General features: G+C 61.9%; 53 protein-coding genes, 1 pseudogene and 1 riboswitch (2 of these 55 running past the window's edge). Of the genes and pseudogenes, 37 read left to right on the forward strand and 17 right to left on the reverse strand.

The window, feature by feature from the left end; translation table 11 throughout:
* Positions 1-1,846, reverse strand: partial view of a DUF3413 domain-containing protein gene (locus CK501_RS04120; protein WP_095616434.1) — the 5' portion only. The gene continues 14 nt to the left of window position 1, outside the view; 1,846 of the gene's 1,860 nt are visible here — the first part of the coding sequence; the start codon lies at positions 1,844-1,846; the stop codon falls past the left edge of the window.
* 153 nt (positions 1,847-1,999) lie between these two features.
* A riboswitch (cobalamin riboswitch) is annotated at positions 2,000-2,217 on the forward strand.
* Between the two features lie 292 nt (positions 2,218-2,509).
* Here CK501_RS04120 and CK501_RS04125 point away from each other — a divergent pair.
* The 10 genes from CK501_RS04125 to CK501_RS04170 all read left to right on the forward strand — a co-directional run bounded on the left by CK501_RS04125 (position 2,510) and on the right by CK501_RS04170 (position 15,894).
* The gene (locus CK501_RS04125) at positions 2,510-4,237 is read left to right on the forward strand and encodes a TonB-dependent receptor domain-containing protein (RefSeq protein ID WP_158223036.1); all 1,728 of its coding nucleotides are present in this window, start codon (positions 2,510-2,512) and stop codon (positions 4,235-4,237) included.
* A complete protein-coding gene (locus tag CK501_RS04130) occupies positions 4,234-8,781 on the forward strand; it encodes a cobaltochelatase subunit CobN (RefSeq protein ID WP_095616436.1) in 4,548 nt (1,515 codons plus the stop codon). The genes CK501_RS04125 and CK501_RS04130 overlap by 4 nt, the downstream gene beginning before the upstream one ends.
* A gap of 19 nt (positions 8,782-8,800) precedes the next feature.
* Entirely contained in the window at positions 8,801-9,247 is a 447-nt protein-coding gene (locus CK501_RS04135; protein WP_095616437.1) for a MotA/TolQ/ExbB proton channel family protein, read from the forward strand.
* A complete protein-coding gene (locus CK501_RS04140; RefSeq protein WP_095616438.1) occupies positions 9,244-9,546 on the forward strand; it encodes a DUF2149 domain-containing protein in 303 nt (100 codons plus the stop codon). Before CK501_RS04135 ends, CK501_RS04140 begins: the two co-directional genes overlap by 4 nt.
* Positions 9,543-10,433, forward strand: a complete 891-nt coding sequence (locus tag CK501_RS04145) for a cobalamin-binding protein (RefSeq protein WP_332888970.1) — start codon at positions 9,543-9,545, stop codon at positions 10,431-10,433. The genes CK501_RS04140 and CK501_RS04145 overlap by 4 nt, the downstream gene beginning before the upstream one ends.
* 28 nt (positions 10,434-10,461) lie before the next feature.
* A complete protein-coding gene (locus tag CK501_RS04150; protein ID WP_095616613.1) occupies positions 10,462-11,442 on the forward strand; it encodes a FecCD family ABC transporter permease in 981 nt (326 codons plus the stop codon).
* Positions 11,442-12,206: an ABC transporter ATP-binding protein gene (locus tag CK501_RS04155; protein WP_095616439.1), complete on the forward strand. Its 765-nt coding sequence runs from the start codon at positions 11,442-11,444 to the stop codon at positions 12,204-12,206. Before CK501_RS04150 ends, CK501_RS04155 begins: the two co-directional genes overlap by 1 nt.
* A gap of 184 nt (positions 12,207-12,390) precedes the next feature.
* Positions 12,391-13,701 (forward strand): cobyrinate a,c-diamide synthase, encoded by a 1,311-nt coding sequence (locus CK501_RS04160; RefSeq protein WP_095616440.1) that lies wholly within the window; start codon positions 12,391-12,393, stop codon positions 13,699-13,701.
* Between the two features lie 19 nt (positions 13,702-13,720).
* A complete protein-coding gene (cobO, locus tag CK501_RS04165) occupies positions 13,721-14,332 on the forward strand; it encodes a cob(I)yrinic acid a,c-diamide adenosyltransferase (RefSeq protein WP_095616441.1) in 612 nt (203 codons plus the stop codon).
* Positions 14,333-14,439: 107 nt separating this feature from the next.
* The gene (locus tag CK501_RS04170) at positions 14,440-15,894 is read left to right on the forward strand and encodes a cobyric acid synthase (RefSeq protein ID WP_095616442.1); all 1,455 of its coding nucleotides are present in this window, start codon (positions 14,440-14,442) and stop codon (positions 15,892-15,894) included.
* Here CK501_RS04170 and CK501_RS04175 read toward each other — a convergent pair.
* The gene (locus tag CK501_RS04175; RefSeq protein WP_095616443.1) at positions 15,891-16,244 is read right to left on the reverse strand and encodes a hypothetical protein; all 354 of its coding nucleotides are present in this window, start codon (positions 16,242-16,244) and stop codon (positions 15,891-15,893) included. The two genes, CK501_RS04170 and CK501_RS04175, sit on opposite strands and share 4 nt — an antisense overlap.
* 151 nt (positions 16,245-16,395) lie before the next feature.
* On the opposite strand from CK501_RS04175, the gene CK501_RS04180 reads away from it, so the two are divergent.
* A complete protein-coding gene (locus CK501_RS04180; protein ID WP_095616444.1) occupies positions 16,396-17,388 on the forward strand; it encodes an IS30 family transposase in 993 nt (330 codons plus the stop codon).
* A 40-nt stretch (positions 17,389-17,428) separates the two neighbouring features.
* Positions 17,429-18,061, forward strand: coding sequence for a hypothetical protein (locus CK501_RS04185; RefSeq protein WP_095616445.1), 633 nt, complete (start codon positions 17,429-17,431; stop codon positions 18,059-18,061).
* Positions 18,062-18,358: 297 nt separating this feature from the next.
* Here the strand turns inward: CK501_RS04185 and CK501_RS04190 are convergent, their stop codons facing one another.
* The gene (locus tag CK501_RS04190) at positions 18,359-18,757 is read right to left on the reverse strand and encodes a type II toxin-antitoxin system YafO family toxin (RefSeq protein ID WP_095616446.1); all 399 of its coding nucleotides are present in this window, start codon (positions 18,755-18,757) and stop codon (positions 18,359-18,361) included.
* On the reverse strand, positions 18,748-19,053 hold the full coding sequence (yafN, locus tag CK501_RS04195; protein ID WP_198949374.1) for a type I toxin-antitoxin system antitoxin YafN: 306 nt from the start codon (positions 19,051-19,053) through the stop codon (positions 18,748-18,750). Before yafN ends, CK501_RS04190 begins: the two co-directional genes overlap by 10 nt.
* Positions 19,054-19,210: 157 nt before the next feature.
* Between yafN and CK501_RS04200 the strand changes: the two genes are divergently transcribed.
* Entirely contained in the window at positions 19,211-19,690 is a 480-nt protein-coding gene (locus CK501_RS04200; RefSeq protein WP_269844182.1) for an MBL fold metallo-hydrolase, read from the forward strand.
* A 53-nt stretch (positions 19,691-19,743) separates the two neighbouring features.
* Here the strand turns inward: CK501_RS04200 and CK501_RS04205 are convergent, their stop codons facing one another.
* Positions 19,744-20,283 carry a TetR/AcrR family transcriptional regulator gene (locus CK501_RS04205; protein ID WP_198949375.1) on the reverse strand — a complete coding sequence of 180 codons (540 nt, stop codon included), beginning with the start codon at positions 20,281-20,283 and terminating at the stop codon, positions 19,744-19,746.
* A gap of 58 nt (positions 20,284-20,341) precedes the next feature.
* Between CK501_RS04205 and CK501_RS04210 the strand changes: the two genes are divergently transcribed.
* The gene (locus CK501_RS04210) at positions 20,342-21,271 is read left to right on the forward strand and encodes a DMT family transporter (protein ID WP_095616449.1); all 930 of its coding nucleotides are present in this window, start codon (positions 20,342-20,344) and stop codon (positions 21,269-21,271) included.
* On the opposite strand, the gene CK501_RS04215 is transcribed toward CK501_RS04210, so the two are convergent.
* From CK501_RS04215 to CK501_RS04225, 3 genes are all read right to left on the reverse strand, one after another.
* The gene (locus CK501_RS04215) at positions 21,268-21,828 is read right to left on the reverse strand and encodes a DUF6843 domain-containing protein (protein WP_095616450.1); all 561 of its coding nucleotides are present in this window, start codon (positions 21,826-21,828) and stop codon (positions 21,268-21,270) included. The genes CK501_RS04210 and CK501_RS04215 overlap by 4 nt on opposite strands.
* Positions 21,825-22,706, reverse strand: coding sequence for a hypothetical protein (locus CK501_RS04220; RefSeq protein WP_095616451.1), 882 nt, complete (start codon positions 22,704-22,706; stop codon positions 21,825-21,827). The genes CK501_RS04215 and CK501_RS04220 overlap by 4 nt, the downstream gene beginning before the upstream one ends.
* A gap of 238 nt (positions 22,707-22,944) precedes the next feature.
* Positions 22,945-23,451, reverse strand: a complete 507-nt coding sequence (locus CK501_RS04225) for a hypothetical protein (RefSeq protein WP_095616452.1) — start codon at positions 23,449-23,451, stop codon at positions 22,945-22,947.
* A 181-nt stretch (positions 23,452-23,632) separates the two neighbouring features.
* Between CK501_RS04225 and CK501_RS04230 the strand changes: the two genes are divergently transcribed.
* The 10 genes and pseudogenes from CK501_RS04230 to dbpA all read left to right on the forward strand — a co-directional run bounded on the left by CK501_RS04230 (position 23,633) and on the right by dbpA (position 30,887).
* Positions 23,633-23,842 (forward strand): addiction module protein, encoded by a 210-nt coding sequence (locus CK501_RS04230; RefSeq protein WP_095616453.1) that lies wholly within the window; start codon positions 23,633-23,635, stop codon positions 23,840-23,842.
* Between the two features lie 100 nt (positions 23,843-23,942).
* Positions 23,943-24,122: pseudogene (locus CK501_RS17150) on the forward strand (helix-turn-helix domain-containing transcriptional regulator); the annotation flags it as partial.
* Positions 24,123-24,149: 27 nt separating this feature from the next.
* Entirely contained in the window at positions 24,150-24,512 is a 363-nt protein-coding gene (locus CK501_RS04240; RefSeq protein WP_095616454.1) for a hypothetical protein, read from the forward strand.
* Between the two features lie 111 nt (positions 24,513-24,623).
* Complete coding sequence (locus CK501_RS04245) at positions 24,624-25,532, forward strand: type IV toxin-antitoxin system AbiEi family antitoxin domain-containing protein (RefSeq protein ID WP_198949376.1); 909 nt, start codon at positions 24,624-24,626, stop codon at positions 25,530-25,532.
* Positions 25,498-26,412: a nucleotidyl transferase AbiEii/AbiGii toxin family protein gene (locus tag CK501_RS04250; RefSeq protein WP_095616455.1), complete on the forward strand. Its 915-nt coding sequence runs from the start codon at positions 25,498-25,500 to the stop codon at positions 26,410-26,412. The genes CK501_RS04245 and CK501_RS04250 overlap by 35 nt, the downstream gene beginning before the upstream one ends.
* A 66-nt stretch (positions 26,413-26,478) precedes the next feature.
* Complete coding sequence (locus tag CK501_RS16815) at positions 26,479-26,619, forward strand: hypothetical protein (protein ID WP_158223038.1); 141 nt, start codon at positions 26,479-26,481, stop codon at positions 26,617-26,619.
* Positions 26,597-26,977 (forward strand): methyltransferase domain-containing protein, encoded by a 381-nt coding sequence (locus CK501_RS04255; RefSeq protein ID WP_095616456.1) that lies wholly within the window; start codon positions 26,597-26,599, stop codon positions 26,975-26,977. The genes CK501_RS16815 and CK501_RS04255 overlap by 23 nt, the downstream gene beginning before the upstream one ends.
* 12 nt (positions 26,978-26,989) lie before the next feature.
* Complete coding sequence (locus CK501_RS04260) at positions 26,990-28,231, forward strand: pyridoxal phosphate-dependent decarboxylase family protein (RefSeq protein WP_095616457.1); 1,242 nt, start codon at positions 26,990-26,992, stop codon at positions 28,229-28,231.
* Positions 28,232-28,356: 125 nt separating this feature from the next.
* Positions 28,357-29,346 carry an aldo/keto reductase gene (locus tag CK501_RS04265; protein WP_095616458.1) on the forward strand — a complete coding sequence of 330 codons (990 nt, stop codon included), beginning with the start codon at positions 28,357-28,359 and terminating at the stop codon, positions 29,344-29,346.
* Positions 29,347-29,504: 158 nt separating this feature from the next.
* Positions 29,505-30,887, forward strand: a complete 1,383-nt coding sequence (gene dbpA / locus CK501_RS04270) for an ATP-dependent RNA helicase DbpA (RefSeq protein WP_095616459.1) — start codon at positions 29,505-29,507, stop codon at positions 30,885-30,887.
* Here the strand turns inward: dbpA and CK501_RS04275 are convergent.
* The gene (locus CK501_RS04275) at positions 30,874-32,328 is read right to left on the reverse strand and encodes a malate:quinone oxidoreductase (RefSeq protein ID WP_095616460.1); all 1,455 of its coding nucleotides are present in this window, start codon (positions 32,326-32,328) and stop codon (positions 30,874-30,876) included. The genes dbpA and CK501_RS04275 overlap by 14 nt on opposite strands.
* A gap of 106 nt (positions 32,329-32,434) precedes the next feature.
* Positions 32,435-33,547, reverse strand: a complete 1,113-nt coding sequence (locus tag CK501_RS04280) for a DUF2855 family protein (protein ID WP_158223039.1) — start codon at positions 33,545-33,547, stop codon at positions 32,435-32,437.
* Between the two features lie 245 nt (positions 33,548-33,792).
* On the opposite strand from CK501_RS04280, the gene CK501_RS04285 reads away from it, so the two are divergent.
* The 4 genes from CK501_RS04285 (at position 33,793) to CK501_RS04300 (ending at position 39,611) form a co-directional block, all read left to right on the forward strand.
* Positions 33,793-35,481, forward strand: a complete 1,689-nt coding sequence (locus CK501_RS04285) for an ExeA family protein (protein ID WP_095616462.1) — start codon at positions 33,793-33,795, stop codon at positions 35,479-35,481.
* Positions 35,482-35,490: 9 nt separating this feature from the next.
* Complete coding sequence (locus CK501_RS04290) at positions 35,491-36,207, forward strand: general secretion pathway protein GspB (RefSeq protein ID WP_095616463.1); 717 nt, start codon at positions 35,491-35,493, stop codon at positions 36,205-36,207.
* A 95-nt stretch (positions 36,208-36,302) separates the two neighbouring features.
* The gene (locus CK501_RS04295; RefSeq protein ID WP_095616464.1) at positions 36,303-37,268 is read left to right on the forward strand and encodes a zinc-binding metallopeptidase family protein; all 966 of its coding nucleotides are present in this window, start codon (positions 36,303-36,305) and stop codon (positions 37,266-37,268) included.
* A gap of 105 nt (positions 37,269-37,373) precedes the next feature.
* Positions 37,374-39,611: an OsmC domain/YcaO domain-containing protein gene (locus CK501_RS04300; protein WP_095616465.1), complete on the forward strand. Its 2,238-nt coding sequence runs from the start codon at positions 37,374-37,376 to the stop codon at positions 39,609-39,611.
* Here the strand turns inward: CK501_RS04300 and CK501_RS04305 are convergent.
* Positions 39,562-40,353: a sulfite exporter TauE/SafE family protein gene (locus CK501_RS04305; RefSeq protein WP_095616466.1), complete on the reverse strand. Its 792-nt coding sequence runs from the start codon at positions 40,351-40,353 to the stop codon at positions 39,562-39,564. The two genes, CK501_RS04300 and CK501_RS04305, sit on opposite strands and share 50 nt — an antisense overlap.
* 139 nt (positions 40,354-40,492) lie before the next feature.
* Here CK501_RS04305 and CK501_RS04310 point away from each other — a divergent pair, with 139 nt between their 5' ends.
* The 5 genes from CK501_RS04310 to CK501_RS04330 all read left to right on the forward strand — a co-directional run bounded on the left by CK501_RS04310 (position 40,493) and on the right by CK501_RS04330 (position 46,338).
* On the forward strand, positions 40,493-41,356 hold the full coding sequence (locus CK501_RS04310; protein ID WP_095616467.1) for an MBL fold metallo-hydrolase: 864 nt from the start codon (positions 40,493-40,495) through the stop codon (positions 41,354-41,356).
* Between the two features lie 89 nt (positions 41,357-41,445).
* A complete protein-coding gene (locus tag CK501_RS04315; protein WP_198949377.1) occupies positions 41,446-42,756 on the forward strand; it encodes a methyl-accepting chemotaxis protein in 1,311 nt (436 codons plus the stop codon).
* A 99-nt stretch (positions 42,757-42,855) separates the two neighbouring features.
* Positions 42,856-44,346 (forward strand): SulP family inorganic anion transporter, encoded by a 1,491-nt coding sequence (locus tag CK501_RS04320; RefSeq protein ID WP_095616469.1) that lies wholly within the window; start codon positions 42,856-42,858, stop codon positions 44,344-44,346.
* Between the two features lie 32 nt (positions 44,347-44,378).
* Positions 44,379-45,233, forward strand: a complete 855-nt coding sequence (locus tag CK501_RS04325) for a universal stress protein (protein ID WP_095616616.1) — start codon at positions 44,379-44,381, stop codon at positions 45,231-45,233.
* A 46-nt stretch (positions 45,234-45,279) separates the two neighbouring features.
* Positions 45,280-46,338, forward strand: coding sequence for a beta-N-acetylglucosaminidase domain-containing protein (locus CK501_RS04330; RefSeq protein ID WP_095616470.1), 1,059 nt, complete (start codon positions 45,280-45,282; stop codon positions 46,336-46,338).
* 38 nt (positions 46,339-46,376) lie between these two features.
* On the opposite strand, the gene CK501_RS04335 is transcribed toward CK501_RS04330, so the two are convergent.
* On the reverse strand, positions 46,377-46,928 hold the full coding sequence (locus tag CK501_RS04335; RefSeq protein WP_095616471.1) for a porin family protein: 552 nt from the start codon (positions 46,926-46,928) through the stop codon (positions 46,377-46,379).
* Between the two features lie 406 nt (positions 46,929-47,334).
* Here CK501_RS04335 and CK501_RS04340 point away from each other — a divergent pair, with 406 nt between their 5' ends.
* Entirely contained in the window at positions 47,335-48,093 is a 759-nt protein-coding gene (locus CK501_RS04340; protein ID WP_095616472.1) for a hypothetical protein, read from the forward strand.
* A gap of 67 nt (positions 48,094-48,160) precedes the next feature.
* On the forward strand, positions 48,161-49,894 hold the full coding sequence (locus CK501_RS04345; protein ID WP_095616473.1) for a bifunctional protein-serine/threonine kinase/phosphatase: 1,734 nt from the start codon (positions 48,161-48,163) through the stop codon (positions 49,892-49,894).
* Between the two features lie 4 nt (positions 49,895-49,898).
* Here CK501_RS04345 and CK501_RS04350 read toward each other — a convergent pair whose 3' ends face one another.
* On the reverse strand, positions 49,899-50,816 hold the full coding sequence (locus CK501_RS04350) for an oxidoreductase (protein WP_192497379.1): 918 nt from the start codon (positions 50,814-50,816) through the stop codon (positions 49,899-49,901).
* A 153-nt stretch (positions 50,817-50,969) separates the two neighbouring features.
* Here CK501_RS04350 and djlA point away from each other — a divergent pair, with 153 nt between their 5' ends.
* Positions 50,970-51,734, forward strand: coding sequence for a co-chaperone DjlA (gene djlA, locus CK501_RS04355; RefSeq protein ID WP_095616474.1), 765 nt, complete (start codon positions 50,970-50,972; stop codon positions 51,732-51,734).
* Here the strand turns inward: djlA and CK501_RS04360 are convergent, their stop codons facing one another.
* From CK501_RS04360 to CK501_RS04370, 3 genes are all read right to left on the reverse strand, one after another.
* Positions 51,735-52,505 (reverse strand): adenosylcobinamide-GDP ribazoletransferase, encoded by a 771-nt coding sequence (locus tag CK501_RS04360; RefSeq protein WP_095616475.1) that lies wholly within the window; start codon positions 52,503-52,505, stop codon positions 51,735-51,737.
* A 113-nt stretch (positions 52,506-52,618) separates the two neighbouring features.
* The gene (gene polA / locus CK501_RS04365) at positions 52,619-55,351 is read right to left on the reverse strand and encodes a DNA polymerase I (RefSeq protein ID WP_095616476.1); all 2,733 of its coding nucleotides are present in this window, start codon (positions 55,349-55,351) and stop codon (positions 52,619-52,621) included.
* Between the two features lie 12 nt (positions 55,352-55,363).
* The gene (locus tag CK501_RS04370; protein WP_095616477.1) at positions 55,364-55,717 is read right to left on the reverse strand and encodes a fibronectin type III domain-containing protein; all 354 of its coding nucleotides are present in this window, start codon (positions 55,715-55,717) and stop codon (positions 55,364-55,366) included.
* Between the two features lie 138 nt (positions 55,718-55,855).
* Between CK501_RS04370 and CK501_RS04375 the strand changes: the two genes are divergently transcribed.
* The gene (locus CK501_RS04375) at positions 55,856-56,278 is read left to right on the forward strand and encodes a hypothetical protein (RefSeq protein ID WP_095616478.1); all 423 of its coding nucleotides are present in this window, start codon (positions 55,856-55,858) and stop codon (positions 56,276-56,278) included.
* Between the two features lie 67 nt (positions 56,279-56,345).
* Here CK501_RS04375 and CK501_RS04380 read toward each other — a convergent pair whose 3' ends face one another.
* Positions 56,346-56,753 carry the 3' portion of a DUF4124 domain-containing protein gene (locus CK501_RS04380; RefSeq protein ID WP_095616479.1) on the reverse strand. Its footprint extends 264 nt past the window's final position, so 408 of the gene's 672 nt are visible here — the last part of the coding sequence; its start codon lies off the right edge, out of view — the gene reads right to left on this strand; the stop codon is at positions 56,346-56,348.

Below are 56,753 nucleotides of genomic sequence, written 5' to 3' on the forward strand. Positions count from 1 at the left end.
GGGACATCTCCCTGAGCACGGACTGGACGACTGCGGGTTCAGGTGTGAACGCCGGTGCCGACTCAAGGTCGTCATTCAGGGTTTCGACCTGGCCTGAGGCGTGCTGCACGATGTGGTGCTCATCCAGCAGGACGGCGTAGTCCATGTAGCTGTGCGCGATGCTCCAGTCCCGCTGCCGGCGCTGGAAGAGACCGTTGCCGGTGGCGTATTGCGTCGGGTCCGTGGCTCCACACCCCAGGGCCTCTCCCATGAACGTCGGCGCCACATCGAAGTTTTCCGTACGGTACTCGATGGTGCCGCTCCCACGTCCGGGCCAGTGAACGATCATCGGCACATGCAGCTGGTACTGACCGAAGTTGCTGCCATGGCCCCAGTAATTCTTCCCGTAGTCGTTGAACTCCTGGCCATGGTCTCCCGTGATCATGACGATGGTGGACTCAAGCAGCTCCCGCTCCCTGAGATCCGAGAGCACACGACTGACCTGGTGATCCACGAAGTGCAGGGTGGATTTGTAGTTGTTGCGCATCAGTTCCGGGTTGAAATCCGGCCCCAGGGCCAGCTTGTTCACGGGGTCCCAGTAGGGCTGGAATTTCACCGGGTAATCATCCGGAACCCGGTGGTTGTGCGGGGTGTCGTAGAACAGGAATCCGAAAAAGGGGGACCTGTCACCGGCCTTGCCGCGCTGCTCGGTAAACGCCAGCCAGTCCTCGGTTATGCGGATGTCCCGATCCCAGGGTTTCTCACCAGGGGTTTCAAGCCTCAGGTCATCCACGGAGGCAAAGACGTTCTTGTTGAAGGCCGGGCTGATCAGCGGGGCGGAGCCCAGGATCTTCATCTCGTAATCCAGTTCCTGCATGCGGGTGATCATGACAGGCGGACGTTTTTCGCTGGTGAAGGCGTCCCAGTAGCCGCCCGGCAGGGAATAGAAGAGCGTGAAGATGCCGGGCTTGGTGGCGTTGCCGTTGGAATAATGGTCTGTGAACTGGAGGCTGTTCTCGGCAAAGGCGTCGATATTGGGCATCCAGGATGACTCAACCATGTCCCCGCGGGCTCCGTCGATTGCAATGATCAGCACATTGGGGCGCTGGGCCGGCGTCTCGCAGGAGAGGGGCTGCGTCGGGTAGTCCAGCTGTCCACCGCTGTTGTTGCTGGAGAGTGCGCGTGTGGCATTGCTTTTCTGCACCGCCTCCGTATCCACAAGGCCGTTCTTTTCCATGAAACGCTTGGCGGTGGCGCCGTAATAGAGCGGCACAGCCCGGCTCGTGGAGGTGATCCGGCTGTCGTGGTTGGCATCCGCCCAGGCATGCCAGCTGTGGACCGTCAGCTGACCGGCGAAGATGGTGGCGATGCCAAGGGCCAGCCAGCGGGCTCTGGGACGGCGCCTGGCCAGAAGACCCCCGATGACAAGCTCCAGCAGGAGCAGGCCGAGCGCTGTGCCACCCGCCATGGCCCACATCTGCCAGGGGAAGGAGAAGACCTGGGTGCCGCCCTTGAGAGCCATGTCGAGTACAAAGCCGGAAAGATGGAAGCGGAACTGGGCATAGGTCACGGTGTCGATCAGAAGCAGCCCCAGCGCGCTGGTGGCATAGAGTGCGCCCAGTGTGATCAGTACCTTCCGGCTGGGAATCAGGCCAATCACCAGCAGGGGCAGACCGGCGACCAGGGCCAGAAGCGGGAACTGCGCCAGGTAGAGAAGGGTTACATAGGCGCCCGTAGCCCCGTCCGGGATGCTGATCCATGGCAGGTAGCGCAGCCCCACCAGGAGCGCAAGCGCACCATTGATGAGCAGGAACCAGCCGGTCCAGTTCAGTCTCTGACCGAGACCTTTGAGTTGAGCGTTCTTCAAATGCCTTCGCCTGATAGGTTGGGTTTATCGGGAGTTCTTCCATGATAGCTTCAATTGTCATGCAGCCCAACGCCGCTCCATCCGTAGTTTCCCTGCGTATCGCTCGGTCATGGCTGTCCCTGCCCGAGTTGACCTGCTGATGGGGCCTTGCTACGGTTCGATCCGCTTTCAGGTGTCCCTGCATTGCAGGGATGAAACGGGAAGCCGGTGAGCTGTATGACGCAGCAAGGCCGGCGCTGCCCCCGCAACGGTGATTGAGTCAAAGGCGGCCATCACGCCACTGTGCCGGAGAAGCATGGGAAGGCGGTCGCTGGGGATGCCATGGGCATCCGCTCATCAGCCCGTAGACCGGCCTGAAGGGATCGCCATGCGTTGCGGAGGGCAACGACAGGCCGGCCGGATCTTCCCCCGCGGATCACACCGCGCACTCTTCAACCTTCCGCCGCCTGTCACCCTGAGTCTGCCCCCGCGACGCGTCCAGCAATGCTGTGCGGGGAAGCGCAGCAGGCAACAGGGAGTTACACCATGAACCAACGTCAGGCCATTCTGCCTCTGGCAGCTGCAATCAGTCTTTCTGCATCCCTATCTACGGCTCAGACCGCTGATGGGACCACTCAGGTTTCCTCTCTGGAACTTAATCCGCTAGTCGTTACCTCTTCCCGGATGACAGAGACCGCTGATGAAGCCCTGTCGGCGGTTTCGGTCATTGACCGCGATGCGATTGATGAGCGCCAGCCCCAGTCATCCTTCGACCTGCTGCGTACCGAAACCGGTGTGGACGTGACCCGCAATGGCGGCCGTGGCGGCAATAACAGCGTCTTCCTTCGGGGTACCGAGTCCGATCATACGCTGGTTCTGGTTGACGGCATGCGCGCAGCTTCCGCTACCACCGGCCAGTTTTCGTGGCGGAGTCTGTCGCCGGCCCAGATCCAGCGCATGGAGGTGGTCCGTGGGCCCCGTGCAAGCCTTTACGGTTCGGATGCGATCGGCGGGGTGATCCAGGTCTTTACGCGCGAACTTGATGGTCCCCGCCTGCGCGCGGTTGCCGGTAGCGATGGCAACCGGCGCGTGGAAGCCGGTTTTGGTGGCGGCGACGACGTCCGCTATGGGGTCAACGTTGGGTACGAGAGGAGCGACGGTTTTCCGTCCCAGGAGGAAGGGGCGGGTGTTCAGGAAGACCATGGATACCGGAGCCGTAACGCCTCTGGTTACTTCAAGGCTCCGATCAGCGATGGTACACAGCTCAATGCGCGTTTCTGGGCCAATGATGGTGATGTGGAGTACAACACCGTGAGTTCCGAAACCGGCCTCCAGGAAACCCGCAATGTGGCGACACGGGTGTCGCTGGAGCAGTCCCTGGGGAGTGCGTGGTCGCATGAACTCGGAGTTGGTTACTCCGAAGACCAGACGGAAGATTTCGGGGGGCGCAGTGATGACCAGCACGACCGGATCCGGACCCGGCGGAGTTCCGTCGACTGGCGCCACGACCTCAGCCTGACACAGGCCCAGACCCTGCAGTTCGGCGCGGATTTCCGGGAAGAGAAGGTCCTGTCGGAGGATCGAGTCGCCGGTACCGAAGACTTTGATGAGACGCTCGGCAACGTCGGGGTCTTCGGGCTCTGGCGCGGTGCCTATCCGGTGCTGGACGCGGAAGCCTCGGTCCGCCATGACGACAACCGGGATTTCGGCAGCAAGACCACCTGGCAGCTGGCCGGCGCGGTGCCGCTCAGTGATCGTGTCCGGATCCGAACCTCGGCCGGAACCGCTTTCAAGGCCCCCAGTGCGAACGAACTCTACAGTCCTGGGCTGCCTTCCTTTGGGGGAGCGTATGCAGGCAATCCTGAACTGGATCCCGAGGAGTCCCGCAGCGCTGAGATAGGGCTACGCTATCAGGACAGTGGCAATGAGAAAGCCGCTCTCAACGTCTTCGTCACCCGGATTGATGATCTCATTGCCTACCAGGGCCAGAATTCTCAGGCGGTGAACGTGAATGAGGCGGAGATCCGGGGCGTCGAAGCTGAATACGGACGCTCCCTCAAAGGCTGGGACATGACCCTGAGTGCCACCTTCCAGCGTGCCGAGAACCGTCAGAGTGGCGAGCGTCTTCTGCGGCGCCCGGATGAGAAAGCCAGCCTGATTCTGGGTCATAACCTGGATGCGCGCACACGCGTGACCCTGGAGGGGAAGGTAGCCAGTGAACGGCCGGATCGCAGTCGAACGTTGCCGGGTTACGGCATTATCAACCTGGCCGCCACCCGCAGGCTGGAATCCGGAATCCGGCTGGAGGCCCGGATCGAGAACCTCACCAACAAGGAATACCAGCTGGCGGATACCTACAACACTCAGGACGTGGCTGGCTTCGTTGGCATCAGCTGGGAGCCGGGTCGATGAGAGCAGCTGTCCTGATTCTCGCAGGCGTGCTGTTCCCGCTTCTGGCTCAGGCCGCCACCATCGTCGGCATCGTCTCCGACCGCTCCTCCGCCGAAATGGCGGCGGGCGCCGAGAAGCACCTTGAGGCGTTCCCGGAGCATGAGATCGTGCTCCGCACGCCCGAACAGCTGAAGGATCTTTCCGACGAACAGGTGACTCGCCTCTGGGCGGACGCGGATGCGCTGGTGCTTGCCGCTGTCTTTGGCGAGGAGTCCGGTCGCATTCGCCGGTTGGTCCGGGATCAGGGGCCGGGTGCCGATGTGCCCATCATGGCCATGAACAGTAAGCGGGGCATCACCCGCCTTTCCCGGCTCGGGGGCGAGCGCGTCCTGGAACCGCTCTCGGATAAAGAGATCAACGAGATGGTCGCCAACCCCGAACCCGGGGAAGACCCTGCGGCGCATCTGGAAGAACGGCGCGACCAGTACCCGGAACAGGCGCAATGGCTCACCGGCCGCGCCTTCTACCAGGGCCGCAGCCCTGAACACATGGACGGCCTCTTCCGCTGGGTCCTGGCCCAGGCCGGGCACGACATCGAGGTGCCGGAACCCAAACCCCGCGAGCCCATCCGGTACTACCGGGATGGCGAAGCCAGTGCCGATCCGGATTCCCTTAATCTCGACGAGGGACCGGCCGTGGCTCTTCTGGACCTGGACTCCGGCGACCGCCCGGGCGACCGGGATCTGCTCGATGCCGCCTGCGAACAGATGGAAGAGCGCGGCATCCAGTGCTTTACTATCCTGGCCCGCTGGGGCGGTGCCAGTGTGGAAGCGGTGGAGACGCTGGAGGATCGCATCAAACCCGCGACCCTGTCCGGCATCGTCAGCCTCCAGTACTTTACCGTGGGTGGGGGCGATGGCCGCCGGGCCGTCACCAAGGCATTCGAGGACCTGGACGTGCCCGTGATCAAGGGTATGCGCCTGTCAAAGCTGACCGAGCCGGAATGGCTGCTCTCCGACGAGGGCCTGCCCTGGGACGCGGTTCACTACCAGCTTGCCATGCCCGAACTCCAGGGCATCAGCCAGCCCATGGTGCTGGCCGTGGCGGAGAAACCGCGCATAGACGAGCTTACGGGCGTCAAGCTCAAGTTCACGCGCCCGGTCACGGAGCGGGTCAATTCCCTGGCCGACCGCATGAACCGCTGGGTCACCCTCCAGCAGAAGGACAACTCGGACAAGCGCGTTGCCCTGGTCTATTACAACCATCCTCCGGGCCGGCAGAACATCGGCGCGGACAAGCTCAACGTCCCCGAATCCCTGTTCGAGATCCTGCAACAGCTCAAGGCCGCGGGTTATGACACCGGCGAACTGCCCGAGTCCCCGGAAGCACTGCTGGACCAGATCCAGGAACGGGGCGTGAACCTGCCGGACCAGCAGTCCGGGCTGGAAGACCTGGTCGGCAAGGTCCCCTCCATCAGTAAGGAAACCTACCTGGAGCGCTTCAAGGCCATGCCCGAAGCCGTCCAGGCGGAAATGGAGAACGGCCCCGTGGGCTACCTGCACGCGCAGCTCAAGAACGCCGCCAGCAACGGCCACACAAAGCTCGGCAACGACCTGCTCAAGAGCGGTGTGAAAGACCTGCGCCACATGCTGCGCAACTACGAGCACGATGCCACCCAGCGCGCCCTGGACCTGCTCGACCAGTACCAGACCGGCTGGCGGGACGTGCTCCGCGATGAATCCGGCTCCATCGAGCAGGTTACCCGCATCCGCGATGCCCTGGTGCGCACCGGCATTCCCGGTCTCTCCGGCTGGGGCGAAGCGCCGGGGCGCTCCATGGTCCACGAGGGCGAGATGCTGTTCCCCGGCATCCACTTCGGCAACGTCTTTATTGGCCCGCAGCCCCCGCGTGGCTGGGAAGTCAGCGAGGAACTGCTGCACGCCAACACCACCTTCCCGCCCACGCACCAGTACGTCGGCTTCTACCAGTGGCTGCGCAAGGACTTCAACGCGGACGCGATGGTCTACCTGGGCCGTCACTCCACGCGTGAATTCCTGCCACGGCGCCGTGCCGGCCTGGCCGAGGACGACTACCCGGAACTGCTGGGCAAGGACCTGCCGCTCATCTACCCCTACATTGTTGACGGGGTGGGCGAGGGCATCCAGGCCAAGCGCCGCGCCATGGGCGTGATGATCAGTCACCTGACACCGCCGCTGGAAACCACCAAGCTCTACGACAACCTGCTGGAACTGCGCCAGCTGGTGGAAACCTGGGAATCCTCCAACGATCCTGATTCCTCCGCCCGCGACCGTGCCGTGAAAACCCTGCGTGAGCGCATCGACGAACTGGATATGGTCCAGGACATCGAGAAGGAGCTCGCCGAAGGGCACCACCATGGCGAGGAGGAAGAAGGCCACGAGGCCGAGCACGGCGAGGAACACAGCGAGCACGCCGAGAAAGAGCACCATCACGAGCATGGGGACGAGAAACACCCGGAAGAGGGTGGCGACCATGCCGATGACCATGCGCATGAGCACGAGCATGACGATGGTGATGAACACGGCCACGAGCACCACCACGACGAGCACGAGGAAACCGTCCACCTGGAAGACGTGGACGACGAACTCCTGGTGCATGAGGTGGGCCATTACCTGACCAACATGCAGGAGAGCTTCATGCCCCTGGGCCTGCACGTCTTCGGGCGTGACTGGGAGCAGGAAGGCATCGACACCATGCTCAACTCCATGGCCGGTGACGACGAGGACCCCAAGTCCGAGTGGCGCGAGAAACTCGAGGCCTCGCCCGGTGAGGAGATGGCGCACCTGCTCGCCGGCCTGGACGGTCAGTTCGTACCGCCGGGCCAGGGCAACGACCCCGTGCGCACCCCGGAAGTGCTGCCCACCGGTCGCAACTTCCACGCCCTTTCCAGCGACCTGGTCCCGACCCGCGTCGCCTGGTCCCTGGGCGCGGACATGGCGAAGGACGCCCGCAACAAGGGCGACCCCAAGGCCGAGGGCAGTGAAGCCATCGTCCTCTGGGCCTCGGACACCGTCCGTGATGAAGGCGTGATGATCGCCTTTGGCCTGGACATGCTCGGCATCAAGCCGGACTGGAACTCCCGGGGCATTGTGGAAGGTCTTGAGCGGATGCCACTGGAAGACCGTAGCCGGCGCCGCGACGCGCTCTTCACCACCTCAGGCCTGTTTCGGGACCTCTACGAGGACCAGCTCGTGCTGCTCGACCACGCCACAAGGCTGGCGCTGGATGGGGCCTACAACACCATCATGAGCAAGCATCCGCAGCTGGACCGTGCTCTGGAAGCGGCGATCGAACCGCTGCCCGAGGACATGCGCGACCCCGGCAATGAGAGCCTCGCGAAAAACGACGTCGCCGCCCGCTGGGTCGCGGACACCAAGGCCATGCTGGCCAACGGCGCCGACGCTGAGAAAGCCGGTTCCGATGCCGCCCTGCGCGTCTTCGGCACCGCTCCCGGCTCCTATGGTGCCGGCGTCAATCGCCTCGCTGACCGCTCCGGCGCCTGGGACGACCGCGGCAAGGTCGCCGACGCCTATACCCGCCGCATGGGCTACGCCTTCGGCGGTGACAAACAGGGCGGCCGCGCCGCGCACGACGCCTTCAAGGACCGCCTGGATAACGTCGGCCGCACCTACCTCGGCCGCGCCAGTCACGTCTACGGCCTGCTGGACAACGACGACGGTTTCGACTTCCAGGGCGGCCTCTCCATGGCGGTGGAACACGAAACCGGTCAGACGCCGGACAACCGCGTCCTCATGCACGCCGACCCGGACAACCCCCGAGTCGAGTCCCTGCAACAGGCGCTGCTCAGCGAACTGCGCGGCCAGAACCTGAATCCGCAGTGGCTCAAGCCGCTCATGGAACAGGGCTATGCCGGTGCGCGCACCATGTCCGCCGATTTCATGGACAACCTCTGGGGCTGGCAGGTCACCAGCCCGGACGTCATCAACTCGGACGTCTGGGACGACGTCCACGACGTCTACTTCGAGGATAAGCACGATCTGGGCATGGACGAGTTCCTCGAAAAGGACCACAACGTCCACGTCAAAACCCACATGCAGGCCATCACCCTCGTCGCTGCCCACCGCGGCTTCTGGGAACCCAGCGAGGAAACCCTGCAACAACAGCGGCAGGACTTCGCCCAGCTCGTCGTCGAGAACGGCCTCCCCGGCAGTGGCCATACCCGCCCGGACCACCCCACCATGCAGTGGGTGGCTGAGCAGCTGAGCGACTCCGAACTCAAGGAAGACTTCAAGGCCGTCCTCGACTCCGCCCGCATGGAAGCGCCGGAATCCAAGGCCCAGCCGGTAAGCATGCGCGAAGTCAGCATGAAACAGAAACCACAGCAGCAGGAAGCCGCTGAACAGTCCCAGGACCAATCGGAAAAGGAAAAAGGCAAAGAGTCCGATAAGGCCGAAGAAGAGCAGGCCTCCGCCGAAGGCGGGCCGGTCCTGCTTCCGTGGTTCATCGGCGGTGGCGTTCTGCTGCTTCTCGGTGGTGGTGTCGTCGCCGGTCGACGCCTGTCATAAGGCCTGAAGGAGGCACGCAATGTTTACATCCGCAACCCTCGACATCATGGATTCCATGGTGAGCTTCCTCCTGGAGCCGGTGATCATCGCGCTGCTGGCGCTGATCGCCCTGGCGCTCTGGGAAACCGGTCTGGCCATTGGTGAACGCACCGGCGGCCTGCGCCGCATGATCGAACGTGGCGATGCCGACTCCCTCGCCGCGCGCGCCCAGCGCCGCATCGACCGCGCCGACCTGATCGCCCGTGTTGGCCCCATGATGGGCCTCATGGGCACCCTGATCCCGCTCGGCCCGGGCCTTGCCGCGCTCGGGCGCGGTGAGCTGGACGTGCTGGCGGAGGCGGTGACCGTGGCCTTCAACACCACCGTCCTCGGCCTGCTCGCCGGCATCATCGGCTTCCTGCTCGGGCGCATGCGCCGCCGCTGGTACGATGGCGCCATGGCAAAGCTGGAGGAGGCCAGCGCATGAGTGTGCCGGAGTACCGCCGCAGCCGTTTCGATGTCACCGACGAAGACCCCATGGGGCCGCTGGCGAACCTGGCTGATATCATGCTCGTGTTCGCCGTGGGCCTGATGGTGGCGCTGGCCGCGTCCGAAAGGGCCAACGACCCGCAGCAGAGCGGCGTGGACGTGGAGGCGGGCCGCGAGATGCCGGAACTGCCCGAGGGCGCCGGCGAATCCGGCGAGGGCTTCCAGCCCATGGGCCAGGTCTATCAGGACCCGGAAACCGGGCGCATGATCATGATCGATAAGGGGAACAGCCAGTGATCCGGCAGCTGCACCGACTTACTGCCATCGCCGTTCTCTTCCTGGCCGCCACCACGATGGCCCACGCGCAAGTCTGTGCCACGGATGATCGCGGGAAGGACGTCTGCCTGGACAACCCCGCTGAACGCATCATCAGCCTCTCGCCCGGCGCCACAGAACTGCTCTTCGCCGCCGGTGCCGGGGACGACGTGGCCGGCGTGGTCAACTACAGCGACTACCCCGAGGCGGCGAAGGAACTGCCCATCATCGGCAGCCTCAAGCGGCTCGATGTCGAGCGGATCCTGAGCCTGTCGCCGGACCTGGTGATTGTCTGGGTGACCGGAAACCCCAAGGAACAGACCGAGCGGCTGGAAGAGCTGGACCTCACCCTGTACTACCTCGAACCCAGGGATTTCAAGGGCATCGCCAGTGCCATCGAGCGCCTCTCAACCCTGGCGGGTACCGAAGAGGTGGGCCACAGGGAAGCCGACCGGTTCCGCGCCGGGATCGAGTCGCTGCGTGATGAATACGGTGATGCCGCTCCGGTGCCGGTGTTCTACCAGGTCTGGGACCAGCCGCTGATGACCGTTAACGGCGAGCACTTCATCCACGAAGTGATTGAACTGTGTGGTGGCGAGAACGTCTATTCGGAGCTCGATCGTCTGGTGCCACGCATCGACCGGGAGTCCGTTCTGTCCAGGAACCCGGAGGCCATCGTGGCAGGCGGCATGGGAGAGGAGAACCGTGACTGGCTTGAGGAATGGAAGGAGTATGACTCACTGACCGCCACTGAACGGGGCAATCTCTTCTTCGTGCCCCCGTCGACCCTGCAGCGGCCGACGCCACGGCTGCTCGAAGGCGGCGCGACCCTGTGCGAGAAACTGGAGACGGCCCGTGAACGCCGCTGAGGCCATCGCGCACCGGGCCAACGCCTCCATGGCCATTTCCGCCTGGCGCCCCTTCCTGCCGCTGGTGTGGCTGGCGCTTCTCGGGGTGCTGGCGCTGATGCTGGCCGTGGCTATCGGCAGCGTGACCATCGCGCCCGGCGAGTTCTGGGCGGTGATCCTGGGCGAGGGCAGTGAGCTGCACCGAACCCTCATCTTCGAGCTGCGCGCCCCGCGTGCGCTGGCCGGGTTCGCCACCGGCGGTCTGCTGGCGGTGGCCGGGGCGCTGATGCAGATCCTGCTGCGCAACCCGCTGGCGGACCCGTACGTGCTCGGCGTCTCCGGCGGCGCCTCCGTGGGCGCGCTCGCCGCCATGCTCGCCGGAACCGGCACCGCCGTGCTCTCCGGTTCCGCCTTCGCCGGCGCGCTGCTGTCCACCTTCCTGGTCTTCGGCCTCGCCCACGGCACCGGCAGCTGGACGCCCGCACGGCTGCTGCTCACCGGCATCGTGGTCGCCTCAGGCTGGGGCGCGGTCATCACACTGATGCTGGCCATCGGCCCGACGGACAAACTCCCGGGCATGCTCTACTGGCTCATGGGCGACCTTACCTACGCGCAGACCCCCTGGCCGGCGTTGATCACGCTGGCGCTGGTCTGCTTGCTGGTGATTCCCCTCGGGCGCAGCCTCAACGTCCTCGCGCGCGGCCCGCTGCAGGCGGCGGCACTGGGCGTGGCCGTGCGCCCGCTGGAATGGACCATCTACGTGCTCGCCAGCCTGCTGACCGCACTGGCCGTGACCACCGCCGGCAGCATCGGCTTCGTGGGGCTGGTGGTGCCGCACATGCTCCGGCTGGTGCTGGGCAACGACCAACGCCTTATCCTGCCGGCCTGCGCCCTGGCCGGCGGCGCACTGCTCACGCTTGCGGACACCCTCGCGCGCATTGTCATCGCCCCGGAACAGCTGCCCGTGGGCGTGATCACGGCCCTGCTGGGTGTGCCGACCTTCCTCGTGCTGCTGTACCGGAGCCGCTGATGACCGTGCTCGAGACGCAGGACCTCGTCATCGACATCCCCGAGCGCCCGGACGGCCGGGCGCTCAACCTGCGTATGGAACCCGGCCAGACCTGGGGCATTCTGGGTCCCAACGGTGCCGGCAAGAGCACGCTCCTGCACACCCTTGCCGGGCTCAAGCCCCCGCGCTCCGGGGACATACAGCTCGACGGCACCAGCCTCAGCCGCCTGCGCCGGGGCACTGTGGCGCAGCAGCTCGGCATCGTCTTCCAGGAACGCCAGGACGGCTTCCCCGCCACCGTGCTCGAGACCGCCCTCATCGGCCGCCACCCCTTCCTCTCCCCCTGGCAGCTGGAAGGCGGAAACGACCTGGAAATGGCCGAAAACGCTCTGGAACAACTGGAACTCAGCGACCTCGCCGAGCGCTCCGTCAGCACCCTCTCCGGCGGTGAACGCCAGCGCGTGGCGCTGGCGACCACGCTGACCCAGTCGCCCAGCGTCTGGCTTGCCGACGAACCCACCAACCACCTGGATCTGCGCCACCAGGTCGCCGTTATGAACCTGCTGTCCGGGCAGGCCAGGGCAGGGCGAACCGTCGTCCTCTGCCTGCACGACCTCAACCTCGCCGCCCGCTGGTGCGACCACCTCCTGCTCCTGTACCCGGACGGCGAAGCCTGCTGGGGCGAGGCCGACAGCATGCTCAAGCCCCAAGCCCTGGAACAACTCTACGGCCAGCCCCTGACCTGGGCGGAAGTGGACGGGGCGCCGGTATTCGTGCCGTCCTAAAACGCTTGAGAGGGCTAGATGTTTTTATTCATAGATAAGCGTTGGAGTGATGAAGCAGGGGGGTTCTTGGAGGGAAGCTCGGTCGCCATGAATGGCGACCGCGCAGCGTCCATGGATGGATTTATAGCGATTCCCGGAAAGAACCCCCCTGATTCATCACCGGTAGAAACCCAGAGATATTGATATGTCAGACCAAGGAAAAACCATCAGCGGCACCGCCCCCATCGCCATGATCGTCGCCCCCGGCTCCGGCCACGGCAAATCCATGGTCACCGCCGCCCTCGCGCGCCTGCATAAAAACGAAGGCCGCACCGTGCGCGTCTTCAAGCACGGCCCCGATTACCTGGACCCCATGGTCCTCGAGCGCGCCTCCGGCAACCCCGTCTACCAGGTCCACGGCTGGATGACCGGCGACGATGAAATCCGCTGGCGCCTCGCCGAGGCCGCACAGGAGGCCGACCTCGTTCTGGTGGAAGGCTCCATGGGCCTGTTCGACGGCGACCCCAGCAGCGCCGATCTGGCCGTCAGCTGCGGCATCCCCGCGCTGCCCGTGATCGGTGCCAACGCCATGGGCCAGACCTTTGGCGCCATCGCCCTGGGCCTCGCCCGCTACCGCGATGATCTCGCCGTGCACGAAGTCATCGCCAACCGCGTCGGCAGCAGCTACCACGCCCAACTGGTCAAAGAGAGCCTGCCCGAGGACATCAGCCTGCTCGGCGCCATCCCGCGCAGCGAATCCTTCGACATCCCGGACCGCCACCTCGGCATCGTCCAGGCCAACGAGATCACCAACCTCGACCAGCAGCTCGACGCCGCCGCCGAGGTCCTCAAGGAAGCCGGCCTCGACCAACTGCCCAGTGAAGTGACCATTGAAGCGAGCCTCCCCACGGCACCGCCGCGCCTGCTCGAAGGCCACCGCATCGCCATTGCCAAAGACGCCGCCTTCGCCTTCATCTACCCCGGCAACGTTGATCTGCTCGAAGCCATGGGCGCCGAACTCAGCTTCTTCTCACCGCTGGCAGACTCAGAACTCCCGGCCACCGACGCCCTCTGGCTGCCCGGCGGCTACCCCGAGCTCCACGGCGAACAACTGGCCGCCAACACCGCCATGAAAGCCGCCATCCGCGCCCACCACCAGGCCGGCAAACCCATATACGCCGAATGCGGCGGCCTAATGGCCTGCACCGAAACCCTCGTCGACCCCGCAGACGGCCGCGAACACAGCCTCTACGGCCTCATGCCCGGCCGCGTCTCCATGGCCCCCAAACGCATAGCCCTCGGCATCCAGGCCCTCAACACCGAAAAAGGCGAACTCCGCGGCCACACCTTCCACCACTCCCAGCTCGAAACGGACGTGGAACCGGACAGCCGAACCACCAAGAAAAACGGCAGTGAAGGCGAGCGCGTGTTCCGGGTAGGATCACTCACAGCGAGCTACTTCCACGGCTACTTCCCGACCGCGCCGGAACTGGTGGCGGATCTGTTCAAAGGCTGATTCAACTGGAGATCGAACAATGAGAGAGAACGCCAAAGACCCCGAGCGCCATGCCCAACGAATGGCCCGCAAGAAGAAGGTCATGGAAGAGCGCATGGCCAACGCCCAGAAAGAGCAGGGCGTTCTGGTAGTGAACACCGGCAACGGCAAGGGCAAAAGCTCCTCCGGCTTCGGCATGGTCACCCGCGCATTAGGCCATGGCATGAAAGTCGGCATCGTCCAGTTCATCAAAGGCAAGATGCAGACCGGCGAAGAACGCTTCTTCCGCGACGTTCCCAACGTTGACTACCACGTCATGGGCGAAGGCTACACCTGGGACACCCAGGACCGCGAAAAAGACGTCGAAGCCGCCGAAAACGCCTGGAAAGAAGTCGCCCGAATGCTCAAGGACGACAGCTACGGTCTCATCCTGCTCGACGAACTCAACATCGCCCTGCGCTACGAATACCTCGATCTCGACCAGGTCCTAGACGACCTCCAGAACCGCCCCGAAATGCAGCACGTCGTCATCACCGGCCGCAACGCGCCCAAGGAACTCATCGAACTGGCGGACACCGTCACCGACATGAGCATCGTCAAACACGCCTTCAAAGACCTCGGCGTCAAAGCCCAGAAAGGCGTCGAACTGTAGGAGCGGGCACGCCCGCGATTTCCTGACCCCGTAGGAGCTTGCTTGCAAGCGATATCGCGAGCGAAGCTCGCTCCTACACAGAACGCGCACAACGGAGACATTACTTCATGCAGTCGCTGATGGTTCAGGGCACCACCTCGGACTCCGGCAAAAGCACCATCGTTGCCGCCCTCTGCCGCTGGCTCCACCGCCAGGGTGTGTCCGTGGCCCCGTTCAAACCCCAGAACATGGCCCTGAACAGCGCCGTCACCGAAGACGGCGGCGAGATCGGCCGCTCCACCGCCCTCCAGGCCCTGGCCTGCGGCATCGAACCCCACAGCGACATGAACCCCGTACTGCTCAAACCCCAGAGCGACCGCGGCGCCCAGGTCATCCTGCGCGGCCAGGTCTACGGCAACATGGACGCCGTCGACTACCACGGCTTCAAGGCCGAAGCCCGCAACAGCGTCATGGCCGCCTGGGAAGCGCTCAAGGCCCGGTACGACGTCATCATCGTCGAAGGCGCCGGCAGCCCCGCCGAAATCAACCTGCGCGAGAACGACATCGCCAACATGGGCTTCGCCGAAGCCGCCGACCTCCCCGTACTGCTCGTCGGCGACATCGACCGCGGCGGCGTCTTCGCCCAGCTCGTCGGCACCCTCGAACTGCTCTCCCAGACCGAACGCGACCGCGTCACCGGCCTGCTCATCAACCGCTTCCGCGGCGACCCGGCCCTGCTCGGCAACGGCGTGGAATGGCTCGAAGACTACACCGGCAAACCCGTGGTCGGCGTCTTCCCCTACCTCCAGGGCCTGATCCTGGACGCCGAAGACAGCGTCGGCCTCACCGGCACCGACGCCGAAGAGGGCGCGCTCAACGTCGTGGTTCCCGCACTGCCACGCATGAGCAACCACAACGACTTCGACCCCCTGCGCCTGCACCCCCAGGTGAACCTCCAGTTCATCGGCCCCGACCAGCCCAAACCCGGCGCCGACCTCATCATCCTCCCCGGCAGCAAGAGCACCCGCACCGACCGCGAATGGCTCAAGCAACAGGGCTGGGACGACCACATCCAGCGCCACCTGCGCTACGGCGGCAAGGTGCTCGGGATCTGTGGGGGATTCCAGATGCTGGGCAGGACCATTGCGGACCCGGACGGGATTGAAGGGGAGCCCGGTGAAACCGAAGGGCTGAACCTGCTGGATCTGGAAACGCGGCTGGTGGAAGGCAAGCAGCTTCGGCGTGTGACCGGGGTGTTTGCGGAAAGCGGCGCGCCGATGAGTGGGTATGAGATTCATAACGGGGTGACGACCGGGAGTGCGTTGGAGCGGCCGTTGGTCTCGATTGAGGGCAGGCCGGATGGGTCAGTCAGTGACGACCAGGCCATAGCCGGTTGCTACATTCACGGCGTCTTCGATGAAGCGGCGGCTTGCGACACTCTCTTGTCTTGGGCGGGCCTCACCAACCAATACGCAGAAACGGATTACCAGCAGCATCGGTTGTCTGAGTTGGATCGGTTGGCCGAGGCAGTGACGGCGAACCTTAGGTCCGAGGCTTTATTTCAGAAAATTTCAGATGCCTAATTATCCGACTCTATAGCAACCAATTGTTCCTGGTTGCTTAGGTACAGAGTTGTCCCATCCCAGCTTTTAAAACTGGACTGCTTGTCGAGAGCAAAAGGTTCGTCACCGGTATACTTGAACTTCCCCTGATACCAGAGTTCACCGTTATGTCCATAGCGGATCGAACCGGTATAGATACCACCTTGTTCGGTTTCGGAGAGTTCAACGAAGACACCGCCATCACGGCCCCCCACCCAGACCGCTTCTTCAGAAACAGTATCTGGTGCCTGGGGAGCTTTAGCTGGCTCACCGTTGGATTGGCCGTCGCACGCGGCGAGAAAAAGGACTAATAACAGAGTCCAGAACCTCATTCTTGGATCTCCCCGATTTCTTCGATCTTCAGAGTTTTGGTCTTTGGTCCTGAATTCAGATAATAACTGCAGCACTTTGGTTTAGCCGGGTAGAGGTAGGAGGGCCGCCGCCGGTACCCTCATCGCCTTTACCGACCAAAGTGAAGAGCAGATGGGATACCGACAACTAACCCAGCGACAACGATACCAGATTGAGGCCGGTTTGCAGCACCAGTGCAGCCTTCGTTGGATAGCCCAGACGATTGGGTGCAGCAGTAGCACGGTCTCCCGAGAAATTCGGCGCAACAGCGGTGCCAGTGGCTATTGCCCGGAACAGGCTCAGTGCATCAGCAGGGATCGACGTCAGAAGGCCCATAAAGCCAGCAAACGGGCGTGGTCTTTGATGATCTGGGTGAGCAAGCGCCTGCGTGAGTACTGGAGCCCGGAGCAGATCATCGGGTTCATACGTCGGGCCGGGAGCAGGCTGATCTCCCACCAGTGGATCTATGAACTGATCTACCGGGATAAGGCAACTGGCGGCGATCTGTGGCGCTACTGCCGCCAGCCGGGGCGACGGCGTTACCAGCGCCACCTGGCCAAGCGTGCCGGGCTCGGGCGCATTCCCAACCGGGTTGGGATCGAGCAGCGGCCAGGTGATGTTGATAAACGCGATACGCTTGGCCATTGGGAAGGCGAAACCGTGCTTCACGGGCATAAGCAATCGGGCCTTGTCACCCTGGTGGAGCGGCGCAGTGGTTACCTTCTGGCTGAACGGCTTGTGCAGCTCAAAGCCAGGCCGACAGCAGAAGCCATCGTTCGCCAGTTCCGCCCCATAAGAGGCGCGGTGCGCACGCTGACATTGGATAACGGATTTGAGTTCGCGGACCATGAGAGGATCGCTCAAACGCTCAGTGTCGGGACCTATTTCTGCGATCCGTACCGCTCCAGCCAGCGGGGCACGAATGAGAACACCAACGGGCTGCTGCGCCAGTATTTCCCGAAAGGAACGGACTTCCGGAAGCTCTCTGACAGAGCGCTGCGGGCAACCGTAAAGCAACTGAATAACCGACCCCGGAAACGGCTTGGTTATCGCACACCGGCGGAAGTGTTCTGGGGCGAATACTCAGGAGCACTGGATACGGGTGGTGCTGCATTTATTACTTGAATCTAGGAGTAAAGGAAATCCAGCTAAAGGGTAGAGGCCAATGACCAGTACTGTGCTGTTTCGTCGCCTGCTCATACAGGCCTTCATCATTGCGTTTCTGCTCGGTTGTTCCGCTGACCAGGATAAAGACGCCGATCAACCTAATAAGAGCGCCGCAGCCCTAGTTAAGGAGGCACAACAGCTTATGGTAGAGCATGGTCAGGGCGAGGAGCTGGAAAAAGCCCTTAAACTGACAGAACGTGCCACGAAGGTTGATCCAGATTATGTCTCGGCTTATATCGCACGGATAAATATCCTGAAGCGTATGGGCAAAGTCGAGGGTATCGTTAAAGCAACGGAGCGTCCGGTTGAGCTTCAGCCCCATCCTGAGAACCGTCTCTCACTGTGCATGGCCCAAGAAGCAACCGGAAAAAGTGACGGTAAGAATTTGGAGTGTTACCGACAGCTCATCGAGGATATTGAAGTTGATTCCGACACGCCAGATGGGAGAAGAGAGACCTATCTTCTCGCGCTCCGGTTGGCAGGGGATGAGGCTTTTGAAGATGAGCTGAATGCTTACTTGAAAAGTCTGGACTCCGATGATGACGACATGGCCCGAGAGTTGGCCAAATTCAAGTTCATTGAGAAATCTCGGGAAGACTTGCTTCGGGAGATTGCGCCTGTTTCACGCTGATCTGCGAAGAACCAAACAAAACAAGGACCAAAGACAGGCCAAAGGGACTCCCCTGGCTGACAGAGAGGACAACTACCACCGAAGACGCAAGGGAAGGGGTCTATTAGGGAGGGGCGGCAGTGATCGCTACTGACCAGTCCGGTAAGCGGATGCGGCGCCCACAGCAGAAATTATCGAAGGAGGTCCTGCCGGGCATCACGCGTGTTCAGTGATGGCAACCTGAAACAGGTTCTGATCGTATTCAGGGATGCTTTTGGCACTAGGTTTGATGTTTCCGCCCCGCTTGAGGCCGTGACATTAGTACTGGTTACGAAATTTACCAGCTTCTTTCGCAATCACTGCCATGATGTTGTTGTTCCTAGCCTGATCGTGTGCATCAGGACTAAGGAGTTGGATCAACAGATAACAGTTTTTGTCACGAATACCCTGGCAGTAGACCAGGTGCTCATCACTGGTGCGATTAAACTGAAGGGCGCGTACTGGCCAGTAAGACGGATCCGCCAGATGGATGTGCCCGACCTCCTTCTGTCTCACCGGTGGGTAAGTATTGGGATGGTCGTAAAGGGCGTTGCGCCCGAAGGTAGAAGGTCGACCGGAATCTGACTTGTAGGCCTTGAAATCCTGAACAAGATCGTTGAGGTCTTGCTCAGGCAGGGTTTGACGAATAAGGCGAGAGGTAAAAACTCTCACTGACATTCAGTAAACTCACCCAAATCCGCATCGGTAGCATTCTCGGTGACTTGTGTCCCATGCTCACCAAGCTCTTTGAGCCGTTGGGCGGTGGGACGGAACCGCGCTTCGATAGCGTGCTCCTGCTCGTATTGTTTGATCACGTTCACTATGGCTTCGTAAGTCTCCGGGCCAATAAGATAGCCGGCAGGCCGGTTGTTGGACAGAACCGCTACAGGTTCATCCGTAAAGTATTCGGCCGGCTTGCTCCGCAGCTCACTGATGCCGACGGTTTTCTCCGCCAAGATGGTATGCATTGTCATCGCTCTGACCTCCATGGGCCACGATCATAATATCGTACAAAATTTTGCACGGAATCTGTTTAAAAGATAGGCATTCTGGTGTCTGGTGTCAATCTATACGATAGACATCCACCTTGCTTCTAGCGGCATTGTGTAACCTAGCCTCGACGCCAGCACCATCGACACGGTCCTCATCACCCACATGCATCCCGACCATGTCGGCGGGCTGATCGATGCCGACGATCAGCCCGTCCTCCCGCAGGCGAGGGTGCTGGTTCCGGCCGGCGAGCTCGACTACTGGCGCGGCGACATCCCGGAGGGCGCCTCCGAGGTCCTGCCGGGCATCACCCGTGTGCCGCTACCGGGCCACATGCCGGACCATTCCGGCTACCGCATCGTCTCCGGCGAGGACCGGATCCTGATCTGGACGGACATCGTGCATCTGCCCGGCATCCAGTTCCCGCGCCCCGAGGCCACGGTAGCCTTCGACGTCGACCCACCCCAGGCCGCCACCACCCGCCGCCGCATCATGGCCGAACTGCCCGAATCCCGGGAGCTGGTCGGCGGGCATCATCTGGACTTTCCGGGAATCGGGTATGTGGCCGAGGACGGGGATGGGTTTCGGTTTTTGCCGCATGTTTGGAGGCCGGCGGTTTAAGCATGACCTATTGTTTGCACCCCCAAACCGGATAATGGAGTTGTTGCTGACAATTAAAGCGACTCATTATCGTAAAGTGAATTACGGGCGAGCATCTTAGCGCTTCTGATTGCGCGCTCCTGCATCAGAGGCCAGCTTTGCGTAACACCCTCATGTATTAACATCAATTCGTCCCGGGCCGATGCCAGGCCGGTCGCTTGGACCATGCCATCAGCTACCTCCGTCTTGTGTCGTTCAAGCATCGTTCGAATAACCGTGTTGTCAGGGTGTGCGGCCACAGCGCTGTGAAACAGGCACCCCTGGGGCGCGTTAGCGGCCATCCAGCTGCCAATCCGGTCTAACATTTCTTCGAGTGCATCCTGCGGCTCTTCAGATAATCCCTCGAGCAGGTGGGAAAGATAGCGCGTATGACGATGGTTCAGCGCGGTCAGAACCATGTCTTCACGCGAAGGGCAGTACTTGTACAGGGTGCGAAGACTCACTTGCGTCGCTTCACGCAACCCATCTACCCCGATCTCCGCAAAGCCATGCTCAGCGAACGCGCACTCGAGCCCGGTTGCAATTTTTTCCTGTGTATTCGTCATGTTTGACATGGTAGAACGATCGATCTACTTTGGCAAGTAGAGCGATCGTTTTACTTTGAGGTGATTTATGCCTTTGCCATTACGCATCACTGCCACGCCGTTGCTTGAGACGGGGCTCGTCATAGCGTGGAGCTCAGGGTTTATTGGCGGAACGCTTGCGTCGATGACGTCGTCGATTTTTCTGGTGCTGTTCTGGCGGTTTTTCTTAGCTGCTCTGGTACTTATTCCGCTGGCTTTACCTCAGTTGAGGCGAATGAAACCGCGCGACATGGGGCTGCACGGAGTAATCGGGGGCTTTGCAATGTTTGGCTATCTCGCCACCATGATTGCAGCCATTGATCTCGGTGTGCCGCCGGGAACAGCTGCATTGATCGCTGCCTTGCAGCCACTGGCTACTGCGGCTTTGTCAGGTACTGTGCTGGGTGAGCGTGTTTTTCTCAGGCAGTGGGTTGGGCTAGCAGTTGGGTTTGTCGGCGTGTCGATCTCTGTTGCAGGTGGGCTGGACCAGGCCCCGCTTGGTGGCTATGGGTTAGCCCTAGTGAGCATGGCATGCATTGTAGCGGCGACACTGATTGCCAAAGCTAAAGCAGGTGCGACACCGCTGCTTCCCGCACTAACAGTTCAGTGTGCCGTGTCTGCAACTCTGTTTCTGCCGCTAGCTGCTCTTGATGGCGGATTGCTACCTGATATGACGCCAGCCTTCGGTTATGCAGTCCTTTGGTTCATTATGTTTTCAACGCTCGCGGCGTACGGACTCTACTGGGCCAACCTGGCACGTACCTCCACCACACGCGTATCCAGCCTGATCTATCTGACACCGCCGGTAACCACGGTCTGGGCATTTATGATGTTTGGCGAACCAATTACGCTTTCGATTGTTGCAGGCTTTCTCGTTAGCCTTGCGGGCGTTTGGCTGGCTAGGACGTCGCCTTCTGACAAGACAATCGCATGCGAAGAATCGACTGAAGAGGTGGCGGAGGTGTCATGTGATTTCTAATTTCGTTCTTCGTCACATACTTCGAGAACTTTCTCCGGGGGCGTTTCGCCCAACCCCTGCTCACTGAAAAGCTCGAACTCGCCAACCTGATCCAGCGCCTGGCTCTTGGTCCCCACATAGAAATCGCTGTAGTAGATGCGGCAGTCTTGCGAATGACCGTATTCCACAAGGTACTCGCCAAAGATATAGACTTGGTCATCGGATCGGTGTTCAGGAGTATCATCGAAGCTGGTTGTCCAGCGGCCATCAATGCTTTCCCGGAGTCCGTCATCCGACTCATAGAAGAACTTGTCACTTCTCACGCTACTGGGGGTGACGTCCGCCTGCGTGAGTAGCACGCCGTCTTCCGGGATGTCATAAACCGGGGCACCATCCTCATAGGTAGGGCGTTTGCCTTCAGGGACGTTGTACACGATGTAAAAGGTTCCCTGGTAGCCTTCAGGCAACAGGAAAATCTCGGACTTTTGTTCCTCGGCCGAACATCCTGTTGTCATCAGCGCTAAGAGGCTGCTGATGACGGTGAGGGTGCTTGTTGCAAAGGAGATTCGAGTGCTCATAGGTAGCCGTCCAGGTCAAAGAGATCGTCAAGATATTTTCCGAGTTGTTTGCGGAGATAGCCCAGTTCCTCATAGCCCGTGTAACGACCATTGTTAGGGCTGGTCGAGGCAAACTCGGCATTCCAGTCCGAGATGCTCTGGTAGGAATCCCTGCCTTTTTTCGAAAGGTTTGAGGAGAGAAGGTCAGCAATAGTCCCGCTGAAGCTGCCATCCTGCTTAATGGGAAGCCGGACAGCGGATGCGATCATTGGGTGGTTCGGGTTTCCTTTTAAGCTGAGCGGAGCGACGCCCTTACGAACGTGTATGCCAAGGAAAACGCGAGTACCTCCGGGGCCCACCACGAACGCCTCGCAATTGGGGAAACCGTCGCCTTTGATATAAGTGACAAGATCCACGTGGCGATTGTCCCGATCAACGTATGCCAGGATTTTGTAGTTGACGTTCAGCGTTGGCACATAAGTGAAGCCCAGCTTTTCTTTCATTTCTGTGGAGAGCGGCATGAGGTGGTTCTCCCCCTTATAACCGCCGTCGAGCCGAATACTCTTACCATTCGACTTCCTGGAGGGCGTGAAGAACTTACTTGTGATCCTGCCTTTCGGCTTTGCCACCTTGTCTTTGTATTCGTAGGGTTCGTCCGCCCACGGATGGTTGGAGGCGTCAGAACCAGTAAAAGGTTTTGGGTCCGCTTCGGATTTCGTGTTGACGGTAAAGCGGTGCCAGATGCGCGATGTTATAGACCGATTACTGCTGGGTTTGAGAGAAAAACGGCGGTTATCACCTTCAAAGTAAAGGCCGGACCATCCAAAGCTTTCTTTGGGATGAAACGATCGGATATTGAACTCGTACTCCCCGAGTTCGGCGGGACGCTGTGTGCCCATTGTGTCCTTCCTCTAGACGTGATGGATTTCCTTTTATCGAAGCAAGGCTAGAAATTAACAGTCGTAATCGTCAACTGAGCATCCTCACAATCCTGCTCAATGCCCAGGTGGAGGCCGGCCTCCCACTGGTCCAGTCAATTTCTGAAGAAGAGGCCAGGCCTTAGTTCACGAACGCAGCGATGACCTTGCGGACATGGGCGCGACCCCTTTGCTTGATGTCGATCTGTTCAGACATGGTTCACCTCCTTGTGATGGACTGAATAACGTCGTCGAACGAGCGCTCCGTCGCTTCCACCATCATGAAGAAGCGCTCGCTTTGTTCGTCGGCTATGTAGGCTGTGTTCCTGGTATCTGACAGGAACAGATAGGCATTGACGCCTTCCTGAATCTCAATGACCTGGTGCTCCTCCGCACCTTCAAATATGTCCCGGCGTGCCGAAAGGAAGTCCGGATTATCCGGTTTCTCCTCGCCGTAGACCGCTTTGACGAACTCAGAGGGCGCGAGGTCCTGCGGGAAGGAAGATGCCTGATAGTCGATAACGGAGAGCGTGATCCTGGAGTCATCCTTAAAGCGGACTGAGAGGCTGTCCTGGATGACACCCAGCTGGCTGATTTCGCCTTTGGGCAGGGTGACTGAGTGTTGCCAGATGCTGACGGGGATTCTGTTGGTGGTGTCATAACACCCCTGCAGCATAGGAGCCAATATTAACAGGAGGCAGATAACGGCAAGCGCTTTCCATTTCATGTGAGCTCATTCCTTTGAATGATCAGTGATTCAAAACACCGTTAACCGGGGTGATGGTAATGGGCGGCATGGCTGTGTCAATTCAGCGGGTAGGGCCTGGCCTTCGGTTTCGGCAGGTCTCTGCGTGCAGTATTTCCCCAATCTTTCCAGAGCGGTATTGTTGAGACTCAGGAGGTGTTGCGTGAATCAAGGTATCAGAGACTTGCCGATAGACGAACGTATTCAGCTCGTGGAAGACGTCTGGGACAGTATCGCTGAGGATCAGCAAAAGCTTCAATTGACTCAGACTCAGCGGGAAGAACTGGACCGCAGGCTGTCGGCTTATGAGCAGGACGGCCAGGCCGGAAATGACGCTGGAACAGTTCTCGAAGGGATACGCCGCAGACTATGAACTACTCTCCCTTGAGAACCATTGGCCAACACCGTCGCTGGAGCGTGGAAGCCAGGAAGGAGTGGATTGATGGGGACAGACAACGGCGACACGCTATGACGTAGCTGACCATCTCCGTACTCCCGAAGAGATGGCGGCCTATCTGGAAGCATGCTTTGAAGAAGCGAATGGCGATGCGGCTTTCATCGCCAAGGCGCTTGGCGATATCGCGAGGGCCAAGGTATATCGCCGGAGGAGAAAGCCTTCCAACTATGGGGCTCGCCATCGCAAAAGACCCTGACAAGCCTGAAAACTAGGAGTTTAGAGCGTGGGTTCTTTAAAGGGGACAGCATTAGGGCTTATTGGAGGGTGTCTGGCTATCGGGATCGCCTGGCTTGTGGACGCCACCTATTTTCACTTCCGTTATCAAAAAGCCATTGAGCAGCAAGTGCATGAGACCCGAAATGAGCCTTATGTCGAGTTCGGTTTAATCCTGGGCATCTTTCGCCTTGGCGGTTACGGCGTTGGGTTGCTGTTCCCTAGCGTGGCAAAGCGTAATGACTTCCATGAAATCGTGCAGGCGCTGCCTCTAAATCAGCGTTATCACCTGATCTTCCTGTTCATTGCAAATATGGCGATGGTCATTTCGGGCGTGCTTGCCTGGACGATGATTGAGTTCTTTAAGCTTTAAGTCGCTGCGAGGTACCTCTACAACACCAGCGCCTACCAATCAGGGGTCGAGTATTACCGGCTGATCTGGGCGCATCATCGAGCCGGTACCAGCGGGAATAATTAAAGAGGCTTGCCCTCGGTTTATGTTTCTCCTATTTTGCTAAGCATGGCTATACAAAATAGTGAAAAACTAAACCATCTAGGCCATTTGCTCCCCGAAGGCCTGCTGGTGGATGCTGCGTGGCTGGAGAAGCAGAGCTACTCGCGTGCGCTGCGTAGTCAGTATGTTGCTTCAGGGTGGTTGGAGCAGCCGGTACGAGGCGTGTTTCGCCGGCCACGAGGTGAGGTGAGTTGGGAGCAGGCGGTAATATCCCTCCAGACCTTGCTGGAATACCCTGTTTCAGTGGGCGGGCGTACCGCGCTGGAACTTCAGGGCTATGCCCATTATCTGCCTTACGCGCAGTTACAGGTTCATCTGTATTCGGACGCGAAACTCCCCGGATGGGTGTATAAACTGCCGATTGAACCGGAACTGGTGGTGCATAATCGGCAGCGGTTTCTCCCCGCCGTGGAGGTGCCTTCCTGGGCAACCTCTCTGACTGAGTCATCCGCTGGAGGCGGGAACGCCCTTCCGGGAGGTCTGAGGATCAGTCCCTGGGGGCACTGGAACTGGCCTTTGATTGTTTCCACGCCTGAGCGAGCTTTCCTGGAGTATCTGGATGAGTTGCCGAATCGGGCGACCTTCCATATGGCGGATACCTTCATGGAAGGGTTGGGCAACCTCCGCCCCCGACATCTGCAGCCCCTGTTGGAGGCCACCCGCAGTATCAAGGTGAAACGGCTGTTCTTTTTCTTTGCGGACCGGCAGCGCCACGCCTGGTTGAAATGGATTGATCGAAGCCGGATTGATCTGGGCTCCGGGAAGCGAATGCTGGTGAAGGGCGGAGTGCTGGACCCCGCATACCAGATCACCGTACCGGCTGAATTTGCCAGGGAGGAAGGCAATGGCATTTCACGATCAATATCGCCGTCAGGTTGAGTTACTGATTCGAGTCTTGCCCCATGTGGCTGAGGAAAGTTGTTTCGGACTCAAGGGCGGCACTGCGATCAATCTCTTTGTCAGGAATATGCCCCGGCTCTCGGTGGATATCGATCTGACCTATCTGCCTGTCGAATCATGGGGCCATTCTTTGGCTGAAATTGATGCGGCGCTGAAGCGCATTGAAACCCGTATCCGGTCTTCAGAGCCCGACGCTCGGATAACACACTCTTCACCCGCGAGGCAGGATGAAATCACCAAACTGGTCATCCGTTCGCGTGATGGTGTACAGGTTAAGGTAGAGGTTACTCCTGTTTTGAGGGGATCGGTCTACGAGGCCCAACGGATGCCCGTCTCAGAGAAGGTGGAGGATGACTTTGGGTTTGCGGACGCGCAGGTCCTTTCATTCGATGACCTTTACGCCGGGAAAATTCTTGCGGCCTTGGATCGCCAGCATCCAAGGGATCTCTTTGACGTTCACCATCTGCTTGCGACTGAAGGAATCAGCGACTCGCTACGCGCTGCGCTCGTCGTTTACCTGGTTAGTCACGACCATTCACCCCATTCCCTGCTCGACCCGGTCCGGAAGGATATCACTCAGGATTTCACGCAGACCTTTGCTGGTATGGCTGACGAAGAAATAGCGCTGGATCAGTTGCTTGAAGCCAGGGAGCGGGTAATTGCAGATGTGGTAAACAATATGCCGGACGTGCACAAACAGTTTCTTCGATCGTTCTATCAGCGTAAACCGGATTGGGATCTTCTTGGGCTTGAAGGGGTTGAAGTGCTTCCCGCTGTTCGGTGGCGTGAACTGAATTTGGATAGGTCCGGCCAGGGAACCTGTGCTGCGATATTGCGTAAGCTGGAAAGCGTTATTTAAATCCAGGATCAAGGCATTTGGGACAAGTACCTTAGTGCGACCACTTTCAAATAGCAGGAGGACAGGATGTCATCCACACCAATAGATCAGGGATATTTCCTCGCCAGCGATGAAGAACTGGACCGGCTGCAGGTTCAGGCCCATGTCTGGGAACCGGACGCGGAGATAATGCTGGACCGGGTTGGTGTCCGGTCGGGTTGGGACTGAGTCGATATGGGCTGAGCTTCTGGATCTTCTGGAGCGGACGTTTGCCCTGCGCGGTGATATCAATATCGGACGTAGAACCTTCCATATGCTGAAGGAGTGTGGTCTTGAGGATGTGCAGATTCGCACATCGGTTCAGGCGCTACAGGACCGGCACCCCTACATGCGCATGCCGCTCATCGGGGCCCGTGCCATGCGTGAGCGGATGCTCCAGGCGGGCCTGACCAGCGAGAAGGAGCTCGACCATCTGATTCAGGCCGTAGAAGAGGCTGTTAACGATCCGGACCGGGTGCAGGTTACCTTTACCCTGGTACAGGTCTGGGGCGTGGTGGGTGAAGCTAAAACGGATACAGACTTATAGGGACTCGTTGTGATGTCAAAGGATGAAGACTTCTCGTTCCAGCCAGAAGCGTTGTCGAGGGCGCTGTCATTGCTTTCAGAATACGCTGCGGAACAAGCCAGTGTGGTCCCGGAGCCCCCCTCGTTCCGTCTGTCGGAGGGACTTCCTGCTGAGGGCATTGGAGGAATTGCTGCCCTCGAGAACCTGGCGGGTGATTTTTTCCCTTCAGCAGCCCGGCTCGGCCATCCCGGCTACTTCGCACACATGGATCCGCCGACACCCTGGTTTACCTGGGTTGGGGCGCTCTGGGCAGCTTCCTGCAATCAGAACCTGCTGCACACCGATACGGGAAAGGGGGCGCGCGAGCTCGAAGAGAAAGTCGTAGCCTCGCTTTCCAGCTCTTTTGGTATGAACGGTGGGCATCTGGTTCCCGGTTCAACCCTGGCAAACATAACCGCGCTCTGGGCAGCGCGTGAACTCAGGGGAATACGGAATGTTGTCGTCAGTGACATGGCGCACCTCAGCATTCGCAAGGCGGCGTCCCTGCTCAATCTGAATCTGTATGAAGTGCCCACGAACAGTCAGCATCAGTTGCAGCCCGAGGCTGTTGCTGATGTTGAGATGGACGAGACGGCGGTGGTTCTGATGGCGGGGACGGTTGCTGCCGGTGCTATTGATCCTCTGGATGCCTTTCCTGAAGCAGCGTGGCGTCATGTGGATGCGGCTTGGGGTGGGCCGCTCCGCCTCACCCGATACGCGGGGCTTTTGGATGGCGTCGAGGCGGCGGATTCTGTCTCAATGTCGGCTCATAAATGGCTTTTTCAGCCCAAGGACAGTGCCATTGTGATGTTCCGTCGGCCTGACGAGGCTCACGACGCAATCAGTTTTGGGGGTGGGTATCTTGCCGTCCCGAATGTAGGGTTACTTGGTTCGCACGGTTCCACTGCGCTGCCTTTGGCTGCAACGCTTCTGGCCTGGGGGCGTCAGGGGATTGCGGCACGGATAGAGCACTGCATGCAGTTGGCGGAGAGGCTCGCAGCCCGTATTGATGAGGAGCCTGCTCTGGAGCTTTTCGGGAGTCCGGTAACGGGCGTTGTGCTCTGGCGGCCACGTAACGAGTCTCCGTCTGCGGTGCGCGAGCGGATGGAGGGAGCGTTTGTCTCACTGACTCAGATTGGGGGCGAGAGCTGGTTTCGTTCGGTGGCAGCTAACCCACAGGCTGACCCGGATCGTGTCGTGGACAGCGCTCTTTCCGCTTTGCGTCGAGGACCATAATCGAATCCATAAGGTTTAACAGGGGACGGGGTTGAATTCACCCGCGCTCCCTCGCATGTCTACGGTACGACGCATTCACAGCGCCGCCTTTGCTCCAACTGATTTTCGAGGCAATAGGAGGAAGAATGGAAACGCGGGCATTCGGCAACACAGACATTCAGGTTACGCCCGTGGGGCTCGGCACCTGGGCCATCGGTGGCTGGATGTGGGGTGGAACGGACGAGGCCCAGTCCATCGATACCATCCACAGGGCCATCGACAAGGGGATTGGTCTGGTCGATACGGCACCCGTTTACGGTTTCGGGCGCTCCGAGGAGATTGTGGGCAAGGCGTTGGCCGATGGTCGTCGGGATCAGGTGGCGCTGGCCACGAAAGTCGCCCTGAACTGGAACGATGATCACGACAAGGTCTGGCGGGATGCGAGTGCGTCGCGCATTGAACAGGAAGTGGACGATTCCCTGAGGCGTCTTCAGACGGACAGGATCGACATTTACCAGGTCCATTGGCCGGATCCGGAGACGCCCATGGAAGAGACCGCCCGGGCGCTGGAAAAGCTCTACCGGGCCGGGAAAATCCGCGCCATTGGTGTCAGCAACTTCACGCCCGCGCAGATGGACGAGCTGCAGAAGACCGTGCCGCTGCACAGCCTGCAGCCCCCCTATAACCTGTTTGAGCGGGACATTGAGCAGGAGACTCTTCCCTATTGCCGGGAAAACGGCATTGCGACCATTACTTACGGCGCCCTGTGCCGGGGCCTGCTGACGGGCAAGATGCGGGAGGATACGCAGTTCACCGGTGACGACCTGCGTAAGAACGATCCCAAGTTCCAGGGTGAACGCTATCGCCAGTACCTGAATGCCGTGGCGGAGCTGGACCGGTTCGCCCGGGAGCGGTATCAGAAAAATGTCCTCGCGCTGGCCCTTCGCTGGCTTGTGGATCAGCCGGGTGTGACAACGGCGCTCTGGGGCGCAAGGCGGCCGGAACAGCTGGACCCGGTCGGTGAGATTGACGGCTGGTCACTGGATGGTGAGGCGATGGCCGCAATCGATGACATTCTGGCCCGTTGCATTGATGATCCCGTCGGGCCCGAATTCATGGCGCCTCCGGCTCGGTAATGGGGTGTCTTCTTTGGCCGTCGCCAACAACCCGGCCTCTGCCTGGTTGAGGTTCCTGGCGCGGCCATTGGTATGGCACTGGTGGAGCAGGAAAACCTGTCCCGCCCCTGAGATCTGCTTTATCCTGCGCCACCATTCCATGAGCCAAGGAACCCACGTTGAGCCAGATGTCTTTTTCCACCCTTGGGCTGCAGCCGGCGCTGCTTGAGAGCCTGTCGTCGCTGGGCTACGAGACCATGACGCCGATCCAGGCGCAGAGCCTGCCGCCCATCCTGGCGGGGCAGGACGTCATTGGTCAGGGTAAGACCGGGTCCGGAAAGACCGCTGCCTTTGGTCTTGGGCTGTTGAACCGGCTCAATGCCGAGCGCTTTCAGGTTCAGGCCCTGGTGCTTTGCCCCACGCGGGAGCTGGCGGATCAGGTTGCGCGGGAGATCCGCCGGCTTGCCCGGGCGACGGCCAACGTGAAGGTGCTGACCCTTTGCGGTGGCACGCCCATTGGGCCGCAGATCGGCTCGCTGGAGCACGGCGCCCACATCATCGTAGGCACGCCCGGGCGGATCGAGGATCACCTGCGCAAGCGCACCCTCGATCTGGGCCGACTGGAAACCCTGGTGCTGGATGAAGCGGACCGGATGTTCGACATGGGGTTCGAGTCCGCCCTTGAGGCGGTTTTCGGGAGTGTTCCGGGCAAGCGCCAGAACCTGCTGTTCAGCGCCACCTTCCCGGATGCGATCCAGACCGTCGCGGAACGCCACATGCACAACCCGGTTCGCGTCCAGGTGGAAGAAAGCCACGACGACAGCAGTATCCGCCAGCACTTCATCCGCCTTCAGGATGAGCAGCAACGCATGACCGCGTTGCGCCTGCTCCTGCTGCAGCTCCGACCGGCCTCCGCCGTGGTCTTCTGCAATACCAAACGCGATACCCGGGAGCTGGCGGATGAGCTCTGCCGGCACGGCTTTGACGCCCTGGCCCTGCACGGGGATCTGGACCAGAAGGAACGCGACCAGACCCTGGTGCGCTTCGCGAACCAGAGTGCCTCGATCCTGGTGGCCACGGACGTGGCGGCCCGGGGGCTGGACATTGACGCGCTGGACGCGGTGTTCAACTACCACATCGCCCGCGACAGCGACGCCCACACGCACCGCATCGGCCGCACGGGCCGTGCCGGGGAGCAGGGCAGCGCCTACACCTTGTATACCGGGAAAGAGAGCCATAAGGTGGCCCGGCTGGAGGCCGAACTGAACCTGAGCATTGAGCCCGAGTCACTGCCGCCGTCTGAACGGCTTGAGGAGCGCGCCTACAAGGCGCCGATGGTGACGCTGCAGATTGATGGCGGCCGGAAGCAGAAGGTCCGCCCCGGCGATGTGCTCGGGGCCCTTACCGGCGACAAGGGGATTGCCGGTAACCAGGTCGGCAAGATCGATATTGCCGAGAACTGGGCCTATGTGGCCGTGGCACGCGAGGCGGCCAAACCCGCCCTGCAGAAACTGCGTGACGGGAAGCTGAAAGGGCGTTCCTTCCGGGTCAGGGCCCTTTAATCCCCAGCTGTTTGTTCACGTTATCCCGGATCGCCCGGTACCGCTCAGGGTCATTGATCAGCGTTGCCAGGTTGTCTTCGGGGAAGATCTCCCGGCGCTTCTTCTGGGCCTGTTCCGTGCTGACCGCTGAGGGCAGCATCTGCTCAAGACAGCGCAGCATCACCTCTGGAGAAACCGAGGCGCCAGGCGAGGCCCCCAGAAGCGTGCCGTAGGTGTGATCCTCGGAAACCACGATCTCGGTCCCCATCTGCAGATCGCCGTCCTTGATGATCTGTACCCGCTGGCCCGCCTGGATGGGTTTCCAGTCGAACTTTTTGCTCATGCCGGGGGCAAACTTCTCCAGTTCCTCGAACATGCTCCTGCTGCCCTTGAAGGACTCGGAAAGCAGGTACTTCACCAGCGAGAAGTGCTCCATGGCCACCGAAAGGAGGCTCGGGAGGTCATGGACACGCAGGGCACGCACGTAATCGATGAAGCCACGACCCTTTTCGAGAATCGGGTTGAAGGAGGCGAAGGGCCCGAACAACAGGTAGTGCTTGCCATCCACCACCCGCAGGTCCAGGTGCGGAACGGACATGGGTGGCGCGCCGACTTTCGCCTTGCCGTAGGTTTTGGCGGTGTAGTGTTTGGCCTCTTCGGCACTGATCTCGGCCTGCAGGAAGCGTCCGCCCACCGGGAATCCCGCGAAGCGGCTGCGGAAGGGCAGGTGGCTTTTCTTCATCAGCGGGAATGCGCCACCGCCGGCACCGACGAACAGCACGTCAGCCCTGTACTGCACCGGCTGTCCCTGGCGATCTGCTTCAATGAGCCAGGTCCCCGAGGGGCTGCGGTGTGCCCGCTTCACGTGAACGCCGTGTTCGATGGTCACGCCCAGATTCTGAACCAGATGTGCCGCAATCTGGTTGGTCAGGGCCCCGAAATTGATATCCGTGCCGGTCTCCACCACTGTGGCCGCCATTTTTTCGTGACGGGGCCGCTCTTCCATGGTGTAGGGAATCCAGCTCTTGATTTCGTCGAAGTCCTCTGAGTAGCGCATCTGTTCAAAGAAATGATGCGAGGACATCTCCTGGTAGCGCCGATGTAACAGATCAATCGCCTCGGAGGGCACGATGGTGCAGTGCTTGGTCTGATTGATGAAGCTTCTGGGATCCTCGACGACGCCCTGTTTCACCAGGTAAGCCCAGTACTGCTTGGCCACATTGAACTGGGCATGGATCTTCAGGGCTTTATCAACCGAGATGACCTCTTCATCCACCGGGGTGTAGTTGAGCTCGCAGTTCGCTTCGTGCCCAGTCCCGGCGTTATTGAAGGCGGCCGAGTTACCCGCCCCGACACTGTCCAGTCGTTCCAGGATGGTGATGTCGAGTTCCGGGGCCATTTCCTTTGCCAGGGCGGCAAAAGTGGTTCCCATGATCCCCGCGCCGATGACGACTACGTTCATAATATCTATCCGTCCGCGTATCCGGTGGCGCGTGGCGCCACCCGGTTTCCAGAATGAATCTAACACGGCCATGGTATGCCGTGAATGGAGGTTTTGAGCGCCCGCGTCAGGGGGCGAGCGTCAGGGTCAATCCCTGGTCGGGGTTGATGCGCCCTTCCAGGGTATCCTCATACGCTTGGGCGACGGCCTCAGCGCCGCGCACGTCACGGATCGTCATCCAGCCTTCCATGGACGCTACCAAAGGCGCCCAGAGGCCTGCAAAACGCTGCATGAGCGCGGCTGTGCCGTATTCCCCGGCGGCCTGTTCCCAGTATTTGGGCGCGAAGAACAGCTCCGGTTTGGGGCCGGGCAGGCCCTTGCCACCACCGCGCTGGTCCCAATGGGAGGCGCCCACCAGTGAGCTGAACTGCAGCTGATCGCTGAAGTGCTCATGCAGGCGGCCAAGCACCTGGCCGTTGCCGGCGAAGTCCACGGAGACGCTGGCCTGGTCCGCATCCAGCGTCTCCAGTTCATCATAGGGCACCACCCGGTCGTAATAGCCCAGCCGGCGCACGAATCCGGCATGGCCGGGGGAGGTCAGGGCGGTCAGGACCCTGGGCCCGCCGCGCGTCTCACGCTGGTGGTTGAGCATGAAGGCCAGCCCCAGCGCTGTCTTGCTGGAGGCACTGGTCAGGATCACCTGTTCCGCCTCAAAAAAGGTCTGCCAGGCCAGGAAGTCGTCCAGCAGGAAGGAGGTGACCAGAAGCGGGCGCAGCAGCATCTGGAAGGCTTCGTGTTCCGGCCGGTAGGCCGGGTCGTTGGCGGTGAACACGTACTGGTTGTAGATGCCCGGAAGGTCCTGGCGATGGGCGGCGACGTCGGTGAAGCCACTCTTGCTGACCCGCCCCGGCTGGACCCTGAGCTGGCGTGCCATGGGCAGGTAACCGTAAATCCGTGTGCCTTCCGTCACGTCCGGATGCCGTGATGCGGCCACATCGGCGAAGCCCCAGACCGGGATCTGGCCCCAGGGCTTCTCGACGGGGAAGAAATCCCAGTAGTGAAAGGCATCGCCCAGGGCGGCGTAGGTGATGTTGTTGGCGGTGAAGGAGAACCGGTCAATGGCCAGCAGCACCTCGCCCTCGGCCAGGTCCCCGGGCTGGATGGGATTCTGTTCCAGAACACTGTGTTCGTGGAGGTTCTCGCGGTTGACCACAAAGGTGGTGTTGGAGGAAACGGTCATTGTTGGCACCTTCATGGGGCAGTGGGTGAGCAGTCCAGTGTCATATCACCAAGCCTACGCGTATTGGCACGCTGGTCCCAATTCAGTTTTTTATGGCGTGGCATGAGAGTGGCTGATTGCTTCCGGAAAGGTTGCCCGGAGAAGGGAAGGAATTGGATAGTGGGAGGTTCCCGCGCGACAATCGTTGCTTGCTGCGTTATGTTGTTGCTTTCCCTGATCCGTTGATCGAGTGTTCGCAGAGCGCCATGTATAACGATTTCTTCGGGTTCCGCGAGTCGCCGTTCACCATCGCGCCCGACCCCCGCTATCTCTATCTCAGCGAGCGTCACAAGGAGGCGCTGGCGCATCTTCTGTATGGGGTTTCCGGGCAGGGCGGTTTCGTGGTGCTGACGGGGGAAGTGGGAACCGGGAAGACGACCCTGTGCCGGCGGTTCCTGGAAGAGATTCCGGAGAACGTGGACATCGCCCTGGTGTTCAATCCGAAGGTCAGTGCGCGGGAGCTTTTGGCCACCATTGGTCGTGAGCTTGGCCTTCCGGAAGTCAGCCGGCACTCGACCATGGAGATGATCAACCAGCTCAACGACTATCTGCTCAAGGCCCACGCCGAGGGCCGGCATACGCTGGTGGTGATCGATGAGGCCCAGAACCTCTCGGCGGACGTTCTGGAGCAGGTGCGACTGCTGACGAACCTGGAAACCTCGGAGAAGAAACTGGTCCAGATCGCCCTGCTGGGGCAGCCGGAACTGGCGACCCTGCTGGACAGCCCCCGTCTCCGCCAGCTTTCCCAGCGGATCACGGCGCGCTACCACCTGGATCAGCTGAGCCGCAGGGAGACCTTTAACTACATCGCCTACCGCCTGTCCGTAGCGGGCCAGAAAGGCACGATCTTCAGCCGGCGCGCGCTGGCGGCGGTCTACCGGCGCAGCCACGGCATTCCCCGGCTGATCAATCTGATCTGCGACCGCAGTCTGCTGGGCGCCTATACCCGCGATTCCCTGACGGTGAATGCGGCCACCGTTCGCCGAGCGGCGCGGGAGGTCCGAGGTGATGAGCGCGCGGGGCGCCCCAGCCTGAACTGGCTCCGGCGGAGCGCTGCCCAGCTCAGACTGGGGCTGGGTGTGTTTGTACTGACGGTGGCCGCGGGCGTGGTCACGTTGATGCTCTCAGAGGGGGTGACCGAGAGCCCGCCGGCCGTGGCCTCCAGTGCCGGGGGTTGGGTGCCTTCGCTTGCGCTGACGGTTGAGGAGGATGCTGCCGCCGAAGGGCGTGTCGAGCGTGACGCCGGCCCTGGAGCGGGTTCCGGGGCGCCCCTGTCCCTTGGGTCGCTGAGCCCTGAGGCCTCCCGGACCCAGGCCTATGAAGCACTCTTCAGTGCCTGGGGGCATGACTACCGTGCCGGCGAACACGGGCAGGCCTGTGACTGGGCGCAGACACGGGGACTGGGGTGTCTGCACCGCCAGGGCAACTGGACCCGGCTGCGGACTCTGGACCGGCCCGCGGTGCTGGAGCTGATCAACCGTAAGGGCGATGTCATTTCCGCCGCGTTACTGGCCATGGAGAAGGACCGGGCCCGGCTGGCGGTTGGCGGCGAAGCGCGATGGGTCTCCCGCGATACGGTTGAATCGGTCTGGTTCGGTGACTATTCACTGCTCTGGCGCCTGCCTCCCTGGCAGTCGCGTCTGATCGAGCCGGGCACCACAAGGGACCGGGGGCTGTGGTTGCATCAGGCCCTGAGTCAGGCGGAGGAGGTGCTGTCCCTTGAGGTCGGGGCGTCGGGTGATGAAACGGAGCCGCGTATCAAAGCGTTCCAGCGCCGGGAGGGTCTGCGCAGCGATGGGGTTGTCGGGCCTCTGACGCTCATCCGCCTGAATCACTACATGGGGCGTTCCGTTCCGACGCTTTCCAGTGCATCATCCGATCCGTTGTCAGGCTGAGGCAGTCCCATGTCCTATATCCTGGATGCCCTGAAAAAATCCGAAGCCGAGCGTTCCAACACGGATCCGGCTGAGTCCGGTCACCGGGTATCCTTCGCGTCCACGCCAGGCCAGCAGCGCGAACTCTGGCCCTATCTGCTGGCGTTGGCACTGATGGCCAACGCCGCCGTGGTGGGATACCTGGTCTGGCCTGAATCCGCTCCCGAAGACGAGGCCGTGGTGCCTGAGCATGTGGCGCCGGTACAGAGCCCCCGCCCCGCCGAAGAGACAACAGCAAAGACCGCCCCGGAGCCCCCGGGGCAGGAGAGCGTGCAGGAGGAGACCATGACGTCTGAAACAGCTGCTGCTCCGGTTGTCTCCAGAGAGCAACCAACGAAGTCCTCCATGGAATCGACCGCCCCCTCCTCCGAGGTTCCTGACCAGAACCCGCCAGATAACGACCCCTCCGCGGACCGCAAGGCGGATGCCCCGGAGGAAGAGGTGCCATCGATCCATGACATGCCCCGCTCGGTCCAGCAGCGCGTGCCGGAGATGACGTTCAACGGCCACGTCTGGTCCTCCAGGCCCTCCTCCCGGAGCGTGATGATCAATAACCGGCTGCTGCGCGAAGGTGGCCGCTTTCAGGGGTTGGTCATCCAGGAAATCACCACCGCTGGCGTGGTCTTCCGGCTGGATGGGCACGTCTTCGAGATCGATATCGTGAGGGACTGGCAGGGCGGCTCCTGAGGCGTTACTGCCGGCGGCTTTTCGGGCCGGCCTACTTGCGGATCGCTGGATCCTTGGCGCACTCTGGCAGTCCATTCCCCTTCTGGAGTTCCTCCATGCGCGTTTTCGCCAACCCGGTCGGTGCCGGCTCGCTCTGGTTCGATAATCTCACCACGGCGGATGGGACACCTGTGGCCTATGATCCTCAGGCCCGGGCCTTCCTGCCGATGCCGCCGTTCTGCGTGAACCGGGATCGGATCGGGTGCAACTGGATCGCACCGGAGGAGGGGGCGTTCTGTCGTTCCTGTGCCATGACGGCGTTGGCGCCGGATCCATCGATTCCCGATGCGGTCCCGAACTGGGCGCAGACTGAGGCTGCCAAGCGCTGGGTGCTGGACAACCTGGGGCGCTGGCACTGGTTCCGCCCGGAGGACCCGGGCGCGCGGCCGGTGTTCCACATGCTGGCGGAAGGGCCGACCCCGGCGCCGATGGGGCACGCGGAAGGCGTGGTGACCATCAGCGTGGCGGAGGTTGATCCGGTCCTGGTGACCACGCGCCGGGAGGCGCTGGACGAGCCCTACCGCACCATGATCGGTCATATGCGCCATGAGATCGCCCACATGCTGTGGTGGCGGCTGAGTCTGCGCGAGGATTTCCTCGACGCATTCCGGGCCATGTTCGGTGACGAACGCATCGATTACCCGGCCTCCCTTCAGTATCACTACGAGAATGGCCCGCCGGCGGAGTGGAAGCAGTACTACCTCACCAGCTATGCCTCCGCCCACCCGCACGAGGACTGGGCGGAAACCGCGGCGCATCTGCTGCATCTGACGGACATCGCGGACAGTTTCGTGGCGACCGGGCTCTCCTCGCCGCAGATTCCCCATCCCGGCTGGGATCCGTACTCGGAGCCGGACGCGGAGCGTCTGATCCACATCGCCGCGTCGCTCACGGTGGGGGTCAATCACGTGAACCGTTCCATGGGGCTTTCGGACATCTACCCCTTCGTGCTCTCGGATCACGCCCGCCAGAAGATGGCCTTCGTGCACAACTGGCTGCGTCGTGGCGCCCAGGGGCTCTGAAGGCAGTGTCCTTCGGCCTCCAATAATTGTTACTGTATCGCGCCTGAGGGCGCGATCACCCGCCAAGCTTCTGCACCCGCTCCACCCAACAACCCGGTACCGTTCATGGAAATCAAGGTCAACTTCCTCGAAAACCGCCGTCTTGAGGCGAAATTCGACGATTTCAGCGTAATATCCGACCAGCCCGCCCGTTACAAGGGTGACGGCTCAGCCCCCGGTCCCTTTGATTTCTTCCTGGCGTCCTCGGCGCTGTGTGCCGCCCATTTCATCCGGGTCTACTGCCTGGCGCGTGATATTCCCACCGAGAAGATCCGCCTGTCCCAGAACAACATCGTGGATCCGGAGGATCGCTACAGCCAGATCTTCCGGATCCAGGTGGAGCTGCCGGAGGATCTGTCCGAGAAGGACCGCAAGGGCATCCTTCGCTCCGCGGAGCGGTGCACCGTGAAACGGGTGGTGCAGAACGACCCCACCTTTGAGATCGAGGCCGTGGACAATCTGGACGAGGACGCCCAGGCGCTGCTGACCATCCAGCCGGACGGGGAGCGGACCCGCATCCCGGGCAAGGACCTGCCCCTGGAGGACACCATTGCCAACATCACCGGCATCCTGGAACAGCTGGGCATGCAGATCGAGGTGGGCTCCTGGCGCAACGTCGTTCCCAACGTCTGGTCCCTGCATATCCGGGATGCCGCCTCGCCCATGTGCTTCACCAACGGCAAGGGGGCCACCAAGGAAAGCGCTCTCTGCTCAGCGCTGGGGGAGTTCATTGAGCGGCTGAGCTGCAACTTCTTCTACAACGACTTCTACTGGGGCGAGGCGATTGCCGGCAGTGACTTCGTGCACCGCCCGGATGAACGCTGGTTCCCGCTGCGCTCCGATGACCGCCTGCCGGAAGGCCTTCTGGACGAGCACTGCCGCGCCATCTATGACCCCGATGGCGAGCTCTGCGGTTCCCACCTGATCGATACCAACTCCGGGCGGCGTGACCGGGGTATTGTGGCCATGCCTTTCGTGCGCCAGTCGGATGGCGAGACGGTGTACTTCCCGTCCAACCTGATCGAGAACCTGTTCCTGAGCAACGGCATGAGCGCCGGCAACACCCGCCATGAGGCCCAGGTCCAGTGCCTGTCCGAGATCCTGGAGCGGGCGGTGAAAAAGGAGATCATCGAACAGGAGATGGCGCTGCCGGAAATCCCCCAGGAGGTGCTCGCGAAGTACCCGCACATCCAGGAAGGCATTGAGGCGCTGGAGGCCCGGGGCTTTCCGGTTGTGGTCAGGGATGCCTCGCTGGGCGGCCGCTACCCGGTAGCCTGCGTCACGCTGATGAACCCCCAGACCTGTGGCGTCTTTGCCTCCTTCGGTGCGCACCCCAGCTTCGAGGTGGCCCTGGAACGCAGTCTGACGGAACTGCTCCAGGGTCGCAGCCTTGAAGGCATGGATGACCTGCCGTTGCCGACCTTCAATTCCATGGCCGTCACCGAGCCCAACAACTTCGTGGAACACTTCATCGATTCCAGTGGCGTGGTGTCCTGGCGCTTTTTCAGTGCCCGCTCGGATTACGCGTTCTGCGAATGGGATTTCTCCGGGACCAGCGGGGAAGAAGCCGACCACCTCTTTGGCATCCTCCGGGACATGGGCAAGGAAGTGTACGTGGCCATGTACGAGGAGCTTGGGCTGCCCGCGTGCCGGATCCTTGTGCCGGACTATTCCGAGATCTACCCGGTGGAGGACCTGGTCTGGGACAACACCAACATGGCGCTGGATTTCCGCGAGGATATCCTGAACCTGCACCGGTTGCAGGACGACCAGCTGCGGGCGCTGGTGGAGCGCCTGGATGACAGCGACATTGATATCTATACCGGCATCGGCACCCTGATCGGGGTGATGTTCGATGAGCACAGTGTCTGGGGGCAGCTCACCATTCTGGAGCTCAAGCTGTTGATCCATCTGGCGCTGCAGGAGCATGAGGAGGCGCTGGATCTGGTGGAGATGTTCCTCCAGTTCAACGACAACCACGTCACCCGCAACCTGTTCTTCCGGGCGGTCCAGGCGGTGCTGGAAATCACCCTGGATGATGAGCTGTCACTGGCGGATTACCGGTACAACCTCGGGCGGATGTTTGGCGAGGACACCATGGCGGCGGCGGTTGGCTCGGTGGACGGCAGCGTCCGCTTCCACGGGCTGACGCCAACGGACACGCAGCTGGAAGGCCTGGAAAAACACCAGCGGATGCTGGAAAGCTATCGCAAGCTGCACGCGGCCCGGGCCAGCGGCGGTATTCAGCCCCGCGTCAGCCAGCCAGGTGCTGCCCAAGGCTCTGCCACAGCCCAACGCCACTGATGGTCAGCAGCACGCCACCCAGCACCCGGTAGAAGATCGGCGTCTCCGCTTTCAGGATGCGGTCGTGCGCGTAGAGCCCGAGCACGTGGCCGAGTGCGGCGCAGGGCAGGAGCCAGGTGTGGTGGATCAGCTGGAGATCCACCCCGGCGTAGATGAACGCGGCCATCTTGATGGTGACCAGGATGAACCAGAGCGCGAACAGCGTATCGCGCAGTTGATGGCGCTCAAGATGCTGCGCGGCCACCGCGATGATCAGCGGCGCACCGATCAGCGAGGTACCGCTGATGTAGCCGCCCAGCACCAGGAACACCACATCCAGGGTCCGGCTGTTGCTCCGGAAGGGGCGGTTGAGCAGGTAGGACAGCGAGTAGACTGAGACAATCCCGAAAATAATCAGGCTCATGATCGTATTGGGCAGGGTGATCAGCCCCAGGACCCCGATGATCTTGGGCACGATCATGATCGCAAGGATCCGGCCCAGGTAACGCCAGTTCACTGTGCCTCCGTGGCTCTCCGGCGCGTTAAGGGCAGCGGCCCGGTTGTTCCGGGCGATGGTCAGGGAGGCGAAGACCAGTAGCTGCACGGAGATGATCGGCAGGAAGACCAGCGGCTCATTGTGGACCAGCAGCAGGAAGGGGAGTGAGAGCACGGCTCCGCCGAAGCCCAGCCCGGACCGGACGAACCCGCTCCAGACGAAGATCAGCGCGATCAGCCCGTACTGCAGTGTGGTCAGCTCAGCCATGGCTCTCTCGGGTCAGGCAATGGGAAAGGGCGCATTGTAAAGAAAGATCGTGCTCAGTGGGGGCTGCAGCAGTGGACTATGATGCACGGGGGTTGGCTGAGAGAATGGCGATCCCAACGCTGCGACCCCGAGTGACACCATGACCCAGCGCCAGCCCGCCAACGTCCACCAGATGCGCATCGGTGATTTCATCCTGACCACCCTGCTTGATGCCCAGATGGAGGGCAGCTTCGGGCTGATCCAGTCCATCAGCGAGGAGGAGGTCCAGCGCCTGCACACGGAAAGCCGCCGCCCCACGCCGCCCCGGGTCACCCTGAACGCTTACCTGCTCCAGGGCCGTGACCGGACCGTCCTGGTTGATACCGGTATCGGGGCTTTTGCCGGGGATGCCGGTCCCTACCTGATGGAGGGGCTGGAGCGCATCGGCGTAAAGCCAGCTGATATCGATACCATCCTGATCACCCACATGCACCCGGATCACGTCGGTGGACTGATCGATACGCAGGATCAGCCGGTCTTCCCGGACGCGGCGATTCTGGTTCCGGCCGGTGAGCTGGACTACTGGGGTGGCGACATTCCGGAAGACGCCTCCGGCATGCTGACGAACCAGTTCCACGCGGCGCACCGCGTACTCGCCGCCATGGGCTCCCGGATGCAGCGCCTGGAGGGCACGGATGTGCTGCCGGGCATCACGCGTGTACCGCTGCCGGGCCATACGCCGGACCATTCCGGCTATCGTGTGTTCTCCGGTGAGGACCGGGTGCTGCTCTGGACGGACATCGTCCACCTGCCGCACATCCAGTTCCCGCGCCCGGATGCCACGGTCGCCTTTGATGTGGATCCGGACCAGGCCGCGGCCACCCGGCAGCGGATCATGGCCGAGGTGGCTGAGTCCGGGGAGCTGGTCGGCGGTCATCACGTCGACTTCCCCGGGGTGGGCTACGTCGCCGTGGACGGAAAGGGCTACCGCTTCCTGCCCCACGTCTGGCAGCCGCTGGTGTAACGTTCTGTTGGCGGTCTGAACTCTTCCTGCCGCAGCCGCGTAAAAGGCCACAGGTTCAGTAAACAGCCAGTGTAAAGGCAGGTGATCCAGTGGCTTCAACAGAGACCGGAAGCAAGCACCCGGTTAGCGATACAGGGCACAGTGATGCCGCGCTGGCGGCGCGCATGGCGGCGATCGAGTCGTCCATCCCTAAGATCGAATTCACGCCGGATGGCATCATTGCGGACGTCAACGATCATTTCCTGAGCGCCGTGGGTTACCAGGCCGACGAGGTGCTGGGGGCGCATCACCGGATCTTCTGCGATGCGGATTACATAGAATCCAGGGCATACCGTGATTTCTGGAAGCAGCTGCGTTCCGGGCAGTCGCACAAGGGCACCTTCCCCCGCGTGACGGCCAACGGTGATCGGATCTGGCTGGACGCCACCTATTTCCCCATTCTGGATGATCAGGGGCGCGTTAGCCGGATCATGAAGATCGCATCGGATGTGACCGAGGAACATGAACTGCTCATGGACCAGCAGGCCGTGTTCGATGCCATCAACCGTTCCATGGCGGTGATCGAGTTCCTGCCGGATGGCACCATCCTCCAGGCCAATGACAACTTCCTGAATGTGATCGGCTATCGCGCCCAGGACGTGGAAGGGCGCCATCACCGGATCTTCTGCTTTGATGCCTTCTACGAGCAGAATCCGGATTTCTGGGAGCGTCTGGGCAACGGCGAGTTCATGACAGGCCAGTTTGAGCGGCGCCGGGCGGACGGCAGCAAGGTCTGGCTGGAGGCCTCCTACAACCCGGTTCTGGACGAAGCCGGTAACACCCTGAAGGTGGTCAAGTTCGCCAGTGACATCACGGCGTACATGGAGCAGTCCCTGCGTACCCAGGAGGCCGCGTCGGTGGCCTCTTCAACCGCCTCGGAAACGGCGGACATCGCCCGGCGGGCCGGCGAATCCCTGAACCAGTCCCTGGAGACATCGACCCAGATCGACGACGGCGTTGCACGGGTCAGGAGTGTGGTTGAGCAGCTCAACCAGAAGACCGAAAGCATTGAGGAGATGGTGACCACTATCTCCGGTGTGGCCGAGCAGACCAAGATGCTGGCGCTGAACGCTGCGGTTGAGGCGGCACGGGCTGGAGAACACGGGCGTGGCTTCGGCGTGGTGGCCGAGGAGGTGCGCAAGCTCGCCTTCAACTCCCGCGAGGCGAGCCGTGATATCTCGGGCGTGATCAACGCCATTGTGGAGCTGTCGTCGGACGTTGAGAACCAGATCGACCGCGTGGGCACCGTCGCCACCGAGGGTCGCAGCCAGATGAACGACGCCGTCGCCATCGTTGACGACATCCGCAGTGGTGCGCAGCGCGTGCTGGATGCCGTCGAGGGCATCAACCGGGGCCAGTAGAACTCCGGATGCTACCCGCCCCCTTTTCGTGTATGATGCCGCGCTTTTAACGGAGCCGGCTCAGCCCCCTCCGTTCCCTTCCCAGGATCAGGCTGTACCATGTACGAAAAGATAAAGTTGGGTTGGTTCTCCAACCTCAAGGGCGATGCACTGTCGGGCATCGTCGTGGCCCTCGCGTTGATTCCCGAGGCGATTGCCTTCTCCATCATTGCTGGTGTGGATCCCAAGGTGGGGCTCTACGCCTCCTTTGCCATCTGTGTGGTGATCGCCTTCACGGGCGGGCGCCCCGGGATGATCTCGGCGGCCACCGGGGCCATGGCCCTGCTGATGGTCACGCTGGTGAAAGAGCACGGGCTGGAGTACCTTCTGGCGGCCACGCTGCTCACCGGTGTGCTTCAGATTGTCGCCGGTTATCTCAAGCTCGCCGACCTGATGCGCTTTGTCTCGCGCTCGGTGGTGACCGGCTTCGTCAACGCCCTGGCGATACTGATCTTCATGGCCCAGCTGCCGGAGCTCACGGACGTCACCTGGCACGTCTACGCCATGACCGCGGCCGGCCTCGCCATCATCTACGGCTTCCCGTGGTTGCCCCGCATTGGCCGCACCATTCCCTCGCCGCTGGTGTGCATCGTAGTGCTGACCGCGGTCTACATGATCACCGGTATGGAGATCCGCAGTGTGGGTGACATGGGCGAGTTGCCGGACAGCCTGCCGGTCTTCCTGTGGCCGGACATCCCGCTCAACCTGGAAACCCTGACCATCATTTTCCCGACCGCGCTGATGCTGACGGTGGTGGGTCTGCTGGAATCGATGATGACCGCCACCATTGTGGATGACCTGACCGATACCGCGAGTGACAAGAACCGCGAGTGCCGGGGGCAGGGCATTGCCAACATCGGTTCTGGGCTGCTGGGTGGCATGGCTGGCTGCGCGATGATTGGTCAGTCGGTGATCAACATCAAGTCCGGCGGCCGCAGCCGCCTTTCCACCCTGTTTGCGGGGGTGGCACTTCTGATCATGGTGGTCTTTCTGGCGGACTGGGTGTCGCAGATCCCCATGGCGGCCCTGGTCGCGGTGATGATCATGGTGTCCATCGGCACCTTCAGCTGGGAATCCATCCGTGACCTGAAGAAACACCCCATGAGCACGAACATCGTGATGCTGGCGACGGTGGCGGTGACCGTGGGCACCCACAACCTGGCGATCGGTGTCTTCGTGGGCGTGCTGCTGGCGGCGATGTTCTTCGCCAATAAAGTGGGCCAGATCCTGTATGTGGGCTCTGAGGAAACCGACGAGGGCGAGCACCGTATCTACCGCGTCGTGGGTCAGGTATTCTTTGCCTCATCGGAGCGTTTCATGGACGCCTTCGATTTCAAGGAGACCGTGGAGCGGGTCACCATTGACCTGTCCCGAGCCCACTTCTGGGACATCACCGCCGTGGAGGCGCTGGACCGGGTGGTGATCAAGTTCCGCCGCGAAGGCACAGCGGTGGAGCTGATCGGTCTCAACGAGGCGAGCGCCACCATCGTCGACCGCTATGCCGTGCATGATGATCCGGCTGCGGTCGAGAAACTGATGGGAGGCCACTGATGACTCAGGGCGATAACAACAACAGGAATGACATGACCGAACAGGTAATGGCCGCCATCGACGGCTCACAGTTCTCGGAAGCGGTCTGCGACAGTGCCGCCTGGGCCAGCCAGGCGCTGGGCGTGCCGCTGACCTTCCTGCACGTGAATGACAATCATACCGCCCCCGAGGAGCAGGATCTTTCCGGCAACCTCAGCCTCGGGGCGCGTGAGCACCTGATGGAAGAGCTTTCACGCCTTGATGAGGAACGGGCCCGGGTGGCCCAGGAGCAGGGGCGGCTCATGCTGCAGGCGGCGAAGGAGCGTGCCCTTGAGGACGGTGTGGCCGAGGCCGCCACCCGCCAGCGCAACGGTACCCTGGTGGAGACCCTGGAGGAACTCCAGAATGAGATCCGCCTGCTGGTGCTGGGTAAGCGGGGCGAGGGCGTTGATCAGGCCAGTGAGCATCTCGGCTCCAACCTCGAACGGGTCATCCGCACCCTGCACCGCCCCATACTGATGGTGCCGCCGGCCTTCCAGCGCCCCGAGAAGGTGATGATCGCCTTTGACGGCAGCAGGACCACCCGCAAGGGTGTGGAAATGCTGGCGCGGAGTCCTCTGTTCGAGGGGGTGACGGTGCATGTGGTGATCGTCGGCGCGGACCTTGCCGACAACCGCTCTCATCTGGACTGGGCCCTGGAGACCCTGCGCGGGGCCGGCCACCAGGCGGAGGGTGCGATCCGCCCCGGCGAAGTGGAAGGCACACTGCACACCTATCAGGAAGAGCAGGCCATCGACATGCTGGTGATGGGCGCCTACGGCCATTCCCGTATCCGCCACCTGCTGGTGGGCAGTACCACCACTGATATGCTGCGCCGTACCCGGATACCGTTGTTGCTGCTCAGATAGTTCTATCTCCGGGCCTGTGTCTCAACCGGAACCGTCGGGAGGGCGTATGCAGCCACCGCTTGGCATCATCGAGGGCTTCTACGGGCCGCTCTGGTCCTGGGAGGCACGCCGGCGTGTGATGGAGCGGCTGAGCCCGCATGGCTATTCGTTCTACATCTACGCGCCCAAAGGCGATCCCCTGCTGCGGGAGCAGTGGTTCGAGCCCGTGCCCGAGGAAGCCGGGGCCGATATGGAAGGGTTTGCCTCGGCCTGTCGCGCGCAGGGCGTGCGCTTCGGTGTGGGCCTGAGTCCGCTCGGGGCGCTGGACGCCTTTGACGACGTCATCCGCCAGGCCCTGCTGCAGCGGCTGCAGTTCCTGGATGGGATTGGCGTCCAGGATCTGGTGATCCAGTTTGATGACGCGCTGGCGGACCTGCCGGATCTGGCTGCTCGCCAGGTGGAGCTGGTGCACTGGGTGCGCGAGCATTCCGCCGCGGAGCGGCTCATTGTCTGCCCGAGCTATTATTCCGACGACCCCATGCTGGATGCGCTCTTCGGTACCCGCCCCGAGGGCTACCTGGAGACACTGGGCGCGTCCCTCGACAGCGGTATCGAGGTCTTCTGGGCGGGCGAGGAAGTCTGCGCCCGTCAGTGGTCCCCTGGCCACCTTGAGCGGGTGAGCGGCCAGCTCCAGCGCCGCCCCTTCCTGTGGGACAACTACCCGGTGAACGACAGCGCCGCCATGGCGGAACACCTGCACCTGCGTGGATTCACCGGCCGCCCGGCCGCGATGGGCCCGCTGTGTTCCGCCCACGCCATCAACCCCGCACTGCAGCCCACGCTTTCATGCATTCCCGCGCTCACGCTGGCGGACAGCTATCGTCAGGGGGAGGCCTACCAGTACATGGAATCCACGCTCACGGCGATGGTGGAAGTGCTCGGAGAGTCCCTGGCGGCGCAGCTGTTTGCGGATCTTCCCGTACTCCAGGATGCCGGGCTGGCAATGGGCAGTGTGCAGAAGCAGCATCTGCGTTCCATCTATGCTGGATGGGATCATCCTGCGGCGAGGGAAGTGGTGGAATGGCTGGACGGCCGGTTCAGTGGAGAGGGGGCGCCCTCGCTGTGAGGCAACCCCTTCCATTCATTCATCAGGTGCTGGGTTGATCAGAAGTTGTACTGGACGCCCGCGGAGGCCATGTCCAGGTCCGTGTCCTCGAGGGTGAAGCGCTCATACTGCAGGCGCAGGTCCGTGTGCTCGGTCAGGGTCAACCGGACGCCGGCGCCATAGAAGGGATCATCGCCACTGTCACTGCTGGTGATTGGGCCCAGACTGCGTTCACGGTCCCAGGAGAGGTTGCCCACTTTCGCATAGGGCGCGAATGTATCGGTCAGCGGCAATGCCACCATGCCGGAGATGGTCTGGCCGTCCGCCTCCATGTCAGCGTTGCCGTCGCTGGTTTCGCCGAAGTCGATGTGCCCGGCCTGGAGGCTGAAGATCCGGCCGAATTCGACACCGCCAAAGGCCCGCCAGGCACTGTGGTCATCCTTGAGGCGGTCGTTCTCGTTCAGAAAATCCTCATCGTCCAGCCGGTAGTAACCGATGCCGCCACCCAGGTAGGGGCGGATCTCACGGTCACCACTGGTCTGCGAAACAGCTACTGGTGTGGCGAGCGACAGGCTGATGCCGATGATTGCGATATTGAGGGTGCGTTTCATGACTCGCTTCCTCCATGACGGGAGTTGGGTTTGAGCTCTGTTTCACCTCAGGTCTTCCTGTTTTTCATTGTTTGACTCGTACGCTACCGGGGGCAGTCAGCTGTCCAAAATACAATCCATTCAGGCAGCGGTAATGGACAGGCGCCCGGTTAATCCGGGGAGGAGAAGCGGTACCATGCGCTGTGCGGGGTGGGGGACCGGTTGTGGACGGTAAGGGGGGGGTTAACGTCTGACAGGGCGCTGTGCGTCCTGTAATGCCTGGAACAACCCCCGGAACCCATGCCGGTTGCCTTGAACTGTGCGCACTGACACGCCGGCTTGTTGGCGTCCGTGTTAGAACTGAGCTTTACTGCATGCATCAATAGCGCGTCACCTCCAACAATAATCCGATACGACGGGGCTTTACATGAAACACACGGTGGTACTGGTCATTGCGTCGCTGGCCCTGACGGGCTGCGCTGGTGGTTACTGGCAATGGGATTCCGACGAGCGCACCACCGGATCCCAGGAGATGGAAGCGCGGGACACGGCGGAGGCTGCGCAGGCATCGGAATCCGCGGAGCCGGATCGTCAGGACGATGCCGCAGCAGAGGAGAGCCAGAGCACCACCTCCGGGGCTGATACGGACACCGCGACAGAGGCGACGGCAGCCGCTTCCGAAGAGGAAGCCGTAAGCACGGAGGCCGGGGCGTCCGGAGCAGCGGATGATGAGCAGATGGCTGACGCCTCAACAGACCCGGAGCCAGCACCTGAGCCCGAGCCTGCGTCCGATCCTGAACCGGAACCGCAGCCTGAACCCGAGCCTGAGCCGGCACCTGAGCCTTCATCCGAGCCGGAGCCGGAGCCGGAGACTGAGACTGAGACTGCATCCGCTTCTGACGCGGAGCCCGCGACCGACACCGGTGCCGAGGAGCAGGAGGTTGGGAACAATCCAGGCAGTAACCTCATGTGCAGTCTGGGTGGTGGGCCTGCGGCCTACGTCAACATGAAGCCCTCGGAACATCCACCGCTGACGGACGGTGAATACCAGCGTCTCCAGCAGCAGCTGCAGGAGCGTGCAGCGGCCGGTGAGGATGTCGCCAAGTATCGTGAGGAGATCGAACGCGGGCGTTCGGAAGGCGGTGTGATGGCCTGGTTCTACCGCTGCTGGCTGGAGACGTCCTGAACGCTGGTATCGCACTTGCATATACTGCCGGGTCATTCACCCGGCAAGGCAGGGTGGCTCCGCATTCATGGCATCCAGGCTGACGGTCTCCATTGGCCAGTGTTCCAGAAAGGGGCACAAAGGCGTTAATCAGGATTTTTACGGTGCATGCCGGCCACAGGGGTCGGAACTGGAGACCAAGGGGATCGCTGTGGCCCTGGCAGACGGCATCGGCAGCAGTGATGTCAGCCAGGTGGCCAGCCAGGCAGCAGTTACCGGGTTTTTCGAGGACTATTACGCCACGCCCGAGGCCTGGTCCGTCAGTAACGCCGCCCAGCGGGTGATTGCCGCCACCAACTCCTGGCTTCACGCCCAGACCCGCCGCAGCCAGTACCGCTACGACATGGATCGCGGCTACGTCTGTACCCTCAGTGCCCTGGTACTGAAGGGCACTTCCGCCCACCTCTTTCATGTCGGTGACAGCCGCATCTACCGGCTCCAGGGCAGCACGCTCGAGCAGCTCACCGAGGATCACCGCATCCGGGTCTCCCCGGAGGAGAGCCACCTGGCACGGGCCATGGGTGGGGATGAGCGAGTGGAGATCGATTACCAGCGTGTACGCATCGAGCCCGGTGATGTCTTTGTGCTCACGACCGATGGCGTGCATGAATTCCTGAGGCCCGCCGCCATGGCGCGGATGATCGCCGGAGGTGGGGGCGACCTTGATGGGGTGGCCCGCCAGATCGTCGATCAGGCCTACGACGAGGGCAGTGATGACAATCTGACCGTGCAGGTGGTGCGCATTGATTCGGTGCCGGAACAGGCGCAGCCCGCGGAGGCCGTACAGAACCTGATCGGACTGCCGTTTCCCCCGGTGCTGGACCCGCCCGTGATATTCGAGGGCTATCGCCTGCAGCGCCAGCTCCATGCCAGCGCCCGCAGCCATGTCTATCTGGCGGTGGAGGAAAGGACCGGCGAACGGGTCGCACTCAAGACACTGGCCACGGAGATGCGCGATGACCCGGGGCAGGTGGAACGCTTCCTGATGGAGGAGTGGATTGCCCAGCGCATCAATCATGCGCATGTGGCCGGCGCCCGTGCGCCGCAGCAGGAACGGCACTACCTCTACACCGTCATGGAATTCATTGAGGGGCGCACCCTGGCCCAGTGGATGACCGACAACCCGCAGCCGACACTCGAGGCCGTACGGGACATCGTGGAACAGGTCGCCAGAGGGTTGCAGGCCTTCCATCGCCTGGAGATGGTGCATCGGGATCTGCGCCCGGCCAATGTCATGATCGATCAGGAGGGCACCGCCAAGCTGATTGATTTCGGCTCGACCCGGGTCCCGGGCGTCCTGGAAATGGTTCCGGTGGTCGTCGATGAGGGCCCGCTGGGCACTGCCGCCTATTCCGCGCCGGAGTATTTCCTGGAGGGTGAGGGTACGATGCGCTCGGACATCTATTCCCTGGGGGTGATCACCTACCAGATGCTGACCGGCCAGCTGCCCTACGGTACGGAGGTGGCGAAGGCCCGGAGCCGTTCTGCCATGCACCGGCTGCGTTACCAGTCGGTGCGCCTCTATAACCCGGAGCTGCCGGTCTGGCTGGATGGAGTGCTGCGGAAGGCACTGCACCCGGATCCCTACAGGCGCTACGAGGCCCTTTCGGAATTCACCTTCAACCTGCGCCACCCCGGCCGCGAGGCCTACAGCCAGGCCCCGCTGCCTCTTGTGGAGAGGGACCCGGTGCGCTTCTGGCAGGGCATGTCACTGGTCCTCGCGAGCGCGGTGGTGGCCCTCCTTGTGTTGCTGTTTGTCTGACGGCTCAGCGCTCCAGGTCGGCGTAGCGGACACCGGTCAGGTCCTCGGAGACGGACCAGAGCTTGTGGGCGACTTCCTGGTTGCGGGCCAGTCGCCTTATATTGGCTTCCGCTGGCATGCCCCAGAGCTCCTGGAAACCATGGGGGCCATAGTACTGGCCAGGCTCCGCCTGGGGTGAGGTGGCCGCGAACACGCTGGGGTAGGCCCCCTTCTCCTGGGACTGCGCGGTCACCGCGTTGAACAGGCTGTGCCCGGGAATGGTGCGCTGCAGGTTGGTCGCTGAGTAGCCCGGGTGTACAGCGATTGACTGGATGGTGTCCCGGGCGCTGCGCAGCCGCCGGTCAAACTCCAGGGCGAACATCAGGTTGGCCAGCTTGCTCTGGCCGTAGAACCGCCAGCGCTGGTAGCCCCTGCTGGCATCCAGGTTCTCGAAATCGAGGCTGCCAATGCGGTGGGCCAGGCTGCTGACGGTCACCACGCGAGCGCGCTCCGCCGCCCGCAGTCGATCCATGAGAAGGCCGGTGAGGGCGAAGTGGCCCAGGTGATTGGTGCCGAACTGCATCTCGAAGCCATCCCGGGTGTACTGCAGGGGCGGCGCCATGACGCCGGCGTTGTTGAGCAGTATGTCCAGCTTCGGGTAGTGGTCGTTGATGCGCTGGGCAAAGTCCCGTATCGAAGACAGGTCTGACAGGTCCAGCTGCATCAGGTTGAGGTCGACATCCGGGGCACGGGCCCGGATGTGGTCCATGGCTGACTGCCCCTTCTCCCGGTTGCGGCATGCCATGATGACGTGGGCGCCCCGTTGGGCCAGCCTGCGCGTGGATTCCAGTCCGAGCCCACTGTTGGCACCGGTAATCAGCACCGTGCGGTCCGTGAGATCCGGAATGTCCGCGGGCGTCCATGGAATGGGGTTGCGGCTCATGGATTGTCCCTCCTGTAGGTTCCTTTCCGCATCAGCCTATACAAGCGCAGAGGCCGGGGCCAGGCATGTCGGTCCTGTTATCCGCCTGTCCCCCGGTCGGCCATTCCTTTACCATGGCGGAGATTCTGCCAGCGAACGACGGAGATGGACTGAATGTTCCTTGCGATACTGATTGGCGGCCTGATCGGGTCGGCCTTCGGCCTGCCCGGTGCCCTCATCGGCGCCCTCATTGGTGGCGGCCTGGTGTACTGGGGGCGCATGAAGCTGTACCGGCGCGTACGTGAGGTCCAGTCGCGCTTCATGGAATCCGTTTTCGCGGTGATGGGGGCCGTCTGCAAGGCCGATGGTGTTGTCACCCAGGACGAGATCCAGGTGGCCGAGGCCCTGTTTGAGCGCTTCCATCTGAATGAAAGCCAGCGCGAAGCCGCCAAGGCCGCCTTCAACCGCGGTAAGGCCGATGACTTCGATCTGGATGCCGAGCTGCGTGAATTCCTGCGCCGCAGTGGTGGCCAGTCCGGCCTGCTGCAGATGTTCCTGCAGGTGCAGGTCGCCGCCGTTGCTGCGGACGGGGAAGTGCACGAGAACGAGCATGACATGCTGGTGCGCGTGGCCCGTGGGCTGGGACTGTCGGAAAGCCAGGTGGAACAGCTCGAGGCCATGCTGCGCGGTGGCGCCGCCGGCGGTGCCGCGGAACAGCAGCAGTCCCTGGAGGATGCCTACAAGGTACTGGGGGTTTCCCCGGAGGCGAGCGACGCCGAACTCAAGAAGGCCTATCGCAAGCTGATGAGCGAGAACCACCCGGACAAGCTGGCCGGGCGCGGCATGCCCGATAGCATGCGCGAGATGGCCGAAGAAAAGACCCAGGAAATCGCCAACGCGTACGACCGTATCAAGAAAGCGCGCGAACAGGCGGCGTGATTACAGCGCCACGAGAAGGGCCAGCAGCACCAGTTCCGTCAGCACGATGGCCGCGCCGAGCGCATCCCCGGTGTAACCTCCCAGCGCCCGGTGCAGCTGCCAGCCCCATAGAAGCCCGACCAGGGCCGTGGCGACCACGAAAGCCATCATCAATCCCGGCAGCCAGCAGACAGCCACCCCGGCCAGCAGCACGCTGAACACCGTGGCCACCGTCAGCCGGGGCAACGGGAACGTATCCGCGACCGGTTTGGTCTTGCTCGTATCCGTGTCCGTCACATAGGGCATCAGCGCCATCAGGAACAACGGCGTCACGCGCGCCAGCGCCGGCGTGACCAGCAACACCACCCAGATTGGCAGGGGCGCGAGCTCCACCAGCAGCGCCACCTTCAGTGCCAGCGCCCCGACCAGCGCCACCGTCCCGTAGGTCCCGATGCGGCTGTCCTTCATGATGGTCAGACGTTTCTCCACCGTGAACCCGCCGCCCAGCGCATCCACCGCATCCGCCAGCCCATCCTCATGAAAGGCGCCGGTCAGCCAGAGGTGGAAAATCACCACCCCGATGACACTTACCACCAGCGGAAAGAACGTCGCCAGCACCTGGTACCCCAGAGCATAGAGCGCTCCCAGAACCAGTCCCGCCAGCGGGAAGTACATACTGCTCTGGTTCATCAGCTGCTGCGAATAATCAATCCGCACCGGCATCGGAATACGGCTGATGAATCCCAGACAGAGCCAGAAGGCCTGCCACTCGTGCTGCAAGGTGGTTTTCATAATGATTCCCGGTTTGTTTCCCATGTAGGAGCGAGCTTGCTCGCGATAAGACAGGAATCGCCTGCAAGCAGGCTCCTACAGTGGCGGTGCATCGATCTAGACCCTGACGGGAATCAGTGCGCCTCGTCCCAGTTCTTCCCTACACCCGCCTCAACGAGCAACGGCACCTCAAGCTGGGCCGCCCCACTCATCAGCTCCTCAAGCAACGACCCCAACTGCGACACCTGGTCCTCCCGGACCTCCACGATCAGTTCGTCGTGCACCTGCATCGTCATGCGCGCATCAAACCCGGAGTCTGCGATGCGATTCTCGACCATCACCATCGCCTTCTTGATGATGTCCGCTGCCGTGCCCTGCATGGGTGCGTTGATGGCCGTGCGCTCCGCGCCCTGGCGCAGCTGACCGTTGCGGCTGTTGATCTCCGGCAGGTAGAGGCGCCGGCCGAACAGCGTCTCCACATAGCCCTGGTCATGGGCCGTCTTGCGGATGCGGTCCATGTACTCGAGCACGCCGGGGTAACGCTCGAAATAGCGGTCGATGTAGCCCTGGGCCTCATCCCGGGGAATGCCCAGCTGGCGCCCCAGCCCCCAGGCCGACATGCCGTAGATGAGCCCAAAGTTGATGGCCTTGGCATCCCGGCGCTGGGAGTCACTCACGTCCTGACGCGCCACGCCGAAGACTTCCGAGGCCGTGGCCTTGTGGATGTCCTCACCATGGGCGAAGGCGTTCAGCAGCCCCCGGTCGCCGGACAGGTGCGCCATGATGCGCAGCTCGATCTGGGAATAGTCCGCCGCGATCAGCCGGTAGCCCTCCGGCGCGACGAAGGCCTGGCGGATGCGCCGGCCCTCCTCGGTGCGGATGGGGATGTTCTGCAGGTTCGGGTCCGAGGACGAGAGCCGCCCGGTGGCCGTCACCGCCTGGTGGTAGGAGGTGTGGATACGCCCGGTGCGTGCGTTGATCACCTCAGGCAGCCGGTCCGTATAGGTGGACTTGAGCTTGCTCAGGCTGCGGTGCTCCAGGATCACGCGCGGCAGTTCGTAGTCCACCGCCAGTTCCTGGAGCACCGGCTCGGCCGTGGAAGGCGCCCCCTTGGGCGTCTTCTTGAGCACCGGCATGCCCAGCTTCTCATAGAAGATCTTCTGCAGCTGCTGGGGCGAGCCCAGGTTGAACTCCTCGCCGGCCTGCTCCCAGGCCTGCTCCTCCAGGGCCTTCATGCGCTCGGCCAGTTCGCCGCTCTGGGTGGCCAGAAGGTTGGCATCCACCAGGGTGCCGCGGTATTCCATGTGGGCCAGCACCGGCACCAGCGGCAGCTCGATGTCGTGGTAGACCGACTCCAGGGACGGGTCGTCCTTCAGGCGCGGGCGCAGCGTCTCATGCAGCTGGAAGGTGATGTCCGCGTCTTCGGCAGCATAGTGGGCGGCGGTTTCCAGCTCGATCTCGTCGAAACGTTTCTGCTTGGCGCCCTTGCCGGCGATGCTTTCGAAGCTGGTGACCTCGCGCTCCAGGTAACGCTGGGCCAGGGTGCCCATGTCGTGGCGCGAGCCCGATGAGTTCAGCACGTAGGACTGGAGCATGGTGTCTTCGATGCCGCCGCGCAGGGTGATGGCGTGGTTGGCCAGCACATTGATGTCGTACTTGAGGTTCTGGCCGATCTTGACCCGTGCCGGGTCCTCCAGCAGTGGGCGCAGCTGCTCCAGTACGTCGTCGCATTCCAGCTGATCCGGTGCGCCCAGATAACTGTGCCCGAGGGGCACGTAGGCGGCGGTACCGGACTCGACGGCAAAGGAAACGCCCACGATGCGCGCGTCCATGTAATTGAGGCTGGTGGTTTCCGTGTCGAAGGCGAACGCCGGCGCATCGCGCAGCGTGGTCAGCCAGGCATCCAGCGCTTCCTGATCCAGGACAGTGTGGTAATCCGTGCTCGCCGGTGTGTTCGCGGTGTTCGGATTCTCGCCTGCGTCGGATTGCGGTTGCTCGCCGCCGCCGTTTTCCAGTTCCCGGATCCAGCCGCGGAACTCCATCTCCCGGAACTGCTCCAGCAGTTGATCCCGGTCCACCGGTTCAGGATCCAGCGCTTCCACGCTGTAGCCCAGGTCCAGCTCCGTGCGGATACGGGCCAGATCCCGGCTCAGGGGTAATTGGTCAAGGGCCGCGCGCAGGTTCTCGCCGATCTTGCCGCCCACTTCATCCGCATGGGCCATGAGGTTGTCCAGGTTGTCGTACTGCTGGAGCCACTTCACGGCCGTCTTGGGCCCGCACTTGGTTACGCCGGGGATGTTGTCCACGGTATCGCCCACCAGTGCCAGGTAGTCCACGATCTGCTCCGGGGTCACGCCGAACTTCTCGATCACGCCCTCCCGGTCCATCGTGGTCTCATTCATGGTGTTGATCAGCGAGACATGGTCGCTGACCAGCTGGGCCATGTCCTTGTCGCCGGTGGAGATGATCACGTCCACCCCCTTGTCCGTGGCCTCGTTGGCCAGGGTGCCGATGACGTCATCCGCCTCCATACCCTCTTCGATCAGCAGCGGCAGGCCCATGGCGCGGATGATGGCGTGGATGGGCTGGATCTGGCCGGCCAGCTCCTCGGGCATTTCCGGGCGGTTGGCCTTGTAGTCCTCGTACAGCTCGTGCCGGAAGGTTTTGCCGCGGGGGTCGAAGACCACGGCAATGGGGGAGCCGGGATAATCCTGCTGCAGCCGGCGGATCATGCTGATCACGCCCTTGACCGCACCCGTGGGCTGGCCGTTGGAGGTGGTCAGTGGCGGCAGGGCATGGAAGGCGCGGAACAGATAGGAAGAGCCGTCCACTAGGACGACAGGGCGGTCTTTGCTGAGCTCAATCATGGAGGTGTCGCTTCAGGGTATGGTAACGCGGAGTGTTTCAGAACGGGGGCTTTCCAGTCCAGAGGTATCCAGGGTGGAGACGGCGAACTGGTATTCCCCTGAGGGCAGCTGCGAGGGCTGCCACTGAGTGGTGCCGGCTTGCTCAATCACCTGGACATCGAAGTCGGGGTCCCCCGACTGGCGGTAATAGACCCGGTACCCCTCGATTTCCCCGGGGTAGAGCTTGCTGCCGTCGATGCGGGTAAGCGGTGCCTCCCAGCCCAGGGTTACGGTGTTGTCCTCGTCGCTGCTGGACACGCACCCTGAAATCAGAAAGACGGGGATCAGGGCGTATAATCTCAGGCGGAATCCGAACATGGACGCCATTATGAGGTTATTTCCGGCGACTGCAACCCGCTTTTTTACACCATTAGTATGTGTATTCTAATTATTCCCCGTAGTGTGCATGGTGAAGTAATCAATGGGCGCAGGCGCGCCGAATGATCCATTCAAAGGAGGTTCATCATGAGTAAGATCCGCGATTATCAGCAGCAGGTACAGGACGTGATCGAAAAGGGCATCAACACTGTTGAGAAGCAGCACAAGACCCTGGCCGAGCGGCCCTTCGAACTTGCCGAGAAGGTTGAGCAGCAGGCCAAGAGCTACAGTGTGAAGTCCGTGCGCGCCAAGCACGACGACTACGCCAACACCGCGTACGAAACCCTGCGCGTGTGGAACCAGCGTCTGGGCGACTATGCCAACAGCCTGATCGGCCGCTTCGACAAGGAAGCAGCTCCGGCTGAGAAGCAGGCTGAGCAGAAGAGCGCCAGCAGTGCCCAGTCCGGCGCCCATAAGAAGTCCGCATCCAGCGCCAGCAAGCAGTCCAGCGGTGCCAAGAAGAGCACCGGCGGCGCGAAGAAGCAGACTGAGAGTCAGGCTTCCGCGTAAAGCCTCAGCCTTCGGGCTGAAATGGAACGGGCAGTGGCGCGAGCCGCTGCCCGTTTTTTATGGAATGTCAGTCGCCCATCGTGGCCAGTTCCTCGCGGGCCGTCTCTTCCTCCGGGATGGTCAGGGGTAAACTGCGCTTCTTGCCGGTCAGCTTCTCAAGGCGTTTGATCTTGTCCCGGTAGTCCTCACGGGTCTGTTCCGCCCTGCTGATCTCTTGCTGGATCTCGTTCAGCAGAGCGGTTTTTTCCGCGCGCTGGGTTTCCATCTTCTCACGCAGGGATTCCGGAACCTCCTGGCCGGTACGTTCCTGGTTGGCAGCACGTTTCTGGAGGTTCGCGATCTGCCCTTCGATATTTTTTATGTTGGCCAGCTTCAGGCGCACGGTTCCGAAGCGCTCGCGCAGCTTGCGCTGAAGGGCGCGCACCGCGTCATCCGGTGAGCTGTACTGGCGCAGCAGCCGCCGGTCCTCTTTTTT

This window comes from Halovibrio salipaludis, assembly GCF_002286965.1.
Taxonomy (GTDB): domain Bacteria; phylum Pseudomonadota; class Gammaproteobacteria; order Pseudomonadales; family Oleiphilaceae; genus Halospina; species Halospina salipaludis.

Excerpts from the sequence above, each read along its gene's own strand:
- CK501_RS04305 (WP_095616466.1), bottom strand. The coding sequence starts at position 40,353 with ATGGCTGAGCTGACCACACTGCAGTACGGGCTGATCGCGCTGATCTTC.
- CK501_RS04310 (WP_095616467.1), top strand. The coding sequence starts at position 40,493 with ATGACCCAGCGCCAGCCCGCCAACGTCCACCAGATGCGCATCGGTGAT.
- CK501_RS04135 (WP_095616437.1), top strand. The coding sequence starts at position 8,801 with ATGTTTACATCCGCAACCCTCGACATCATGGATTCCATGGTGAGCTTC.
- CK501_RS04335 (WP_095616471.1), bottom strand. The coding sequence starts at position 46,928 with ATGAAACGCACCCTCAATATCGCAATCATCGGCATCAGCCTGTCGCTC.
- CK501_RS04185 (WP_095616445.1), top strand. The coding sequence starts at position 17,429 with ATGACCAGTACTGTGCTGTTTCGTCGCCTGCTCATACAGGCCTTCATC.
- CK501_RS04225 (WP_095616452.1), bottom strand. The coding sequence starts at position 23,451 with ATGAAATGGAAAGCGCTTGCCGTTATCTGCCTCCTGTTAATATTGGCT.
- CK501_RS04300 (WP_095616465.1), top strand. The coding sequence starts at position 37,374 with ATGGAAATCAAGGTCAACTTCCTCGAAAACCGCCGTCTTGAGGCGAAA.
- yafN (WP_198949374.1), bottom strand. The coding sequence starts at position 19,053 with ATGACAATGCATACCATCTTGGCGGAGAAAACCGTCGGCATCAGTGAG.
- CK501_RS04275 (WP_095616460.1), bottom strand. The coding sequence starts at position 32,328 with ATGAACGTAGTCGTCATCGGCGCGGGGATCATGGGAACCACTTTTGCC.
- CK501_RS04170 (WP_095616442.1), top strand. The coding sequence starts at position 14,440 with ATGCAGTCGCTGATGGTTCAGGGCACCACCTCGGACTCCGGCAAAAGC.
- CK501_RS04130 (WP_095616436.1), top strand. The coding sequence starts at position 4,234 with ATGAGAGCAGCTGTCCTGATTCTCGCAGGCGTGCTGTTCCCGCTTCTG.
- CK501_RS16815 (WP_158223038.1), top strand. The coding sequence starts at position 26,479 with ATGTCATCCACACCAATAGATCAGGGATATTTCCTCGCCAGCGATGAA.
- CK501_RS04140 (WP_095616438.1), top strand. The coding sequence starts at position 9,244 with ATGAGTGTGCCGGAGTACCGCCGCAGCCGTTTCGATGTCACCGACGAA.
- CK501_RS04285 (WP_095616462.1), top strand. The coding sequence starts at position 33,793 with ATGTATAACGATTTCTTCGGGTTCCGCGAGTCGCCGTTCACCATCGCG.
- polA (WP_095616476.1), bottom strand. The coding sequence starts at position 55,351 with ATGATTGAGCTCAGCAAAGACCGCCCTGTCGTCCTAGTGGACGGCTCT.
- CK501_RS04160 (WP_095616440.1), top strand. The coding sequence starts at position 12,391 with ATGTCAGACCAAGGAAAAACCATCAGCGGCACCGCCCCCATCGCCATG.
- CK501_RS04215 (WP_095616450.1), bottom strand. The coding sequence starts at position 21,828 with ATGAGCACTCGAATCTCCTTTGCAACAAGCACCCTCACCGTCATCAGC.
- djlA (WP_095616474.1), top strand. The coding sequence starts at position 50,970 with ATGTTCCTTGCGATACTGATTGGCGGCCTGATCGGGTCGGCCTTCGGC.
- CK501_RS04260 (WP_095616457.1), top strand. The coding sequence starts at position 26,990 with ATGTCAAAGGATGAAGACTTCTCGTTCCAGCCAGAAGCGTTGTCGAGG.
- CK501_RS04210 (WP_095616449.1), top strand. The coding sequence starts at position 20,342 with ATGCCTTTGCCATTACGCATCACTGCCACGCCGTTGCTTGAGACGGGG.
- CK501_RS04295 (WP_095616464.1), top strand. The coding sequence starts at position 36,303 with ATGCGCGTTTTCGCCAACCCGGTCGGTGCCGGCTCGCTCTGGTTCGAT.
- CK501_RS04250 (WP_095616455.1), top strand. The coding sequence starts at position 25,498 with ATGGCATTTCACGATCAATATCGCCGTCAGGTTGAGTTACTGATTCGA.
- CK501_RS04205 (WP_198949375.1), bottom strand. The coding sequence starts at position 20,283 with ATGTCAAACATGACGAATACACAGGAAAAAATTGCAACCGGGCTCGAG.
- CK501_RS04370 (WP_095616477.1), bottom strand. The coding sequence starts at position 55,717 with ATGGCGTCCATGTTCGGATTCCGCCTGAGATTATACGCCCTGATCCCC.
- CK501_RS04375 (WP_095616478.1), top strand. The coding sequence starts at position 55,856 with ATGAGTAAGATCCGCGATTATCAGCAGCAGGTACAGGACGTGATCGAA.
- CK501_RS04150 (WP_095616613.1), top strand. The coding sequence starts at position 10,462 with ATGGCCATTTCCGCCTGGCGCCCCTTCCTGCCGCTGGTGTGGCTGGCG.
- CK501_RS04345 (WP_095616473.1), top strand. The coding sequence starts at position 48,161 with ATGGCATCCAGGCTGACGGTCTCCATTGGCCAGTGTTCCAGAAAGGGG.
- CK501_RS04340 (WP_095616472.1), top strand. The coding sequence starts at position 47,335 with ATGAAACACACGGTGGTACTGGTCATTGCGTCGCTGGCCCTGACGGGC.
- CK501_RS04155 (WP_095616439.1), top strand. The coding sequence starts at position 11,442 with ATGACCGTGCTCGAGACGCAGGACCTCGTCATCGACATCCCCGAGCGC.
- CK501_RS04265 (WP_095616458.1), top strand. The coding sequence starts at position 28,357 with ATGGAAACGCGGGCATTCGGCAACACAGACATTCAGGTTACGCCCGTG.
- CK501_RS04330 (WP_095616470.1), top strand. The coding sequence starts at position 45,280 with ATGCAGCCACCGCTTGGCATCATCGAGGGCTTCTACGGGCCGCTCTGG.
- CK501_RS04290 (WP_095616463.1), top strand. The coding sequence starts at position 35,491 with ATGTCCTATATCCTGGATGCCCTGAAAAAATCCGAAGCCGAGCGTTCC.
- cobO (WP_095616441.1), top strand. The coding sequence starts at position 13,721 with ATGAGAGAGAACGCCAAAGACCCCGAGCGCCATGCCCAACGAATGGCC.
- CK501_RS04125 (WP_158223036.1), top strand. The coding sequence starts at position 2,510 with ATGACAGAGACCGCTGATGAAGCCCTGTCGGCGGTTTCGGTCATTGAC.
- CK501_RS04350 (WP_192497379.1), bottom strand. The coding sequence starts at position 50,816 with ATGAGCCGCAACCCCATTCCATGGACGCCCGCGGACATTCCGGATCTC.
- CK501_RS04280 (WP_158223039.1), bottom strand. The coding sequence starts at position 33,547 with ATGACCGTTTCCTCCAACACCACCTTTGTGGTCAACCGCGAGAACCTC.
- CK501_RS04175 (WP_095616443.1), bottom strand. The coding sequence starts at position 16,244 with ATGAGGTTCTGGACTCTGTTATTAGTCCTTTTTCTCGCCGCGTGCGAC.
- CK501_RS04220 (WP_095616451.1), bottom strand. The coding sequence starts at position 22,706 with ATGGGCACACAGCGTCCCGCCGAACTCGGGGAGTACGAGTTCAATATC.
- CK501_RS04360 (WP_095616475.1), bottom strand. The coding sequence starts at position 52,505 with ATGAAAACCACCTTGCAGCACGAGTGGCAGGCCTTCTGGCTCTGTCTG.
- CK501_RS04325 (WP_095616616.1), top strand. The coding sequence starts at position 44,379 with ATGACCGAACAGGTAATGGCCGCCATCGACGGCTCACAGTTCTCGGAA.
- CK501_RS04320 (WP_095616469.1), top strand. The coding sequence starts at position 42,856 with ATGTACGAAAAGATAAAGTTGGGTTGGTTCTCCAACCTCAAGGGCGAT.
- CK501_RS04190 (WP_095616446.1), bottom strand. The coding sequence starts at position 18,757 with ATGTCAGTGAGAGTTTTTACCTCTCGCCTTATTCGTCAAACCCTGCCT.
- CK501_RS04180 (WP_095616444.1), top strand. The coding sequence starts at position 16,396 with ATGGGATACCGACAACTAACCCAGCGACAACGATACCAGATTGAGGCC.